This window comes from Aquabacter sp. (genome assembly GCF_965279295.1).
GTDB lineage: Bacteria > Pseudomonadota > Alphaproteobacteria > Rhizobiales > Xanthobacteraceae > Aquabacter.
In genome coordinates, this window is sequence record NZ_CBDIHQ010000016.1 from 132501 (window position 1) to 187736 (window position 55236).

A 55236-nucleotide genomic window follows, 5' to 3' on the forward strand; every position below is an offset into this window, starting at 1 on the left:
CAAAACGAGTTTTCCCTTGAGAGCCGTGGAAGACCACCACGTTGATAGGCCGGGTGTGTAAGCGTGGCGACACGTTCAGCTTACCGGTACTAATAGCTCGATTGGCTTGATCGTTCTCATCCTCGATGTCCATGCAAGGCATGCGACAAAAAACGGATCCGGAGCAAAACGCTCCAAAGACCAGCTTCATTCCTCATGTCCTTCGCCGGCCTGGTGGCTATTGCGTGAAGCCTGAACCCGATCCCATCCCGAACTCGGCCGTTAAACTTCACTGCGCCAATGGTACTTCGTCTCAAGACGCGGGAGAGTAGGTCGCTGCCAGGCCTGCAAAGGACATGACGAAATAAGCTAACCAGCTTCAATGCCCATATAGACGACCAAAAACAACAAAACCCCGCCTGAGAAATCAGACGGGGTCTTTTCGTTTAGAATAATGAATCTGGCGTAGCCGGAACATGCCCGCTCTATTACCTAAGATCTTCCGGGAATTGAAAATACGGCCTTGCGCAGAATTTCGCAAAACACCGCGTCTGTTGCTTCATAAAGCCGCAACATGTCCGCGCCAGCCGCTCTGCTGGTCCGCCGGCACTGGGGCCGCGAAAATCTCAAAGCCTCAGCCGTGCGAGCTGAAGAACGCAATCACGGGTCGACCTTGCTGCGCGATTGCCAGATCCCAAATCCTTGGGCTTGCAAGCGCGAGCGAAAAGGCGAGGGAATCGGGCGCATGGCAGAGACTGTCGATGTCGCTCGTCTCAAGCTCGAGGCCAATGGCGGCGTATCGGCTACATGCGGATCGAAGCCTGACGAATCCAGCACCCTGGTATGGCACAGCGCCTCGATATAACTGCCGCGCCCCATTCATTACCCTCTTGGTGCACCGAGAGGCTTGTGGGCGGTTGAACACGCCGCGCGAATTGATATGAGTCCGGCCATGATTTTTTGTCGCTCCACCGCAATGCGGTCGCCACGATGACGGCGCCCGCCAAGGTGTCCATCGATCTCGGGACCCGCGCAGGCGGGGGAACGGCTGTGCTGGATCTGGAGGAGCTTCTGGCCACGCGCCTTCTCGTGCAGGGAAATTCCGGCTCGGGAAAGTCGCACCTGCTGCGTCGGCTTCTTGAACAGAGCGCCCCCTGGGTGCAGCAGGCGATCATCGATCCGGAGGGGGATTTCGTCACGCTGGCGGATCGCTTCGGCCATGTGGTGGTGGATGCCCAGCGCGGCGAGGCAGACCTTCAGAGAATAGCCGCACGGGTGCGCCAGCATCGGGTTTCCGTCGTGCTCAACCTCGAAGGTCTCGACGCCGACCAGCAGATGCGCGCCGCCGCAGCCTTTCTCGGCGGCCTGTTCGATGCGGACCGGGAGGTCTGGTATCCGGTCCTAGTGGTGGTGGACGAGGCGCAATTGTTCGCCCCCGCAGCGGCTGGCGAGGTCTCGGACGAAGCCCGCAAAGTGTCGCTTGGCGCCATGACCAATCTCATGTCCCGAGGCCGCAAGCGCGGCCTTGCCGGGGTAATCGCCACCCAGCGTCTCGCGAAGCTTGCGAAGAACGTGGCGGCAGAAGCTTCCAACTTCCTCATGGGCCGCACCTTCCTAGATATTGATATGGCGCGTGCCGCCGATCTGCTGGGGATGGAGCGGAGGCAGGCAGAGATGTTCCGCGATCTGGAGAGTGGCAATTTCGTTGCGCTCGGCCCGGCCCTGGCGCGTCGGCCGCTTCCGGTGCGCATCGGCCCGGTGGAGACCTCGGCCCGCTCCACCAGTCCCAAGCTGATGCCGATGCCGGAGCCTGCTGCGGCCGAGGACGCCCACGATCTGATTTTCACCGCCGGTGCCCATGAAACACGGCCCCTGGTGCCACGCCGTCCGCCGGCGGTCGCGCCCACGGCGGATGTGCTGGCGCAACTTGCCCGCAGCGTGCAGCCCACACCTCCGCCTGCCGCTGCGGCCGCGCCGCCTCCCGGTTTGTCCCCGGAGCAGCGTCAGGCGGCGATCGACGGTGTCATGCGGGAGATTCTCGCAGAGAGCGTCGCCGGCTTCCGCACCATCGCGGTGCTCTACCAGGACTTTTTGGTGCGTTGCCGGATCCGCCGGGTTGGAAACGATCCCCTCAGCCTCTCGGCGTTTCGCCGCCGGCTGGCTGTGGCCCATGCCGGTATCGACATGGCGGAAGCCGAGGCGGAGGATTCGCCCTGGGCCGAAGTTCTGACCATGGCCGGCACGCTGCCGGAGGAAATGCAGGGCGTGTTCCTGTCGATCGCCCGTGCCGCGTTCGACCACCGCCCCTGTCCGTCCGACGCCGATGTCGCACGCGCCTATGGCAGCCGCTCGCCCGGTCGTGCGCGCCGCCTCCTGGCCTATATGGAGGAGCAGCAGGTGATCGTGTGCCGCCTGGATGGCCGGGGCAGGCGCATCGTCGCCATTCCCGGCCTTGCCTGGGAAACCGAGCCCGGCGATCCAAACGCCCCCGCCAGTGCGCCTCTGGCTGAAAGCAGCCCTGCCGACTGAAGCTTCCAGGCTCCGAAACATCCGCCATGTCGCCGCGTTTTAAAGCCCGCGCACGCGAGGGTCGGCCAGTTCCGCTTCAAAGGCTTTGCGCGGGTAAATTCGGGCCGGCGCAGCGCCATGCCGTGAGAGGATGGTGAGATGAGCCCAGTTGCAGAGCGCCCGCTGGCCTCGCGTCTCCTTCTACATATCTGGGATTATATTTCCCTTGGCATCGATATCATTGGTCGCTCCCGCGTTGCGGTGAACGAAAATTCGATGCACATCCATAAATGCTGCGTCTGCGAATTATTGTATCCAGTATTTATACTTAAACTTGGCTATTTTTATAAAGTATTATTAAGATAAATTTGCGTTGCAGCACGAAGGGCTATTTACGATTTTACTTAAATCATTCTCGAATCGGCGCCTTTGTTCTATAAATAGATTGTGTTCCGATGCTGCCTTCGTCGGAAACAGTGGGTTTTCCAGTCGCCGGCCTGGTTTTCCGGCGTGTCGCGGAGTGTGTCCGATGGCTGAAGTGCAGTCTGGGAAGCTTTCCCTCCCCATTCTGACCGCCATGGTGGTCGGTTCCATGGTCGGCGCGGGCATCTTCTCGCTGCCGCGAACCTTCGGAACCGCGACCGGGCCGTTCGGCGCCATCATCGCCTGGTGCATCGCCGCCGGGGGCATGTACATGCTGGCCCGCGTGTTCCAGTCGCTCGCCGAGCGAAAGCCCGATCTCGATGCCGGTGTCTATGCCTACGCGAAGGCAGGCTTCGGGGACTATCCCGGCTTCCTCTCAGCCTTCGGCTATTGGATCGGCACCTGCATCGGCAATGTCTCCTATTGGGTGCTCATCAAGTCCACGCTGGGCGCCTTCTTTCCGATGTTCGGAGACGGCAACACCGTCATCGCCATTGTCCTAGCCTCGGTGGGTATCTGGCTGTTCCATTTCATGATTCTGCGCGGCGTACAGCAGGCAGCCGTCATCAACACGGTGGTGACGGTCGCCAAGGTCGTGCCGATCCTGGTCTTCATCATCATCCTGATCGGTGCCTTCAGGCTGGATCTGTTCCGGGCCAATTTCTGGGGCGGCGTCGGCATGCCCGAGACCAGCCTGTTCGATCAGGTGCGCGCCACCATGCTGGTGACTGTGTTCGTGTTCCTCGGCATCGAAGGCGCCAGCGTCTATTCGCGGTTCGCGAAGAAGCGTTCGGACGTGGGCAGCGCCACCATTCTCGGCTTTATCGGCGTCACCAGCCTGATGGTGCTTGTGACCATGCTGCCCTATGCCGTGCTGGATCGCGCCGCCATCGCCGGCATGCGGCAACCGTCCATGGCCACTGTGCTGGAAGCGGTGGTGGGGCATTGGGGGGCAATCTTCGTCAGTGTCGGGCTCATCGTCTCGGTGCTTGGCGCCTATCTCGCCTGGTCGCTGATCTGCGCGGAGGTCCTGTTCACTGCCGCCAAGACGCGCGACATGCCCAAGGTCTTCGCCACGGAGAACGCGGCCAAGGTGCCGGCTGCCGCGCTGTGGATGTCAAACATCGTTGTTCAGCTCATCGTCATCTCGACCTATTGGTCGAGCGATGCCTTCTCGCTGATGCTGAACCTCACCAGCGCCATGTCGCTCATCCCATATCTTCTGGTTGCGGGCTTCGCCGTGCTGATCGCCAAGCGCGGCGAAACCTATGAGGTCCGCCCGCAGGATCGCACCCGCGACCTCACCATTGCGGGCATCGCCACGGCCTACACCATCTTCATGATCCTGGCCGGCGGCAGCAAGTTCGTGCTGCTGTCCTGCGTGCTCTATGGGCCCGGCAGCTTCCTCTACATTTGGGCGCGGCGTGAGCAGGGCAGGGTGCTGTTCACCCCCATCGAATGGGCGATCTTCCTGGCGACGCTCGCCGGCTGCGCCGTCGGCATCCACGGCCTCGCCACCGGCTACATCACCCTTTGATACAACCAGCAAAAGAACAGGGAGCATCAACATGAGCGATGCCGCAGCCATTCCTTTCGGTGTCCATTCAGAAGTCGGCCAACTCCGAAAGGTCATGGTCTGCGCTCCGGGGCGCGCCCACCAGCGGCTGACTCCGAGCAATTGTGATGCGCTGCTGTTCGACGACGTGCTGTGGGTGGAAAACGCCAAGCGTGATCATTTCGACTTCATCACCAAGATGCGGGATCGCGGCATCGATGTGGTGGAGATGCATAACCTGTTGGCCGAGACGGTCGCGGTGCCGGAAGCCAAGGCATGGATTCTTGACCACCAGGTGGTGCCGAACCAGATCGGTCTCGGCCTGATCAATGAAGTGCGCTCGTATCTCGAGGGGTTGTCGAACCGCGAGTTGGCGGAAACCCTGATCGGCGGCCTTTCCACCTATGAATTCCCTGAAGGCATTGGCGGCGAGCAGCTTGACCTGATCCGCGACGCGGCAGGCACCAACGAATATCTGCTGCCGCCGCTTCCCAACACGCTCTACACCCGCGACACCACCTGCTGGATCTATGGCGGCGTCACACAGAACCCGCTTTATTGGCCGGCACGGCACGAGGAAACCATCCTCACCACGGCGATCTACAAATTCCATCCCGACTTTGCCGGCAAGGTCAACGTGTGGTGGGGCGACCCCACCAAGGACTGGGGCATGGCCACGCTGGAAGGCGGCGATGTTATGCCGATCGGCAAGGGCAATGTGCTGATCGGCATGAGCGAACGCACCTCGCGCCAGGCCATCAGCCAGCTTGCCGCTACGCTGTTTGAGAAAGGCGGCGCTGAGCGGGTCATCGTCGCCGCCATGCCGAAGCTGCGGGCGGCGATGCATCTCGACACGGTCTTCACCTTCGCCGACCGCGACTGCGTGCTGCTCTATCCTGACATCGTCAACAGCATAGAGGCGTTCTCCTATCGCCCGGACGGCAAGGGCGGCGTCGAACTGCACAAGGACAAGGGCAGCTTCGTGGAGACCGTGCGGGATGCGCTGGGCCTCAAGAAAATGCGCGTGGTGGAAACCGGGGGCAACGCCTACATGCGCGAGCGGACCCAATGGGACAGCGGCGCTAATCTGGTGTGCGCCTCGCCGGGCGTGGTCTATGCCTATGATCGCAACACCTACACCAACACGCTGCTACGCAAGGAAGGCATCGAGGTCATCACCATCTCCGGTGCCGAGCTTGGGCGCGGGCGCGGCGGCGGGCATTGCATGACCTGCCCGATCATCCGCGACGCCGTCGACTACTGACGCACGGCGGGCGGCTGGGTCGCCGCCTTTAACCTGACCTCGTTATGCACGCCCGAGACTCCAGGACGGATTCTCGGGCGTGTTTTTTATGGCGGGGGTGCGGGCGGTGCATTTTGAACGGCTCAATTTGTCGCCGCCATTGACCCGGCGGTGACAAGCGGACATGCCTTGCGCCGACACTCAGGAAGATGAGACATGCAAGACTACGTCCGGCGCATCCTCGATACGGCAGTCTACGAGGCGGCGATCGAAACCCCGCTTGATCGGATGAGGACGCTCTCCGAGAAGCTGGGCCGGGAGGTGCTGCTGAAGCGGGAAGACCTTCAGCCGGTGTTCTCGTTCAAGCTGCGTGGCGCCTACAACAAGGTCGCCCGGCTGACCGAGGATGAGAAGCGGCGCGGCGTCATCTGCGCGTCCGCCGGAAACCACGCGCAGGGCGTCGCCTATGCCGCGGGGCGTATCGGTGTGAAGTCCACCATCGTCATGCCAACCACCACCCCATCCATCAAGGTCGAGGCCGTGCGCCGCCTGGGTGGTGAGGTCGTCATTTACGGCGATGCCTTCGACGATGCGCGCCTGCACGCGCTCGCGCTCTGCAAGGAGCAGGACCTTGTGTTCGTCCACCCCTATGACGATCCCGACGTGATCGCGGGGCAGGGCACCATCGGTGTCGAACTGCTGCGCCAACATCCCGGTCCGCTCGCCGCCATCTACGTGCCCATTGGCGGGGGCGGGCTTGCGGCCGGGATTGCGGCTTATGTGAAATTCCTGCGTCCCGACGTCCTCGTGATCGGCGTCGAGCCGGAGGATGCTGCGTCCATGAAGGCGGCGATCGCGGCGGGCCGTCCGGTTCCGCTGAACGAGGTCGGCATCTTCGCCGATGGCGTCGCCGTGCGGCAGGCCGGCGACGAGACCTTCCGGCTGTGCAACGAACTGCTCGACGACGTGGTGACCGTCACCACCGACGAGATCTGCGCGGCCATCAAGGACATATTCGACCACACCCGCGCGATCGCGGAGCCGGCCGGCGCGGTCTCGCTTGCCGGCCTGCGGCGCCATGCGGAAATCCTGACGTTGCCGGGGGCGGTGATCGCCATCGCGTCAGGTGCAAACATGAATTTCGACCGTCTTCGGCACGTCGCTGAGCGTGCGGAGATCGGCGAGCGGTCCGAGGCTCTGCTCGGCGTCACCATACCGGAGCAGCCAGGCGCCTATCGCGCGTTCATTCGGCTGCTGGGCGGACGCTCTATCACGGAGTTCAACTATCGCATCTCGCGTGGCACGAGCGCGCAGATATTCGTCGGCGTGGCTCTCAAGGGGGGAGAGGCGGAGAAGCGGGAGGTCATCGCCCTGCTGCGGGATAACGGCCTGACCGTCGTGGATATGACCGACAATGAACTGGCCAAGCTGCACGTCCGCTACATGGTCGGCGGGCGCGTAGAGGGGCTGGAGAACGAGATACTCTGCCGCTTTGAATTCCCCGAGCGCCCTGGCGCGCTGCTGAAATTCCTGGAGGGCCTACGCTCGGATTGGAACATCTCCCTGTTCCACTATCGAAACCACGGTTCCGACTTTGGCCGCGTGCTTGCGGGCATCCAGGTTCCCCCCTCGGAGCGCCTCGCTTTCGAGGGTTTCCTCGCAGAACTTGGATATGCGCATTGGGACGAGACTGAAAATCCGGCCTACGCCATGTTCCTGGGAAATTGACGGAGCCATTCCGCCCCGAGGGGGGCTACACGACGGTAGGCTTTGGCACCGGCCCGCTCGCGGTCGGCTGGCAAAAGGAAAAGAGCGCGCGGCGCAAGTCGTCGCGCGCTCCCTCAACCTAGTCCTGCAGTCCGTGAACGAACTTCGCCCGCTCGGTTGCGGCGGAGAGCAGAAATGAGAGTTCAGTACCGGCGGAGATGAAGCGCACTCCGTCCTTCACCAGAGCCCGCAGCAACTCCGGCATGTTGGTAAGGCCGCCCACGCCGACGTGGCGTCCGTGCCGTCGGGCAGCGGCGAGCACCTTACCGAAAATGTCCATCACCGTCGCCGGGTCGAGCGGCAGGGGCAGGCGGAGTGCGGTCGCGAGATCGTTCATGCCGACATGGAGGATGTCGATGCCCTCCACGGCGGCGATCTCGTCGATCCGCCCGAGGGCCTCCTCGGACTCGATCATCACATTGACCATGGTGCGCTGGTTGAGGATGGCATTGCCCTCGGCCGTCGGCACGCTGCGATAGTTGAAATGCGGCAGGCCGCTGGAGACCGAGCGAATACCGAGAGGCGGGTACTTCACGCCTTCCACCACCACCCGCGCGCCGGCCGCGTTCGAGACGCCCGGCACGATGATGCCCATGGCGCCGCTGTCCAGCACCCGGCAGATGGCTTCGGGCGAACTGTCCGCGACGCGCACCAGCGGTGTCACGCCGAGGTCCACCGCCGTCATGCAAATCTGGCCGGTGGTGTCCAGCGACGCCGAGGAATGCTCAAGGTCCACATAGAGCGCATCGAAACCTGCGGCCTTGGCGATGCGGGCGATCTCGGTGCCGCGCGAGATGCGCAGGATCATGCAGGCCACCACTTGGCCGGCATCGAGCTTTTCCTTGAGGTGGTTTCGCGCGGCAAACGAGGCGTAGTCGGTCATTGTTCATCCCTTCCTGGAAGGCTGCGGAAGGCTGCGATCAGTTGGCCGTGGCGCCTGAGATTTTCACGATCTCGGCGGAGGCGGCGACGTCTTTGTCGAAGAATGTGCGAAACGCCTTCGGCCCCTGAAAGAACGGCACGGCGCCGAGGTCGGTCAGGTGCTTCTGCACATTGGGATCGTCGACCGCCACCTTCACTGCCGCCGCGATGCGTTCCAGCCGGTCCTCGGGGGTTCCGCCGGGGGCGATGAGTCCGAACCAGGAGGCCGCCTCGAAGCCGGGGACACCCTGCTCCGAAATTGTGGGGACGTCAGGCTTCAGAGAGGAGCGTTCCAGGGTCGCCGCGCCGAGGATCTTCAACTTGCCCGCCTGCACGAACGGCATGGCTGCCGGCAGGCCGGTAAACATGATCTGGACCTGGCCCGTGGCAACGTCGATCAGCCCCTGGCCGGTGCCGTTATAGGGCACATGCAGCAGCTTGGTTCCGGTCTTGTAGGCGAACAGTTCGGCCGCCAGATGCGTGAAGGCGCCGGGGCCGGTGGAGGCATAGGCGATGGAGCCGGGCTTGGCCTTGGCGAGGGCGATCAGTTCCTGAATGTTGTTCGCAGGCAGGGACGTGCTGGCGAACAGGAAATACGGCGTCACCGCGATGGAGGCGATGGGCGCGAGATCCTTGATCGTGTCGTAGGTGAGGTTGTTGTAGAGCGAGGCGGCGCCCGACGTTGCCGAGGAAGCCACGAAGAAGGTGTAGCCATCAGGCGGCGATTTCGCCACCGCCGCCGTGCCGATGGTGCCGTTGGCGCCTGGCTTGTTGTTGGCGATTATCGTCTGCCCGAGATTCTGCTCCATCTTCTCGCGCACCAGCCGGCCGATGATGTCGCCGGTGCCGCCGGGGGCGGTGGGGATCACCATGTTGAGCGGCTTGGAGGGGAAGGTTTGGGCGATGGCCGCACCGGCAAATGCGAATGCCGCCGTTGTCACAAGGCCGAGTAGAGCTAGGCGTCGGTTCATCTTGTCCTCCCAAATTTCGTTTGGCCGGTGGTCGGCTCTTGTCAGTCTTGAAAGCGGTAGAGTTTGCGGGCCGTGGCGTGGATGGCGTCGCGCTGCGCCGCATCCGGCACCCACGCTTTGAAGCGGTTCTGCGTCGAGCCGTAGGTCACCTGGTCCTCGAACCGGGTGAAGGGCCAGTCGCTGCCCCAAAGCAGGCGTTCGGTGCCGGCCTCGGCCAGAAGACGCCGGGCGAGGGGGGCGACATCCACGTCCGGAAAGCGGTAGGCGGCGGAAAGCTTCACAAAGGTGCGGCCGTTGGCGAGCGCGCGCAGCGCCGCCTGATAGCCCACGCTGTCCTCTCCTTGCCCGGCATCGGGATGGCCGAAATGGTCCACCACGACCTTCAGCCCCGCCTTCGCGAAGATCGGCAGCGCGTAGGCGAATTTCTCGCCTTCCGCATACATGTGGACGTGCCAGTCCAACTCCACCAGCTTGCGGAACAGGCCCGCATATTCGGCGCTGGCAATGTCCGGCAGGGTGTAGCCGAGGGCCATAAAGCGGATGCCTGCCATGCCCGCCGCATCCATGGCGCGCAGCGTCGCCATGTCCACGGTCGGGTCGACGATGCAGGTGCCGCGCAGGCGCGGATGGGCGCGCAGCGCCTCCAGCGTGAAGTCGTTGTAGGTGCCGAACGCGCTGTGGGCGACGATCACGCCGTAATCCACGTCGTGCGCGTCCAGCTCCGCGAGATAGTCCGCTGCGGTGTGGTCGCTTTTGGGGACGTAGCGGGTACCGGGGATAAGGGGGAGGCCACGCACGAAGATGTGGGCGTGGGTATCGACCCGTTTGCCCGTCATTGGGCGCCCGCCGCACGCAGGGGTGTCGCGGGTCGGCCGGGCGGGACGATCACGTCCTCGCGCGGCAGCTCGGCGCCGCGCAGGCACAGTTCCATGTTGCGGAAGGCGTGGCGCGCGACGCTCTCCACATTGTCGAACACGCCGCCGCCGGTGTGCGGCGTGACGATCACGTTGTCGAGCGACATGAAGGGATGGTCCGGCGGCGGCGGCTCCACCTCGAACGCATCGACGCCGGCGCCCAGCAGCTTGCGGCTCACCAGCGCCTCGTAAAGCGCCTGCTCGTTGACGATGCCGCCGCGCGCCGTGTTGATGATGACGGCCCCGTCTTTCATCTTGGCGATGGCGCCGCCGTCGATGGCATTGCGCGTGCCGGCATTGAGCGGCGCGTGGACCGAGAGAATGTCGCTGGTGGCCAGAAGTTCGTCGAACTCGACCCGGCGGACGCCCAGTGCGCGTTCCGACACCTGGTCGGCGCCGCGCACGTCGTAATAGATAATATCTGCATCAAAGCCGCGCAGGCGGTGCGCCACCATGCGGGCGATGTTGCCGAAGCCATAGAGGCCCACGGTCTTGCCCCCCACCTGATAGGCTATAGAACGCATGCGCTGCTTGAGGGAGATGCCCTCGCGCAGTCGGCGGTCGCACAAGGCAATATGACGGTAGACGGCCAGCATGAGGCCAACCGCCAGTTCGGCAACCGGTCCGGCGTTGCATCCAAAGGCGATGGTGACGCCGACCCCGGCCGTGCGAGCGGCCTCAAGGTCGATTTTATCATAGCCGATGCCCCATTTCTGGATCAGCTTGAGCGAGGGCGCGGCCGCCATGAGATCAGCCCTGACCGGCGCATAGCCGGTGAGAATGAACTCGGCGTCCCTCACGCTTTTGATATGGGCGTCGATATCGTTGGTATTGACGAAGTCGATCTCGAAGCCGTCAGGGACGCACCCAGCAATCACCTCATAGACTTCGGGCGCCATGATATCGAGAAAGGCAACCTTGTGTGCCGGCACGCTCGGCCCTCCCACGTTTTTAAGTTGGCGCGACTATCGGGCCTTGCCGGACCCGCAGCCAATCGCAACTTGTAGGAAGGTCATAATCTCAGCTTATGCGGATAAGTCCGTACCCTTATCGCTTCCGGCCACTTCGTGCAGGGCGCGCAGGAAAGCCACGACGGCTGTCGAGCGCGGCTTGGCGGCAAGGTAGATGACGTTCGCCTTCGCCGTGATCGGCGGCGACATCGGGCGCACGGCAAGGCCGGGCAAGGCGAGGACGCTCACCATGCGCGCATCCACGATGGCAATGCCGAAGCCCTGCTGCACCAGGCGAAGGCCGGTCAGCGACAGGTCCACATGGGCGCGGAACACGGCCACACGGCCCGCCGCCAGAAAGGCACGGTCCACCGGCTCGCGCAGCAGGGATTGCGGCGTGTAGGTGATCAGCGGCAAGCCGTCGAGATCCTGGGGCGTTATCTCCGCCCGCGCGGCGAGCGGATGATCGGCGGGCAGGATGCAGGCAATTTCCGCTTCGGCCAGCGGGGCGGCGACGAGGCCGGTGGATGCGGGAGGGTCCGCGAAGCAAACGCCGAGGTCCACCTCGCCGGTCAGCAGCCGATCCAGCACGCTTTGCGTGGTCAAGGTCTGGAGGAAGAATGTCACCTCCGGCTGGGCGGCTTGAAAGGCCGCCATCGCCTGCGTGACCAGCCCATGGATCAAGGGGAAGGAGCCGGCGACGGAGACCGACCCCAACTTACCCCCCGCGAGATCGCGGCTCATCTCACCCACCTTATCGATCCGGCGGAAGATGCCGGCGATGTCGGGGTAAAGCGCGTGCGCCTCGGGGGTGGGCTGAAGCCGCCCGCCGATCCTGTCGAACAGGCGCATGCCCAGGCCGGCCTCGCAATGGCGAAGCACGGCGCTGACGGCGGGCTGCGATATATTGAGGAGCTTCGCCGCGCCCGTCACGGAGCCCGCGCGCATGATGGCGTTGAACACTTCCATCTGGCGCACGCTCATGGGCATTGGGGAATCCTCAAACCTTCCGCCCTAGACCCGCGTCTAGCCGACACCGCCACTGAGCAGACCGGTGGCGTCGGATGCCCCGCCATTCAGCGCCTTGAGCGGCAGAACGCGCGGCTGCTTCAGATCTTTGAGCGCGGCCACGTCAAACCGCGTGTAGTTCAGGCTCTTGTAGTCGCGGATGAAAAACAGCGTGCGCTCGAGATCCGCGAGACTGGTCCAAGATGTGAACTCGGTCGCATAGTCCGCGCCCGATTTTTCCTCCAGGCCGGCAACTTCGAGATGGCCGCCGTCCTGCTGCGGATAGTCGATGGTGACGCCGCGCGCGCGGTCGAAATTATTCAAGATGTGCGCCAGCGTCAGCACGGCGTCGTCCGGCGTTTTGGCGGTCTCGGTGTACTGGGAATAGAACGCGGCCCGAACGAACCTGCCAACCGAAGTATTCGACGCCGGTAGGCCGGCGGTGGCGATGCCCGAATCCGGCTGAAGCGCCTTGTAGCTGCCGAAACGCGCGGTCGGCGCGTCCACATTCGTGAGGAAGGTGTAATTGTTGAGATTGGTGAGATGCCACGGAAAGGCAGGGCCGTTGGTCATAACGCCCACCGGGTTGTCGTAAACCGACATCTCGCCCTTATCGAACTCGATCACCAGCGCGGCGCCGCTCGCATCGTGAACCACATAGTGGAACGGCGATTCCACGCCGCCGAGGATCGCCAGCGGCTGCACCATCACGGGCTGCGCGGCGAGCGCGGCCTTGACCTCGGCGACATTCCCGAACTGCCCGAGAACCCAGGCACCTAGGTCGGAGGCGCCCAGCACCGCCTGCGTCACCTGCGCGGCGCGGTGGCCATCGCCGGCGGCAGGGTAGGACAGCAGGCTGAACGTCACGCCGCTGTCGTTGAGACCTTCAAGGATTTTGAGGTCCGCGATGCCGATCGGCTTGTCAGCGGTGGGCACGCGGCAGGGCATGGTTACGGCGAGCACGCCGTGGTGCGCCGCGAACGAAAGCGGCGCCTGCCCCTCAACCTGCGAGGTGGTGGCGAAGCCGGCCGGGAAATAGGCAATCTGATAGGGAAGGTCCATCGTCAGCTCGAGCGTGCGCCCGAAGTAGACTTTTCCTGTGGCGTCCCGATAGCTCAGAGATGTGCACATTTCCGCGTTGTTCCTCGTTCGCATCGAAGGCCGTGAAAGTCTGACCGCAGCATTTATCCCGCCAAGCCGCTCCATGGAAACCTGTTTGAATCCATCGCCATGACGCAGTCGGTGTCCACGGCCAGCCCATCGCCGGTCGGGCTAGCCTCCCCACGGCGAAGTCCTTAAAGCAGGGGGATGCAGCCCACGGTTTATTTCATCGGTCGCACGGCCTCCTTTCCCAGCGAGGAACATCTGGAGGCATTGTGTGCGGCCTGTGATCTGCGCGGCCTCTTCCCGCCCGACGAGAGCGGGGCGGACACGCCTCCTGAACCGCTTGCTTTCCGCGCGCGCAGCATTCTACGCATCGAGGCGGCGGACGCCGTGGTCGCGCACATATCCCTCTTTCCTCAGATCCCGATGGCTCCCGTCCTGGCATGGGAGATCGGCTATGCGCAGGCGCGCGAAAAACCCATCTTCCTTTGGTGTTCAGACACGGTTGAGGATCGAACCGCCTTCGCCCCTGAAAGCCTGATGGTCATCACGGGGCATGCCGCAATCTATCCAGAGCTTGCGAACGCTATCGAGGCGGCTGCGGACGGCCTGATCCACTGGCGCGCACGGCGGGTTGGGCTGGGCCTGGGACGCAAGATACTCGTCGCGGCCGCAATTGCCTTAGCGGCAGGGTTTCTGGCGAACAATTTCATCTGGAAATAGTCCGCAATGATGATCCCATGGCCAATAGCGGCGTTGGTTCATGGGTGCGGGCTAATCAAATGCCTATGGGACCACCGCAAAAAACAAGAAGGCCGCGAAAATAACCAGATGGACAATTCCCTGAAGAACGGTGGTCCGTCCGGTGCCAAGGGTTATCACGCCAAGGAACAGAGTGAGGGCCAAGAGCACCGTATCCTTGGCGTTGAGGCCGAGTTCTAGCGGTTGCCCAATGACCAGCGAAACGGCGGCCACCGCCGGGATGGTTAGGCCGATGGTGGCCAGGGCTGATCCGAGAGACAGGTTCAGGCTGGTCTGTAACCGGTTGCTTCGCGCAGCTTTGAGCGCCGCCACGCTCTCGGGCAGCAGAACCAGCGCGGCGATGACGATGCCCACCACCGCTTTCGGCACTCCGGCATAGGCTATTCCGAATTCCACGGCAGGGGTGAGAACCTTGGCTAGCCCGACGACTGCGACCAGCGCGACAACAAGAAGTCCGGCGCTCAACGCCGTCGCTTTGCCCGAGGGAGGCGGCAGGTGCGCGTCGGCCCCTTCATCCTTAACTGGAAGGAAATAATCGCGGTGCCGTACCGTCTGGACGAACACGAACGAGCAATAGAGCACCAGCGACACCAGGGCGGCAAAGATCAACTGCGGTGCACTATATTGGGCGTCAAGGTGGCTGGCTGTGTAGTTTGGAATGATCATCGTCAGGCAGGTGAGCGCGGCAAGTACGGCAAGGGCGGCGCTAGCGCCCTGGAGCTGAAATCCTTGCTCGCGGTGACGCGCGGCGCCCCACAGCAGGCACGCTCCGACGATCCCGTTGCAAACAATCATGACTGCGGCGAACACCGTGTCACGGGCAAGTCCGGCTTTTTCGGCGGGAGCCGCAACCATGACCGAGACGATCAGTGCTGTTTCAATCACGGTGACAGCAAGCGCCAACACCAATGTGCCGAACGGCTCGCCCACGCGATGGGCGACAACCTCCGCGTGATAGACGGCCGCGAATACGGTTCCAAACAGTGCGATGGTTGCCACCGCCGCGATGGGGCCGCTACCACCAAGCAGGATCGACGCCAGCAAAATCAGCCAAGCGAGCAGGGGCCAAGCCCACGTCCACCGAGGCGCCAACGTTGCGAGCATATTGTTCCCCTTAAATCAATTTCCAGACGTCGGCAGCGCCGGGGCTAGGTATGTCGCTTTCCACCCATATCGACAAACTTTAACTGCGCGGGCAGCCGGGCGGGCGTCTGAAGACGGCGCGTGACGCAGGCACACCGCCCGAGAAATTAAACGCGTCAAATGACGATTGAGTACCCCCGCAGCCCAACACTCGGTGCGCCCAGGCGCAGAAGCCGACTCATGTGTTCGCGACGCTCTGTCCTCTGCCACCTGCCGCGTGTATCAACGGCTCGCGCTATAAGCGCCAACCCAAAGCAGCACGAGGAAACTGCCATGCCGTCTAGCTCACCCTTGAGAGTCGCATCCGTTGGCCTTGGATGGTGGTCGGACGAGTTGGCGAAATCCGTTGAGGGCTCGGAGAAGATCAAGATTGTGGCTTGCTGCTCCCGCTCCAAGGACAAGCGCGAGACGTTCGCGTCACGGTTCAATGCGAAGCCGATAGAGACCTATGAAGCTGTTCTCGCCGACCCGGAGATTGACGGGGTCCTTCTGACGACACCTCATTCCATGCACGGCGATCATGTGCGGTTGGCTGCGGCCGCCGGCAAACACGTATTCGTGGAGAAGCCTTACACCCTATGGCCGGCCGATGGCGTCAACGCGACGGAGGCCTGCCGCGCGGCGGGTATCGTCCTCGCCATCGGTCACAACAGGCGCTTCTCGTCCGGCGGAGCCTGGCTGAAGCAGCAGGTCGACAGTGGCGCTCTCGGCACGATCCTGCATGCGGAGGCAAATATCTCCGCGCCTGGCGCCATCACCTATACCGAAGACCGTTGGCGTGCGAGCCGGACCGAGAGCCCTGGCGGGGCAATTGCCGGGCTCGGCATACACATGGTCGACCTCATGACCTGGCTATTGGGCCGGGTGACGCGGATCAATGCTCAGGCGATCCGCCGCGCGGTTTCAGTGGACATGGACGACACAACCTCTGCGCTATTTCAGTTCGAGAGCGGTCCGACAGGCTATCTCGGCACAATCTTCGTTTCGCCCTTCCAATCGTTTCTCACGGTCTATGGCACCAAGGGCATTGCCCAGATTGCGCCGGAGGCAAACATCGGGTGGCTTCGACCATCCAATGCGCCTGGGGGCTGGACCAAGGCGCCGGGTGGCCCGGAGGAAGCTCTCGCCTTTGACCCAATCAACACGTTGCGCGCGGAGCTTGAGGAGTTTGCGGACACCTGCGCAGGTGAAGCCACGTACCGGGTGCTGCCGGAGGAGGCGATCCACAACGTCGCCATCATGCAGGGAATCGTGGAATCTGCGGCTCATGAAGGTCGGGCGGTCGATCCCAGGTAGGATGAGCATGCAGGCAAGCGGCAGCGCTATGATAAGTCAAAGCGCTGCCAGTTTCTCAACGATGTGATCGACGCGTGACGTGCCCTCAGGGCTGGCAATAAAATACGCAGGGAGCGAACCCATGAAACTCGTTATGGCCATCATCAAGCCGTTCAAGCTGGAAGAGGTCCGGGACGCCCTGACTGGCATGGGTGTCCATGGAATGACGGTCACAGAGGCCAAGGGTTATGGCCGTCAGAAGGGGCACACCGAGATATATCGCGGCGCGGAATATGCCGTGAACTTCCTGCCGAAGCTGAAAATTGAACTGGCTGTTCCCACAGACCGGGTCACGAGCGTGGTGGAAGCCATCACCCGCGCCGCCCGTACCGGCCAAATAGGGGATGGGAAGATTCTGATCTTCTCCATTGACCACGCCTTACGGATCCGCACCGGGGAAACCGACGCGGACGCGTTGTAGGATTTTTAAACCCGACTTCCGTTCGTGAGAGGATGATTGCGTTGGCGCCGCGATAGCGGGTGTCTCTCTTAAGAGACGCTCGCCGATCTGCGCTTCTTCTCCGCACCGGTCTTGCCACGCTGGCCGGCGTCCAGGTGGCGCTCATACTGTTCGTCCAGGACCGAGAGCGACCCCTCGAAGTGAGCGGCCAGGAGTTGGGCGGCCCGCTCCTCGTCCCGCGCCACCGCCGCCTCGGCGATATTGCGATGTTCCTCATCGACGCGCCGCGCGGTCGGCTCAGAGGTTGCCATGCGCAGCAGGATGACGCGGCGGTAGCGTTCGAACTGATCCGACATGAGCCCGCAGAAATGCGTCCGCCACGGCGACCCGCATGCGCTGATCAGGCTCATGTGAAACGCGGCGTGAAGATATTCCCACCGCTCGATGGCCTCGTAATCGTCCGGCGACGCCGGCAAGGGCGTGCGGCTGAGGCGGTGGACGCTGGCCAGGATGTCGGCCTCCCAGTCCGCGTCTCCCTTCCTGATGGCGATGCGCATGGCCGCGACCGAAAGCTCGGTCCAGAGCGTGCACACATCATGCAATTCCTCGCGCGAGACCGGCGCGACCGCGAACCCGCGCTGCCCTTCGAACGAGACCAGACGCACCGAGGCAAGCTTTGACAACGCCTCGCGCAGCGGCGCGATGCCGACGCCGTAATGATGGGCGAGGGAGCGAAACTGGAGCTTGGTGCCCGGCGCCAGCCGACCTGAGAGAATATCCCGGCGCAGCAGCCAATAGGCTTCCTCCCCGAGGGTGTTCGGCACCGCGCGAACAGGCTCCAGGGCGCGCTCCGCGAGGGGCGGCGGCTCGTCCGCGGGCTTGGTTGCTCGTTTCGTCATCAAGATCCGGCTGTTCCAGCGCGCAGGTGATCCCGCAGCACGCTCATTACAGGCATTCACTACCGTAGGTCTCCCGCCGGCTCATAGAGGCCCGCCGGAGCTCACGGGAATTTTCTCGTTGCTTAAAATTCAAATTTGCCCATTAATTTCGAACATAAATGAAAATTCGGACGCGATCCAATTAGCAAAAAGGATGGCAAGTCCGAAGCGCAGGGAGACGACCATGTCGGCAGACACGGTGTGGATGCTCAGAATTTCTGAGCGTCCAAGCGGCAATTTGTGCCGCCATTCAACCTATCCTCGCCGTGTCCTTGCTCGCCCTGTCTGCGCGCCGCGCCGGCGGCTGAGAGGATAGGCGGCTGGAGCACCAGGCCCGCCGAATGCACCTTCGCGGTCTCACGGCGCGCGCGTTTCCCCAACTCCCTTTCCTCCCGCCCAACGCAGGGCCCTCGACAGGCGCGGCCGGCTGCGCCCCCGTCTGCATCATCACCAAGAGGAACACCGATGAGCTATCGTGAAGTGAGCGAAATCCGGGACGGCATGCGGATCGATTGGGATATGCCGATCGAGCTGGACGATGGCCTCGTGGTCCGTGCCGACATCTTCCGCCCGATCGAGGACGGCCAATACCCGGTCCTGCTCAGCTATGGCCCCTATGCGAAATGGCTGCACTTCATCGATGGCTATGAGACGGCCTGGAAGCGGATGGAGGAGAAGCATCCGGATGTCATGGCCGGCACCAGCAACCGCTATGCCAGCTGGGAGGTCTGCGACCCCGAGAAGTGGGTGCCCCATGGCTATGTGTGCGTGCGGGTGGATTCGCGCGGCGCGGGCCGCTCGCCTGGTTTCGTGGAGCACTGGTCGCCGCGTGAGACCCAGGATTTCGCCAATTGCGTGGAATGGTCCGGCCAGCAGCGATGGTCGAACGGCAAGGTCGGCCTCAGCGGTATCTCCTATTACGCAGTCAACCAATGGCAGGTGGCGGCGCTCCAGCCCAAGCATCTGGCCGCGATCTGCGTGTGGGAAGGGTTCGCCGACTTCTATCGCGAGCTGAGCCACAACGGCGGCATCTACTCCACCTTCGCGCAGAACTGGTACGACATGCAGATCAGGACCGTTCAGAACGGCCTGGGCGTGAACGGCCATCGCAGCCGCATGAATGGCGAGTGGGTTTCAGGCCCGGATACCCTAAGTTCAGAAGAGATGGGCGCCAACCGCTTCGATCTCGGCGGCACCTACATCGCCCATCCCATGGATGATGAATATTGGAAGTCGCTGTCGCCGGACCTCTCCAAGATCAATGTACCCCTGCTGTCGGCCGCCAATTGGGGCGGGCAACCGCTGCATCCGCGCGGCAATTTCGAGGGCTTCGTGCGTTCGGGATCAAAGGACAAGTGGCTGGAGGTCCATGGCATCGAGCACTGGACCCACTACTACACGGACTATGGTATCGACCTGCAACGGCGGTTCTTCGACTATTTCCTCAAGGGCGAACAGAACGGCTGGGACAAGCAGCCGAAGGTGCAGCTCAACATCCGCCATCCTGGTGAGAAGTTCGTGCTACGCAATGAGGACGCCTGGCCGCTGCCCAGCACCCAATGGACCAAGTTTCACCTCACGCCGGCGAGCAAGCTGGAGCCGGAAGCAGGCGACGAGGGCACCGCTGCCTTTGCTGCCCTCGGCGAGGGCCTGACTTTCGTCACCGATCCTCTCGATCAGGCAACCGAGATCACCGGGCCGGTGGCGGCGAAGCTGAACGTCTCATCTTCGACTGAAGATGCCGACCTGTTCCTGGTGCTGCGGGTGTTCGCGCCGGACTTCAAGGAAATCGTGTTCCAGGGTGCGCTCGACCCGCACACCCCGGTCGGCCAGGGCTGGCTACGGGCTTCGCATCGCAAGCTCGATCCCGAACTGACGCTGCCTTACCGGCCGTACCATTCCCATGATGAGAAGCAGCCGCTCACGCCGGGCGAGGTCTATGCGCTCGACGTGGAAATCGTCCCCACCTGCATTGTCGTGCCGAAGGGCTATCGCATCGGCCTCAGCGTGCGGGGCAAGGACTATGTCTACCCCGGCGGCTCCGGCGGGAAGCTCTCGAACATGAAGAACGTGTTCACCGGCTGCGGCCCGTTCCTGCACGATGACCCGCGCGACCGCCCGGTGTCGATCTACGGCGGCACGACGACGCTTCATTTCGGCGGGGACCGGGAAAACTATCTGCTGCTTCCGATCATCCCGTCCACCTGATCGACCATACAAACACGACACGCGCCGTGTCCGCGCCGCGCGTGATGACCAGAGACGGACCGTCGGTTTCCCCGCACACACGGGGCAGCCGGCGCCACCGCCTCGGCCAAGAGCGGCGACCCCGCCGAGCGAAACGCTTGCAAAGGGGGCGCATGGGGAAACAACCAAGGAGACATCACAATGAACCTTGATCGCAGAAGCGTATTGAAGGGGCTCGGTGCTGGCGTCGGCCTCGCCGCAGTCGGTGCGCCGGCCGTGGTTCGCGCACAGGCCAAGCCGTTCCGAGTCGGCTTCATGACGGTGAAGACCGGCCCAACGGCGTCCGGCGGCATCCAGATGGAGCAGGCGCTCACGCTCTACATGAAGGAGCGCAACAACATCCTTGCCGGCGTGCCGGTGGAGATCATCACGGTGGACACGGGCGGCGCCCCCGCCGTGGCACGCACCAAGATGCAGGAGCTTGTGGAACGCTTCGGCATCTCGGCCATCATCGGCCCGCTCTCCACCCAGGAGGCGCTGGCACTCGACGACTATATCCGCGAGACCAAGACCCCCACCATCTCGGTGGCCGCCGCCGACGATATCACCCAGCGTCGCGCCAACCCGTGGTTCGTGCGCTGCACCTCCACCTCCTCGCAGTGCAGCCACGTCATGGGCGACTACGCGGCAAAGGATCTCAAGTACAAGACCGCCGGCACCATCGCCGATGATCTTGCCTACGGCCATGAGCTGATCGCCGGCTTTCAGCAGGTGTTCGAAGGCGAGGGCGGCAAGGTGGTGCAGAAGTTGTGGCCGCCGCTCGCCGTGCCCGACTACGGCACCTACATCGCGCAGCTCAACGACAAGGCGGATACGCTCTACTGCGGCTTCGCGGGCTCCAACGGCTTCCGGTTCTTCCGCCAGTTCAACGAGTACGGGCTGAAGGGCAAGATCCCGCTGCTCGGCGGCATGACCGCGTTCGACGAAAGCCTGCTCCAGCAGATGGGCGAGGATGCCATCGGCCTGCTGTCGGTGAACTATTATTCCTCGACCCTCGACAACCCGTCCAACAAGCGGTTCGTCGAAGGCATGCGCCGCGATTACAAGGTCGACCCCGGCTATTACGGCGCGGCCACCTATACCGCCGCCGCAATCCTGGAAGCCGCGCTCAAGACCGTGGGCGGCAAGACGGATGACAAGCAGGCGCTCATGGATGCCCTGCGCACCAACAAGGTTGAAGATACCTGCCGTGGGCCGGTGGCGTTCGACAAATACGGCAACGTCGTCGGCAACATCTATATCCGTAAGGTGGCGAAGCAGGAGGGCCGGCTCGTCAATGCCGTCATCAAGACCTACGAGAATGTCGGCCAATTCTGGACCTACAAGCCTGAGGACTTCCTCAAGAACCCAGTCTATTCCCGCGACTATCCCCCGTCGAAGAATCTGCAAAAATAGCGCCTGAATTCGGCTTTTACCAATTAAGTGAAGGTCCGTAGGGGGAAGGTCGATCTAATCTGGCGCGGTCCGTTCCGCGCTGGACGCAGTGCGATGGATCGAAAGTCGCTTGTGGAGATGCGAGAGGTTTCGGCGCACACTGCGCCGGAGGACGATGAGAAGGTGAGGGGGCTGCCAGCGCCCGGCCGCAACGGGCCAAAACCGCGTTCGCTCAGCGGAACCCAGGATGCCAAATTCAAAGCGGGTGCTTCGGTCCATCAACAATGAGGGTGCCTCCCTTTGCGTGGACATCTTCCTTCGCCCCGACGGCACGGTTGGCTTTGAAGAGTTCAGGCGCGATGCGGAGGACAACCGGGGCTGGTTTCCAATCGGCGGGTATTCCGCGCTTTCATTCGATGATGAAACGCGTGCGTTGGAAGTGGCGACGGCCAAAATCAGCTGGTTGCGAGGCGTGTTGGCGCTCTGACGGATCCAAGACGCTGCTGGATCATCCTCAATATTTGGTGCGGACGGCGGGACTCGAACCCGCACGCCTTGCGGCGCAAGATTTTAAGTCTCGTGCGTCTACCGGTTTCGCCACGTCCGCACTGTCGCCACCAGCATCGGTATTCCCCGATCCGTCCGGCGACCGTCCCTCCTTCAAGCACCTAGGGCCTATCGTCAAGGTGGAGTAGGGACGCGTATGGGAGGGGAGACCGCTTCCTTCATCTCCACGCGGGCGCGCCGACCTGCTACAGGGGCGGAGGGCGACGCCGGGTCGCCATCACGCTCGGATCGATCGATGCTTCAGTTTGTGCCGCTGGTGGTGATTTTCCTGATGATGTTCTACGCCTACATCCACGGAAAGCTGCGGCATGACCAGCGTGCGAGGATCATCTTTGCCCTTGGCGGCGGGGCGATCGGCGGGCTGCTGGTGGTGGTCATGGTGGACCGGGAATGGTCGGGCCTCGCCCTGATCGGGCCGTTCCTGACCGCATCCCTGGGCATCTGGATTGCCGGCGGCATGGGCATGAGGAGCTACCGGCGGAACCTCTAGCCGGCCCGGCAGACCAAACTTGCACCCTGCCAGAAGCGTCAGGCGCGCTGGCGATGGCACAGGATAGCGCCGACCATCAGGCCGCCGATCAGGCTCACATGCTCCACCGCCGTGCGGAAATGGTGCAGTCCCTCCTCGCCGGGCACCGCCCAGAAGGGGTGAGCGATGGGGATGGTCAGCACCAGGAAAATCCCAAGCGCACCGAAGCCGAGCCAAGCGAATTTGTTGAAGATGATCAGCAGCGATGAGACCAGCAGCGTAACTACTGCCGCCACGGCGAACACTTCCGGCGGATGCAGGCCGAAATGCGTCATCTCCGCTACCGTCGCGCGGAAGTTGATCAGCTTGTCGAGCCCTGCGCCCCAAAACACGAAGGTGAGAACAATACGGGCTAAAACCGCAAATGCGCGGGATTCAAGAATGCTGGCAATAATGCGCGGTGTCATGTGGTGCCCCTCAATCGGGACAGGATGTGCCGCGCAAACCCACCTGCGTCAACAATCCTTTAGCCGTTAGCGGCCTGGTCCGCGTCCGGAGAGGCGGGCGTTATAGCGACCGATTCACCGCAGCCGCAGGCCGAGGTCTGGTTGGGATTGTTGAACACGAACTGGGCCGAGAGTTTCTCGGTCTTGAAGTCCATCTCCGTGCCGAGCAGGAAAAGCACCGCTTTAGGGTCGATGATGACCCGCACGCCCTTGTCTTCCACCACATCGTCGCGTGGGCCGATCTCGGCGGCATAGTCCATGGTGTAGGACATGCCGGCGCATCCGCCGTTCTTGACGCCAACGCGCACAGCGGCAGACGGAGGCGTGGTTCGGGACATGATCTGGTGCAGGCGCGCGGCGGCTGCATCGGTGATGCGCATAACCGGCGGGCGGGCGCGGGGCGCGGTCTTGGTAACGGCGTTCATGGGTCAAAACTCCTGACCACGCCGGTTCAAGGCCGGCGGATCGATCTCCCTAAAGATGGGGGATGATGCGCCTGCGGGCAAGAGGTTCGCCCGCACCGCAGACCGAGCCGTAGAATGCAACCCATTCGCGGGCTTTGGCGTTCAGCTTGGCAATGGAGGAGGCGGCCATGGCCAAGATGCAAAAGGCAAAGCTCGAAGACGTAGGAGAGGAGGGAAAAGACCTCACCGCGCGAGAAGATGAGGCCGTGGAGGAGCGCATCAGCCTGCGCCCGCTGGCGGTCTATGAGGTGATCCGACGCGAAGGGGTTGAGGAGCTCAAGCGGCCCCTGGCGAGCCTCTGGTGGTCTGGCCTCGCGGCAGGGCTCTCCATCGGCTTCTCGGTGGTGGCGGAGGGCGCCTTGCATGCCCACCTGCCAGACGTCGCGTGGCGCGGCCTCGTGGAGAGCCTGGGCTATTCCGTGGGCTTCCTCATCGTCATCCTGGGGCGTTACCAGCTTTTCACCGAAATCACGCTGACGGCGGTCCTGCCGGTGTTGGCCGAGCCCTCTCGTGCCAGCCTGTTTTCGCTTCTGCGCATCTGGGGCGTGGTGCTGGCCGCCAATCTCGTGGGAACGGCGCTGTTCGGCGCCATGCTCGCCTCCGGCCTATTCCTGCCGAACGATCACCAGGAGGGAATTCTCGCCATCGCCCGCGACCTCGGCCACCTCTCACCCTCCGATGCGCTCTGGCGCGGCGTGCTGGGCGGCTGGCTGGTGGCGACGGTGGTGTGGCTGATGCCGAGTGCGGAAAGCTCCCGCTTCGCGGTGATCCTCATTCTCACCTCATTGATCTCGGCGCTCGAACTCTCCCACGTCATCTCCGGCTCGGTGGAGATTTTCCTGCTGCTGATGATCGGGGAGATCGGCTTTGGTGCCGCGTTGGGTGGGCTGCTGCTGCCGCTGTTGGTGGGCAACGTCATCGGTGGCTCGGCGCTGTTCGCGCTGCTCGCGTACGGCCAAGTGAAGGAGGAACTGAAGGCGCCGGAGGATCCCGAGCGGAAAGCGGCGCAATCCAAGCCCCGCCCGAAGGGCGAGGAACAAGCGGCGCGTGCCTAAGTGGGGTTAGGTCCGTCGCTGAATGAACACCGCGCTTTCAAAGTCGATGACGAGATCGCCGTGCTGATTGGTGCCGCTGTTGTAGGCGAGGATCACGCCCCAGCCCGGCTTGGTCTTCGAGACCACCTTCTCGCGGACCTCGGTGGCATAGGTGATGGTGTCGCCGGGATAGACCGGCTTCAGCCAGCGCAGATCGTCGAACCCGGGGGAGGGGCCCATCTGCGCCACGCGTTCCCCGCGCGCGGCCCGCTCCTGGGCGTCCCGCTGGCGGTCGGCGACGAAATATTTCATCCACATGGAGGCGGTATGCCAGCCGGAGGCGACCAGCCCGCCGAAATGGGTCCGCTTGGCGGCCTCTTCGTCCAGATGGAACGGCTGGGGATCGAATTTCGCGGCAAACGCGAGAATCTCCTCGCGCAGGAAGCGATGGCTGCCCAGCGTGTGGCGTTCGCCCAGTTCGATGTCTTCGAAGAAGCTCATGCGAGGCGCGCCCCCGGATTGCGGCGGGCGAACAGGATCACGCAGACCTGCTCGGCGGCGACCTCGTTCTTCGCCTTCAGCAGTTCCAGCTTCAGGGTGACGAGCCCCATGTCGGGCTTGCTCTTGGAGGTCCGGCTTTCAAGCACTGTCCGGCGCAGCGAGAGCACGTCGCCGGGATGGATCGGCTGGCGCCACTTCACCTCCCGCACGCCCGGCGAGCCGAGCCCGGCGGCGCGCAGCAGGAAGCCGTCGCACATCAGGCGCATCATGATCGAACAGGCATGCCAGCCGGAGGCCGCAAGCCCGCCCAGCATGGAAGCCTTGCCGGCCTCGGCATCGAGATGCATGGGCTGCGGGTCGAACTCACGGGCGAAGGCGAGGATTTCCTCCTCGCTCACCGTGTAGGAGCCGTAGGTCTTCACCTCGCGTTCGATGAAATCCTCGAAGAAGATATCCGGCACGCCCGCCTCCTGCTCGCCTCTCCCCTTATACCCTGCTGTTCTGTCCAGGGTCGAACGCCGTTTTTGCGCTGCACTCAGTTGGCGAAGCGGAAGTGCAGCACATCCCCGTCCTGCACCACATATTCCTTGCCTTCCAGCCGCAGCCGGCCCGCGTCGCGCGCGCCCGCCTCGCCCTTGTGCTTGACGTAATCGTCATAGGCGATGGTTTCCGAGCGAATGAAGCCCTTCTCGAAGTCAGAATGGATCACCCCCGCAGCTGCCGGGGCCTTGGTGCCGCGCGTGATGGTCCAGGCACGGGCTTCCTTCGGGCCGACTGTGAAATAGGTCACAAGGTGCAGGAGGTCGTAGCCGGCGCGAATCACGCGGTTGAGGCCGGGTTCGTCGAGGTCGATGGCTTCCAGATAGTCCTTCTGCTCGTCGGCCGGCAGAACCGCGATCTCGCTCTCGATCTTGGCTGAGACCACCACCGCCTTCGCACCCTCCAGCGCCGCGCGCGCGAACACCGCTGCGGAGAGGGAATTGCCGTCCTTGGCGGAGGCTTCCTCGACGTTGCAGACATAGAGCACCGGCTTGGCGGTCATCAGGCCGAGCATACCGAACGCCTGCTCCTCGTCGCTCTTGCGCTCCACCAGCCGGGCGGGCTGGCCCTCGCGCAGCAGCACCAGGGCGCGCTGCATCAGGTCTAGGATTTCCTTGGCTTCCTTGTCGGTGCTGTTCTTGGTCTTCTTCTCCAGAGCCGCGGCGCGCTTCTCGAGGCTTTCGAGATCGGCGAGCATCAGCTCGGTCTCGATGGTCTCGATGTCGTCCACGGGCGAAATCTTGCCTTCCACATGGGTCACGTCGCCATCCTCGAAGCAGCGCACCACATGTGCGATGGCATCGCACTCGCGGATGTTGGCGAGGAACTGGTTGCCCAGGCCCTCGCCCTTGGAGGCGCCGCGCACCAGCCCGGCAATATCCACGAAGGTGAGGCGGGTGGGGATGATCTGCGCCGAGCCGGCGATCCCTGAGAGCGCGTCAAGGCGCGGATCGGGCACCGCCACTTCGCCGACATTGGGCTCGATGGTGCAGAACGGGTAGTTCGCCGCCTGCGCGGCGGCGGTCTGCGTGAGCGCGTTGAAGAGGGTCGACTTGCCTACGTTCGGCAGGCCGACGATGCCGCATTTGAAGCCCATGTCAGCGATCTTTCAGCGATGAGAAGACGGTTTCGATGTCCGTCACAAAGGGGTTGATGACCGTGGTGCGCTCGATCGCGAGGCCATCCTCGAAATCCTCGCTCACCAGGAAGCGGCAGTCTGCGGCGGTGGCCGCAGCGAACGTCAGGCAGCAGCCCCAAGACAGGGCAAGCCGGTCCTCAATGCGAAAGGCCCGGTCCAGCAAGTCTCCCGCGCCGGCGGACCGGCAAGCGGGCATGAGATCGCCCATGAAGGCGCGGACGGTGTCGCCGGGCACCTGCGGAAAACGGCGCCGCGCCAGGCCGTAGACGTCGGCGATAACAGCCGGGCTCACCACCAGTTCGCCGTTGCGACGGATGGAGCGCAGGCTATGCCGGGCCATCGCCCGCTTGCGGGCCTCCGCGCGATCCTGGAGATAGATCAGGATCGGCGCGTCCACGAAGCATCGCAGGCTCATGGGTCTCCTCACGCTTCGGCGGCACGGCGGGGGCGGGCGCGACGCCCCAGCCCGGGCCGGCGAGCCAGCGGTCAAACGGTTCGAGCGGGTCAGCCTGACCGCCCAGTGCGCGCGACAATTGCTCGGCGACGAATTTCGACAGGCTCACGCCCTCGCGCGCCGCCGCCATTCGCGCCCGCGCCAGGAGATCCTCCGTCACGGTGATGGTCACGTTCTTCATGGCCGCCCCCTTTCCGTCAAGCCCGGTTCAGCCGGCCGCCTGCGCACCGAAGCCCTGGGCCTCCAGGAACAGGTGCGCGCGGTTCTGAAACTCCTCGGGCTTTCCCTCGGCAAACAGGCCCGCAAAGTCGGCGCACGCGGTGCACACCGCTTCCACCCAGGGCTTTTCGCTCTTGGCGAAATCGTTCAGCACGTAAGCGTGGACGAGGCTCTTGTCGCCGGGATGACCAATGCCGAGCCGCACCCGCCCATACTCATTGCCGCAATGCGCGGTAATGGAGCGCAGGCCATTGTGGCCGGCGTTGCCGCCGCCCGTCTTCACGCGGATTTTTGCGGGTGGCAGGTCAAGCTCATCGTGAAAGACGAAAACCTTCTCCAGCGGGATCTTGTAGAAGCGCATGGCTTCCGCTACGGCGCGCCCGCTTTCGTTCATGAAGGTTTCGGGGCAGAGAACCAGCACTTTTTCGCCGGCGATCTCGCCTTCGCTCACCGCACCCTGGAAGCGTCGGCGCCAGGGGGTAAGGCGATGGCGGCGGACGAGAGCATCCACCGCCATGAAGCCGATATTGTGCCGGTTGCCGGCATATTTCGCGCCGGGATTGCCCAGGCCTGCGAACAGGAGCACGGGTCCCTCCGGCGCGAAATCAGCTTCAGGACTTGGCGGGAGCAGCCGAAGCCGCAGCCGCAGCGGCAGCGGCCGCTTCGTCATCCTCGGCTTCCTTCAGGCCCGACGGCGCGACCACGGTCGCGAGTGTGGCGTCACCGGCAAGCTCGGACACCACGCCTTCCGGCAGTTGGACCGCAGAAAGATGAACGCTGTCGCCGATCTCAAGGCCGGTCAAGTCGACGCTAATATATTCCGGGATCGATTCCGCAGGGGCGTCCAGGGTGATGGCGTGCTGCACGATGTTCAGCGTGCCGCCGCTCTTCAGGCCCGGGGACTTGTCCTGGTTCACGAAATGCACCGGCACGTCGACCGTGACGTGGGCGCCGGCGGACACCCGCAGGAAGTCCACGTGCAGCGGCAGATCCTTCACCGGATCAAGCTGGTAGTCGCGGGGGATCACGCGGTGGCGCTTGCCGTCGACTTCGATGTTGAACAGGGTGGTCAGGAAGTGGCCGGCATAGATCGTCCGGGTGATTTCCTTGTGCTCAAGCGAGATCGTGATGGGATCCTGCTTTTCACCGTAGATTACGGCGGGCACGCGTCCGGCGCGGCGCTCTTCACGGGCGGCCCCCTTGCCGGCCCGCGGGCGCGCCACAGCCTTCAATTCTTTGATGGCGGTCATGGCACTGGTCCTAATTCTAAAGGGTTCTAGAATGGCCAACGGCCGCAATTGCGGCCGTGTGGCTTTCGCACGGCACGCCTCCAGGGGGGCGCATGCCAAGCGAAGGCGGGCTTATAACCGCCAAGGCCCGCAAATGCAATAATGGCGCGGCTGGGCGCCGGGGGAGAGCGTGATGATGCGGGCGTGGCGGGTGCTGGCGCTGCTGGGCGGGCTGGTGGCGGGTTTCCCGGTTTCCGCACCGGCACAGCCCCAGGGCGAGCGTATAGCGGTGTGGGACGTGCCCCAGGTGGACATGCTGCCGGACGATGAGGTCGGTCGCCTCGCACGCTTCGGCCGCTCGATCATCGCCGCGACCTCCGCCCATATCGGGCCGGATGCGCCCGATCCGGCGCTGCGCTTCGCCGGCAACAATCTGGCCTGCGCCGACTGCCATCTCAGCGCCGGCCTCAAGAAATTCGGTCTGCCTCTGGTGGCGGCATCGGCCGATTATCCCGCCTACAGCAATCGACGCGGCGGGCAGGCAACGCTGGAGGACCGCCTGAATGCCTGCATGACGCGCTCCATGAATGGGCGGCCTATGCCGCCGGACGCAAAACCCATGCAGGCGCTCGTTGCCTATCTGAAGCTGCTCTCCACCCATGTTCCCGATGACGCGCGGATCGCCGGTGGTGGCGCGGGCGCGATGCCGGAACTCGACCGTCCGGCGGACCCCGCGAAGGGCGCGGCGCTGTACGGCGCCAAATGCGCGGACTGCCACGGCCGGATGGGGGAGGGGGTGCGGCGCAATTCCGCCGACGCATCGTTCGGCTACAGCGCGCCGCCCCTGTGGGGCTCAGACAGTTTCAATGATGGGGCTGGCATGAACCGGCTCATCACCGCCGCCAATTTCATCCACAATAACATGCCGGCCGGCACCGACTGGCTGATGCCGAGCCTATCGCCGGAAGAGGCGTGGGACGTGGCGGCCTATGTCCTCTCCCAGTCGCGCCCGGTGCGGGCGGGCCTGGACCGCGATTTCCCTGATTTGCTGCTGAAGCCGGTCGACACGCCCTATGGACCCTATGCCGACGGCTTCTCGCCCGCGCAGCAGAAATATGGTCCGTTCGGGCCGATCCGCGCGGCGATCGAGGCGCTCACCGCCACGCGCAAGACGGTCCCCAACCCCAACTGAGGCATAAAGACGAGCATCATGGCTGGCACGATCACCATCTATGGCATCAAGACCTGCGACACGATGAAGAAGGCGCGCGCCTGGCTCGACGCGCACTCTGTCGCCTATGCCTTCCACGACTACAAGACGCAGGGCATCGACCGGGCGCACCTTGCAGCCTGGGCGAAGGCGGTGGGGTGGGAAACCCTGCTCAACCGCGCGGGAACCACCTTCCGCAAGCTGCCGGACGCGGAGCGGGCGGATATCAACGAGGCAAAGGCGCTGGCGCTGATGCAGGCACAGCCCTCAATGATCAAGCGCCCTGTGCTCGACCTGGGCGGCCGGCTCCTCGTGGGCTTCAAGCCGGAGGTCTATGAGGCTGCGCTGGGTTGAGCCGCCTCCTCCGCATCTAGCGCCTTGCCCCCTCAACACGCACCCTGCACTCCCTCTCCCGCTTGCGGGGGAGGGCTGGGGAGGGGGCCGGGAGCCTCGGAAGAAGCTCAGCGCCCGGCCATCTCTCAGCAATTCCCCCTCCCTGACCCTCCCCCGCAAGCGGGAGAGGGAATCAAACGGAGCGGGAGGCTCCTACGTCACACGTCCGCGCGCGTGTCCGTGCGGGCGAGGCGCTTGAGGAGGTAGTCGACTTCGGCGCGGGCGGCGGCGTTGAGGGCGCCGCCGGGCTTGCGCTGGGCGTCGGAGGCGATGAAGCCGCGCTTCATCAGCACGTATTTGCGCACCGACAGGCCGACGCCCTGCTGCTGCTCATAGCGCAGCAGCGGTAGGTGGGCGTCGAACAGGTCGTGCGCGGCATCGCGGTTCCCGGCCTTCTGCAATCTCACGACGTCCGCCAGCAGTTCGGGGAAGGCGTAGCCGGTCATGGCGCCGTCCGCCCCGCGCTCCATCTCGAAGTCGAGGAACAGCCCGCCATTGCCGGTGAGGATCGAGATCGGCCGCATCGACCCGTCCCCCTGGAAGCCGCGCAGCGCCGAGATCTTGTCCAGGCCCGGCCAGTCCTCGTGCTTCAGCATCACGCAGGACGGGTGATCCTGGACGATCTGCCGGATCACCTTCGGCGTCATCTGCACCGAGAGGGTGAGCGGATAATCCTGGATCACGAACGGAATATCCGTGCCGATCGCCTCGATCGCCTGACGGTAATAGGTCAGGATCTGGTCGTCGGTGCGCAGGCTCGGGACCGGGGCGATCATCACCCCCGCCGCGCCCTTGTCCATCACCTGATGGGCGAGCGAGCGCATGGCGGCAAAGCCCGGCGCCGAGACGCCGACGATCACCGGCAGCCCCGCCATGCCGGTGACGAAGCGCGCGGCGATGTCGAGGGATTCCTCCGGCTCGAGCTTGGGCGCCTCGCCCATGATGCCGAGCACCGTGACGCCGGTGGCCCCCGCTGCGATGTAGCGCTCCATGAGCGTGTCGATGGAAGCCTGGTCGATCCGCCCGTCCGCCAGGAACGGCGTCGGGGCGATCGGGAACAGGCCGCTGGCGGTGATGTCGAGACGAGCCATGCCGGCCTCCGTCAGATGCTGGCGATCAGCCCGCCATCCACGCGGATGACGGAGCCGGTGAGATAGGAGGCGCGGGCGCTGGCGAGGAAAGCGACCACGTCGGCATATTCGCTCGGGTCGCCATAGCGGCCGACGGGGATCGAGCCGGTGCTCTCGGTGGAGACCGCTTCCACCGTGCGGTTTTCCCGCTTGGCCTTCTGCTCGTCGAGGAACTTGATACGGTCGGTTGCGATGCGGCCGGGCAGGACGATGTTGGCGGTGATGCCGTCGCGCGCCACTTCGCGCGCCAGGGTCTTGGACCAGCCCACCAGCGACAGGCGCAGCGCGTTGGAGACGCCGAGATTGGGGATCGGCGCCACCACGCCCGAGGAGGTCGAGGTGACGATCCGGCCCCACTTCTTCGCCCGCATGCCGGGGAGCGCCCGGTCGGTGACGGAGATCACCGACAGCACCATCTGCTGGAAGCTCTTGGTCCAGAGTTCCGGCGACTGGCCGCTCGCGGGGGTGGGGGGCGGACCGCCGGTGTTGTTCACCAGCACATCGACGCCGCCGAGCGTGTCCTCGATCAGGGCGAAATTGGTCTCGATGGCCGCGAGATCGGAGAGGTCCCAGGGCAGCACGAGGGCGGTGCCGCCGGCCTTGGTGATGGTGTCCGCGGTGCGCGCGAGCGCCGCCGCGTCGATGTCGCCGAGCGCGACCTTCGCCCCCTCGCGCGCAAGACCCGCCGCGATGGCGCTCCCAAGCCCACCGCCCGCGCCAAGCACAAGCGCGACCTTGCCGTTCAATCCGAGATCCATGGGATGTCCTCGTCTGGCCCGCTTCGCGGGTTCTATGGGTGATGATCGACGCGTGATGGCAGGAAAGGCGCCGGATTATGGCGCGCGAAACTCAAGTCCGCGACGGCGCAAGGTGTAAGCCGGACGCGGAAGGACGTCAACGGCCGATATCAAGAATAAATCCGGTGTGACGAAGTGTTCAGGCCGTGGTCTGGAACATGCGTGAGAAATTGCAGTGCTCCTTCGCGAGCGCGATAAGCGCGTCCACGAGGGCGCTTTCCGAGCCGGCACGGCGCAGCGCGATGTAATTCACGTCCGGCGGCGGGCGGCGCGTGTTAACCACCTCCAGCATGCCTGTGTCGATCAGCCAGCTCACGCAAGTGCGGGGGAGATAGCTCACCCCAAGGCCCGAAACCGTCATGCCGATCAGCGCCACGAGGCTGTTGGTGCGGATGGTGTGGGCCGGGTTGACCCCCTGGTCGCGCAGCCAGCGGTCATAGAGCAGCCCGGTGCCGGATTTTTCCGCGTGGGTCAGCAATGTATAACGCTCAAGCTCTTGAAGCCGCATCGGTTTTTCGGACTGGATCAGACCCGGCTTGCACATCCATACGTTCTCGACGCCGCCCAGCTTGGTCCAGGTGACGCGCGGATCCTTGAGCGTTTCCGGCACGATTGCGAGGTCGAGTTCCCCCGCCAGCAGTTTGTCCCGCAGGTTGGTGCTGAGGTCCACATCGGGCTCGATGGACAGGCCGGAATAGCGTTCGCGGATCGCCGCGATTAGGCGTGGCAGCCAGGTGAGGGCGGTCAATTCGGTGACGCCGATGCGCACCTGGCGGCGGATCATTTCCAATCGTGAGAACCGCTCCATGGCGGCATCACGTTGTTCCAAAAGGTCTTTTGCCAATTCCAGCATCTGTTCGCCGGATTCGGTCAGCCACGCCCCGCGCTTGCTGCGGTCGAACAATTGCGTGGCGAACGTCGCTTCAAGCTCCTGGATGCGCTTGGAAATCGCCGACTGCGTGGTGTGGAGGTGTCGGGCTGCCGCGGCGAAGCCACCGAGATGGTCGATCCAATACAGCGCCTCCAATTGTTTGAACGTCATCATGATCGATTTTCCGCGCTCTGGATTGATCGAATTTAGAGATCATAAGGAATAACAAAAAATCGCTTTTTTTTTCCAATCCAAAATTCAACACTGGCGTGAACGAAAAACTGAAAAATAGATCGGCTAGGGGATGCCGCCAGCCTTCACGATCAATCCGATGCCGCCGCCCGCCTCGCAGGCGGTGCTGGATGCGTTGCGCGATATCCCGACCTCGCAGCTTTCCGACAACCTCATGCGCTTTTCCGGCGTTTGCGGCCTGACGCGGATCAATCGCGCGGCAAAACTCGTTGGAACGGCGGTGACAGTGCGTACCTCCCCCGGCGATAATCTGTTGCTTTACAAGGCCTTGACCTTGATGGTTCCGGGCTGTGTGCTGGTGGTCGATGGGGCATCCTCGGCCACCAATGCGCTGGTCGGCGAACTGATGATGCTGTACGCGCAACAGCGCGGCTGCACCGGTTTCGTGATCGACGCGGCGATCCGAGACCGCGCGGTTTTCTATGAGATCGATTTTCCCTGCTATGCTCGCGCCGTGTCCCATCGCGGCCCCTACAAGCATGGGCCCGGCGAGATCAACGTGCCGGTCACGGTCGGTGGGCAGGTCGTTATGCCAGGTGACGTGGTGGTGGGCGATGCAGACGGCGTCGTCACCTTCCCCCAGGCGCAGGCGGATGGCTTGATCGCCGCCGCCCGCAAGACCGCAGAGATGGAAAACGCCATCAAGGCGGAGATCGCTACCGGCCGGATCGATCAGGCTTGGCTGGAGCGCGTGCTCAGCCCGCACGGACTATAGGATTTTGTAAAATAAGGACTTTCTAGAAAGAAAGTCGCGGAACGCCCTCAGGACGCCCAAGGAATACCAATGTCGGATCGCAGCCGAAAAAGCCAGAAGTGGGTCAACGAGGAATTCTATAAGGTCCTCGACGTGTTCGGCTTCCGGGCGGTTATGTTCGTGGAATGGGGCTTCCGCCCCGCTGATGTCAAACGCACCACCGAGCGCATCAAGCTTCCCGGCATGGTGGTCAAGGAATGGGTGCGCACCGCCCGCCAGGAGGAAGATCTGGCGCGCGAGGCCGAGGCGAAGGGTCACCTCCAGAGCGCCGCCGAGTTTTATTATCGCGCCGCGCTTTATTACGGACCGGCCTGCGGCGTGATACATGCCAACACCCCGCGAAAGCTGGCGCTCTACGAGCGTATGATCCACTGCTATACCAAGTTCACGGAGTATTTCGACGAGGCCCCGGTCAAGCGTGTCGAAATTCCGTTCGAGAACGGTAAGACCATTCCCGCCATTCTCCAGACCGTGCCCGGCGTGGAGAACGCGCCCTGCGTGATCGTGGTGCCCGGCATGGACACCATCAAGGAATACATGCCGAGCCCGTACCACAATCATTTCCGGCGCCGCGGCATTGCCACCCTGACCATCGACGGACCGGGGCAGGGCGAGAGCAACACCCGCGAGACCTGGGTGACGCTGGACAATTTCGAGCGCGCCGGCTCTGCCGCCATCGACTTCCTGGAGAAGACCCCGGGCATCGATGCGACCCGCATCGGCACCTACGGCTGGAGCATGGGCAGCTATTGGGCGCCGCGCATGGCTGCCCACGACAAGCGCATCAAGGCACTGGTGGGCGCCATGGGCGTGTACGGCCAGAAGGACACCATCTTCAAGCACTCCAAGCCGGCTTACCGCGCGAACTACATGTACATGTCGAACATCCACGACGAGGATGAGTTCGACGCCATGACCGACCAGATGCTGCTCAGCCCGGTCGCCGCCGACATCAAGTGCCCGACGCTGCTGGTGATGGGCGAGTTCGACGAACTCTGCCCGCTGGAGGATGGCGAGGACCTGTTCGAGGAACTGTCCTGCCCGAAGGAATTGTGGGTCTACGAGAACGAGACCCACACGTTCGGCGGGCGCCTGCCGGACTTCTACCTGCACGTCGCCGACTGGATGCGCGATGCCCTCGACGGAAAGTTGTCGGAAGGCCATTCCAAGCGTATCGATTTCGCCGCCCGTTGACGCCAACGGCCGCACGGCAGAGCCGCCGGCCGACAACGACACACCGGCAAAAATGCCGGTTCGAACAACACTTGGGGAAACGAACATGATCAGCCGCACCGTGCACACCCGCGCCCCGTTCCTGTCGCGTATTTTGGCATCCGCAACGCTTATCGCCGCCGCCCTCTGCGGCGTTTCCGGCGAGGCTGCGGCACAGGCCGATTATCCCAACAAGCCGATCCGGCTGGTGGTGCCGTTTCCTCCCGGCGAGTCGCTGGACGCCGTGGCGCGCACTGTCTCGGAGCCTTGGGGCCGGCTGCTTGGCCAGAACATCATTGTCGACAACCGGCCCGGTGCCGGCGGCATGATCGGTACGGAGAACGTCGCCAAGGCGGCACCGGATGGCTACACCATCCTGATGGGCAATGTTGGCGGCCTTGCCATCATCCCCGCCATCAATCCGCGTGTCTCCTACGACATGAGCAAGGATCTCACGCCGATTTCGCAAGTCGCGAACGTTCCCTTCTTCCTGTATGTCGGCGCCACGCAGCCGTTCCAGTCGCTCCAGGACGTCATCGACTACGCCAAGAAGAATCCCGGCAAGCTCAATTATGCCTCCACGGGCATCGGCTCCGGCGTTCATCTCGCCGGCGAATTGTTCAAGTCGCAGGCCAACATCGATATCGTTCACGTCCCTTACAAGGGCGTCGCCCAGGCGCTGCCGGATATCATCTCCGGCGGCATCCAGATGGTGTTCTATCCCATCACCTTCCTGCCCCAGGTGAAGGCCGGCTCTCTGCGAGTGCTGGTGGTGACGGCGCCCAAGCGTTCCGCGTCCCTGCCCGACGTGCCGACTTCGGCCGAAGCTGGCATGCCGGACCTCATCGCCTCGTCCTGGCACATGGTGCTGGCGCCCTCCGGTACGCCCAAGCCGATCATCGACAAGCTTGCCAAGACGCTGATCCAGGTGCTGGCCGATCCGGCAGTCCAGGAAAAGCTGAACAACCTCGGCGCCGAGACCGTTGCGAGCACCCCGGCTGAAGCCAAGGTGTTCCTTGATGCGGAATTGGCGAAGTGGAAGGCCGTCGCGAAGACCTCGAACATCACCCTCAATTGAGCGAGTGAGCCATATGACGACGACACCTGTTGGAGACGCGGCCCCGTTCGCCGCGCCTCCTGATCTGGCCACCCGCAAGCCCGGTTTCGTGCTGCCGCCGCTGTCCTGCGACAGCCACGCCCATGTGTGCGGCACGCTTGAACAATATCCCTGCTTTGCCGATCGCATCTATTCGCCCCCGCCGGAGGCGAATATCGCGAATTACCGGGCGATGCTGGCCGCGCTGGGCGTGGAACGCGCCGTGGTGGTGCAGCCGAGCTTCTATGGCGAGGACAACACCGCGCTGGTGGACGCGCTCACCGCCGCCGGCCCCAGCTTCCGGGGCGTTGCGGTGGTCGGTGACGATGTTCCGCACGCGGAAATCGACATGCTGCATGCCGCTGGCGTGCGTGGCGTGCGGTTCAACATCGTCGATGTGAAGGACGGCAAGGGTGTGCTGCCCATGGACCGTCTGCGCCACATGGCACGCCGTGTCGCGCCGCTCGGCTGGCATGTCGAACTGCTCATGCACGTCAACGAATTCCCGGACATGGACCAGGCCTTCGCGGACTTCCCGACCGACATCGTGGTCGGCCATCTCGGCTATGTCCCGACCAAGCTCGGCACCCGTGATCCCGGCTTCCAGGGACTCATGCGGCTGATGCGCGATGGCAAGGCGTGGGCGAAGCTCACCGGCGGCTATCGCATCTCCGCGCAGGACATGCCGCATTCGGACGTGGATGTTTTCGCCCATGCGCTGGTCGATGCGGCGCCGGACCAGCTTGTCTGGGGCACGGACTGGCCGCATGTGAAGGTGTCCTGGTCCATCCCAATGCCCAATGACGGGGCGATCACGGACCTGTTGAGCACTTGGGTGCCGAACGAGAGCGTCCGCGAGAAGGTGCTCGTCCACAATCCCGCACGCCTCTACGGCTTCTGACCCTTATCTGACCTGGAGACACTCAATGGCCACGCTGATGGATCGCTCCTCCATGATCACGCGCATGCGTGACGCGCTGAAGCTCGACCGTGAGCGGACCGTGGTGCTCACCATCGATTGCCAGCGCGGCAATCTTGAACCGGCGCTGGCATCGCTGCCGGTGCCGGAGCCGGAATGCTCCCGCGTCATCGCCGGCACCAACAAGCTGATCGGGCTCGGCCGCGAGTATGGGTTGGACATCATCCACCTGACGACCGTGTTCGAGAAAAGCCTGCTCGGCACCCATCCGTTCGAGAAGGCGATGATCGAGCTGAAGGAATCCTTCTCTCCCGGCCAGAAAAGCGACTTCAAGCGCCACAAGAGCCCGGGATCGAAAGAGGCCGAGTTCATCGACGGCTTCAATCTGGAGCCCACCGATCTCATCATCGACGGCAAGCGCACGTTCGACGGGTTCGAGGGCACGCCGCTGGACCGCCTGCTGCGCTCCATGGGCAAGGACACGCTGCTGATCGCCGGCTGCAACACCAACACCTGCGTGCTCTCCACCACCTTCGGCGCCTACAATCGCGGCTATCGCGCCGTGGTGATTTCCGATTGCGTTGCCTCCGCCTATGGCAATGACCTTCACAGCTTCGCCCTTTCCAACATCCAGCGCCGTCTTGGCTGGGTGCTCGATCTCGGCGAACTGGAAGCCAAGCTGGCAGCGGCCTGATTTTTTTAAGGAGTAATTGATGTCGACGCTTGGCCCCTGGACCCAGACTTTCCCCGGCAACATGGTGTGGTCGAACGCCACCCTGATCACCAAGGGCATGGCGCAGTATAATGCCGTCTCCATGTCGGAGATCGACGAGGTGTGCGAGAAGCTGCGCGTGCGCCAGGCCGAGCCCGACGCGTGGCGCCAGGAATGGAGCGCCATGGGCGCGAAGATCGAAGCCTATGGCGATGAAGCCGAGGCCGCCGGTCACACCCTCACCGCCGGCAATTATTACCTGCGCGCCGGCATGTATTGGTTCACGGCAGAGCGGTTCGTCGAGCCGGGCGAGCAGAAGCGGTCGATCGGCCAGAAGGCGCTGGATCTTCAGCAGAAGGGCCTGCTGATCCGCTATCCCAACATCGAGCGCGTCGAGGTGCCCTTCGAGGGCGGCTCGCTGCCGGGCCTGTTCATGAAGGCGCCCGGCGCCACCGGGCCGCGCCCGACCGTCGTGGTGTTCGACGGCATGGACAATTGCAAGGAGATGAGCGTGCTGTTCGCCGGGCTCGAGTTCGCCCGGCGCGGCTGGAACACGCTCTCCATCGATGGTCCGGGGCAAGGCGAATCGCTGCGCCTGCGCGAGCTTTCGGCACGCTATGATTACGAAGTCGCGGGCAGCGCGGCCTATGATTGGGTCGCCGCGCGGGACGATGTGGACGCCGAGCGCGTGGTCGTCATGGGCTACAGCTTCGGCGGCTATTATGCCGGCCGCGTCGCTGCCATGGAAAAGCGTTATGCGCTGGGCGTCGCCTTCGCGGCGCTGCATTGGGATCTCGCGGGATGGCAGGCCGAGATCAAGCGCAAGCAGGAGGCGGACCCCAAGTCCACCGCCCAGTCCACCTTCCATTTCCGCTGGGTGATGGGCAAGGATACGGCGGACGAGGCGATCGAGAAGGCGAAGGCATTCTCGCTGGTCGACGTGGCCGCCAAGATCGACAAGCCGTTCCTGATCGTCCACGCGGAAGAGGACAAGGTCGTGCCCTCGCCCTCCGCCCGCAAGCTCTATGAGGCCATCGCCTCGCCGCGCAAGCATCTGAAGATGTTTAACGCCGAGACCGGCAGCGCCTATCATTGCCAGATGGACAACCGGCAGGTCGGCGTCGACTATATCAGCGACTGGATCTCCGACAATTTGCCGAAGTGAGTGGGGCGTAGCCGCCTCCTAGACCGCGATCTGAAGACGCCCGGAGCCCGCTGCTCCGGGCGTTTTTGTTTGCGCATGGCTCACCACTCTTTTTGCCCCGGACAAACGAGCGCGCAGCGCGAGTGCCGATCCGGGGTCCAGCGCACGAATCCGGCGAAGCCGACACTCCGCGACGAGCGCATAGAACATCCGTGCCGCGTGGCGGCTGAGATGAATTGAAGCGCCGTCGGCGGTCCTTTGCGCTGGACCCCGGATCGGCGCTCCGGCTTCGCCGTCACTGGTCCGGGGAAAGTAAAGCGACCCAAGAATTAGTCCTTGCCACGCGCACGATAGCGTATACGTTATCGCATCATGAGCCTTGTTTCCAACCAGACGCGCCCGATTCCCGCCCCGCCCAAGGCTGGGGAGACGTCTGCGCAGGTCGCTTACGGGAAGATCAAGCAGCGCATCCTGGACAATGACTACGCCCCCGGCATCGCCGTCCTCGAGCAGGTGCTGGCGGATGATCTGGGCCTGTCCCGCACGCCGATCCGCGAGGCGCTGGTGCGCCTCGAGCAGGAGGGGTTGGTCCGCGTGGTGCCCCGCCATGGCATGACCGTGCTGCCTCTGTCGCCGCGCGACATGATCGAGATTTACCAGATCATGGTCGGCCTCGAACTCATGGCGACCGAGACCTTGGCCCAGCGCAAGCCCTCGCCGGACGAGATCGCGCCCCTGGTGGCGGCGTGCAACGAGATGGCGGAGGCGCTCGCGCGCGACGACCTTGACGCATGGGCGAAGGCGGATGAACGCTTCCATCGTTCGCTGGTGGAATTGTGCGGCAACCGCCGGCTCGCCGCCATGGTGATGGGTGTGTGGGAGCAGTCCCACCGCGCCCGCATGTTCACCCTGCGCCTGCGTCCCAAGCCGCTGGATTCCACCCGCGAGCACCGCGAGGTGGTGGATGCCATCCTCGCCGGCGATGCCGTGCGGGCCAATCAGCTTTACCGGGCGCACCGCGAAAAGGCGGCGTCCCAGATGGTCGCCATCATCGCGCAATTCGGCCTGACCCGCCTCTAGAGCGGGCAGGCTTTGAGGACCGTCGCGGCGGCAAACGCAGCGACGCAAAAAAAGAACAACCGGCCATGGAGACGCCAATCTCCGCCGGAACAGGGAGGTCGCCACATGAGGCTGCTTGATTGCGGTCCGCGCGCCGCTGCGCGCCATCGCTCGGCGGGAGAGCGCCCATGACATTGCCGCTCGCGGGCATCCGCGTCCTTGATGTCAGCCAGGTCATGGCCGGCCCGTTCTGCTGCATGATGCTGGGCGACATGGGCGCCGACGTCATCAAGGTGGAGCCGCCGGGCGTCGGCGACCAGACCCGCAAGGCCATGGGCTTTCGCCTCAAGGGCGAGGACAGCCCCGGCTTCCTCGCGCTCAACCGCAACAAGCGCTCCATCGCCATCAATCTGAAGACCGATGCCGGCCGCAAGGTGTTCTACAAGCTGGTGGAGAGCGCCGACATCCTGGTGGAGAACAACCGCCCCGGCGTCACCCAGCGCCTCAAGATTGACTATCCCACCCTCAACAAGATCAATCCGCGCCTGATCTACGCCAGCATCTCCGGCTTCGGCCAGACCGGCCCGTGGTCGCAGCGGCCGGGCTTCGACCTGATCGCCCAGGCGATGTCCGGCGTGCTCAGCGCCACCGGCGAGCCGGATGGCGAACTGGTGAAATGCAGCGTGCCGGTGGCCGATCTCGGCTCGGGCCTGTTCGCGCTCTACGGCATCCTCAGCGCCTATATCGGCCGCGAGAAATCCGGTGTCGGCCAGCATATCGACGCCTCCTTGTTCGAGGCGGCGCTTGGCCTCTCCATCTGGGAGGTCACGGAATTCTGGGGCACCGGCCGCGTGCCCAAGCCCATCGGCACCGCCAATCGCATGAGCGCGCCCTATCAGGCGATCCACGCCTCCGACGGCATGTTCGTGGTGGGCGCGGCCAATCAGAAGCTCTGGTCGAGCCTGTGCGGCGTCATCGGCCGTCCCGAACTGGCGGATGATCCGCGCTTCGCCAACAATGTGATGCGCCTGAAGAACCGCCCGCTGCTGATCGAGGAAATCGAGCAGGTGTTCCGCACCCGCCCGGCCGAGGAATGGGTCGCAGAACTGCTGGACGCCGGCGTGCCCGCCGCCCCGGTCTATGATTATTCCCAGGCGCTGGCCGCCGACCACACCATCGCGCGCCAGATGGTGATGGAATTCGACCATCCCACCGAGGGCATGGTGAAGTCGCTCGGCTTCCCGGTGAAGCTCAGCGGCACGCCGCAGCAGGTGCGCCATCCGCCGCCGCTGCTCGGCGAGCACACCGAAGAATTGCTGCGGGAACTCGGCCTGTCCGACGAACTGGTCGCGCAGTCGAACCAGGATGGGGCATTCGCGGCATGAGCGCCGGGGCCGTCACATATCGCGTGGAGGGCGGCGTCGCCCACGTCACCTTCGATCGCCCGCAGGCGCGCAACGCCATGACCTGGGCGATGTACGAGGGGCTCAAGGACGCCTGCGCGGCCATCGCGGCGGCGCCGGACGTGCGCTGCGCCGTGTTGCGCGGCGCGGGGGGGCAGGCGTTCATCGCCGGCACCGACATCGCCCAGTTCGACGCCTTCAACTCCGCGCAGGACGGGATCGATTACGAGCGCCAGATGGAGGTCTATCTTTCCGCCCTGGAGGCGGTGCGGGTGCCGACCGTTGCGGTGGTGGAGGGATGGGCCATCGGCGGCGGGCTCGCCATCGTCTCGGCCTGCGACCTGCGCATCGCCACCCCCGGTTCGCGCTTCGGGGTGCCGATCGCCCGCACGCTGGGCAATTGCCTGTCGGTGCGCAACTACGCCCGCCTGGTCACCAATTTCGGCGTGCCGCGCGTGAAGCGCATGCTGCTGCTGGCCGAGACCATCGACGCGGACGAGGCAAGCGACTGCGGCTTCCTCACGGACATCGTGCCGCCCGACGAACTCGACGCGCGCGTTGCCGACATCTGCACCCGCCTGTCGCAGCACGCCCCCATCACCATGCGCACCGCCAAGGAGGCGCTGCGCCGCCTGCAGGACACGGACATACCGGACGGCGAGGACCTCATCGCCGAGACCTACGGCAGCCGCGATTTCCGCATCGGGCTGGAAGCCTTCATCGCCAAGACCAAGCCGCGATGGGAGGGACGCTGACCCCATGAACCGCGCCAAAGGCGCACCCGAAGCCGCGACAGAGCCGGAACGGCCACAAAGATCACGGATCGAACCCAACGGAGGAAACAACATGAAGCACGCCAAGAGGTGGGCCGGCGCCCTCGCGCTCGCGACCACGACATTTTTCTGCGGCCTCTCCGCGACCCATGCCCAAGCCCCACAGGCGAAGGCAAAGGAAGTGGTCTTCGTCCTGGGCAACAACCTGTTCAGCGCCCCCGCCTTTGTCGCGGTGGAGAACGGCTATTGGGCCAAGCGCGGGCTTAACGTGCGCCTGAAGCTGGTGGCGAGCGGGCGGGAAATCACCCAGGCGCTCAATGCCGGCGAAGCCCAGCTCGGCGGCGCCAACATGGGCACCACCACCGCCAGCGCGCGGGCCAGCGGCAACCTGATCAAGGGCGTCATCCCTTATTACAACGATGCCAATTACATCGCCATCGCCGGCGGCCGCGGCATCATCGGGCGCGCCGACCGGGGCATCACCACGGACCCGAAATCTTTCATTGGCAAGAAGGTCGGCAGCCTCGCCGGCAGCACGCAGGAGGTTTACCTGCGCGAGTTCCTGTCGTTGGGCGGGGTCGACATCAAGCAGGTGTCGGTGGTCAACGTGCCGGTGCCCGACATGCCCATTTCCCTGTCCCAGGGTGTGGTGGATGCGACGGTGCCGTGGGAGCCATACCTCTCGCAGAGCGTCCGCGAACTCGGCTCCAACGCGGTGGTCGTCAGCCGCGGCGCCGCCGGGCTTGTGGCCGATGTGATCGGGGTTCTCGCCAACGAGAAATACATCACCGAGAACAAGGCGCTGCTGGAAACCTTCGCGCTCGGCCTCGCGGAAGCCACCCAGTTCGTGCGCAAGAACCCGGCCGAGACCGCGAAGATCGCCACCTACCAGCTCGACGGCCTGAACCTCGCCGATGCCGCCGAAGGCATCAAGCATATGGCCTGGGACCCGCGCATCTCGATCTGCACCGACGACGGGCTGCTGAAGACCGGCAACGACATGGTCAAGCAGGGCCTCATCAAGGGAGCCCCCTTCACCTCGGCCTCCGACTTCGTGGACACCACCATTCTGGCCAAGGTCCAGAAGGAAAACCCCCAGTATTTCGATGATCTGCCGCCGCTCCCGGCGACGCTGGCCGCCTGCAAGGGCGCGCTGAAATAGCACCTTTCCGTCCATCTCAAGCCATCAGGAGAATGAACATGGTTCCTTTCGACAAGCAGCAGGTCACGGTCATCCGCCAGAGCAAGATCGGCACCGACACCACCTATGAGCCGCCGCTGCGCATCGGCTTCGGCATTTCCGACAAGACGGTGGATTCGCCCAATGCCACCATGGGTCGCTCGATCCTGGTGCCGGGGGCAGGGCCGAACCCGACCCACTATCACGCCTCAAACGACGTGGTCTGGTACATCCTCTACGGCAAGATCAAGCTCTGGTACGCCCGCAGCGATGCCAGCGACCGCAAGGAAGTGATCCTGGAAGGCGGCGACTTCGCCTATGTGCCTGCCGGCGCCATCCATGTCATCGCCAATGCCTCGGAGACTGAGGAAGCATCGCTCATCTTCTGCTACATCGGCGTGCCCTCCACGGATGCCGCCGAGACCATCTGGCTGAGCGAAGACGGCACCCGCCGCCTCGACGCCAAGCACGTCGCGTGAGGCGCGCCATGGACGCGACCTCCACCGACAAGATCATCGTCGAAGGCTTTCAGCACTTCTTCGAGACGGCGGACGGTCCCGTCCAGGCGACGGGACTGATCGACCTGCGCATTCCAACCGCGCAGTTCGTGACGCTGGTGGGGCCGAGCGGCTGTGGGAAAACCACGCTGCTCAAGGCCATCGCCGGCTTCATCACGCCCTCGCGGGGCAAGATCACCTGTGACGGAAAGCTCGTCACCGGCCCGGGGCGTGAGCGCGGCGTGGTGTTCCAGGAACTCGCGATCCTGCCCTGGCGCACGGTGCGGCGGAACATCGGCCACGGCCTTGAGATCGCGGGGGTGCCCAAGGCCGAGCGGGAGAAGATCGTTGCCCGGCTGATCGCGCTCACCGGCCTTCGCGGGTTCGAGGATCGCTATCCCCACGAACTGTCCGGCGGCATGCGCCAGCGCGTCGCCGTCGCCCGCACCTGGGCGGCGGACCCGGACGTCATCCTCATGGACGAGCCGTTTGCGGCGGTGGACGCCATGACCCGCCTGACGCTTCAAGAGGAACTGGCGAGCCTCTCCTGCGCCACCCGCAAGACCGTGTTCTTCATCACCCATTCCGTCGATGAGGCGGTGTTCCTCGCCGACCGTGTGCTGGTCATGAGCCGCCGCCCCGGCCGCATCAAGGCCAGCATCGAGGTGCCGCGCCGCAAGGCGGGCGGTCGCGACTGGGAAAGCTTCACCACCGACCCGGAAATGCAGGCGATCTGCGAGCAGGTGCTGCGCCTGGTGCGCGACGAGCGCATCGACCCCGCCGCCCAGCCGGTCGTGGAGACCGACGCTGCCATCCCGCTGAAGGAGGCGTCATGACGATGACCGCCGTCTCGGTTCCAGCGGCCCCGGCCGCGCCACCGCGCCGCCCCAGTGCCCTGCTGTCCGGGCTGGTGGGCGCGGGAAAATTTATGCTGCCGTTCGCGCTGCTGGTGGCGGTCTGGTGGTTCGTGAAGGTCCATTTCGACCTCTCAGACCGGGTGCTGGCCTCGCCGCCGCAGGTGCTCGCCACCTTCTGGACCCTGGTGTCCCACGGTGTGCTGGCGGACTACGCCGCATCCAGCCTCTACATGATCGGCATCGCCGTCCTGGTCTCGGCGGTGGTCGGCATCCCGCTCGGCTTCGCCATCGGCGCGAACCGCTATGTGGCGCGCTCGCTCGGCCTGTTCCTGCGCTTCTTCCAGGGCGTGTCGGGCATTTCCTGGCTGCCGCTCGCGATCATCTGGTTCGGCTTCACCGATACCACGGTGCTGGTGATTGTGGTCTACACGCTGGTGGTCCCGGTCATCTTCAACACCATGCTGGGCGTGCGGGCGATCCCGGAGAATTACGCGCTGGCGCTGCGCTCTCTCGGGGCGAGCCGGCTGCGCATCGTCACTGATGTGTATCTGCCCGGCGCGCTGCCGAGCATCGTCGTCGGGCTGCGGCTCGGCATGGGCTACGGCTGGCGCGCGCTGATCGCCGCCGAGATGCTGATCCGCCAGGGCGGCCTCGGCGACCTCATTTTCGGCGCCCGCACCTTCGGTCAGATCGACCGCATCATCTGCGGGATGATCGCCATCGGCGTGCTCTACGTGGTGGTGGACCGCCTGATCATCCAGCCGATCGAGAACCTCACCGTCGCGCGTTGGGGAGTGCTCCGCAAATGAGCCAGCCTGTCCGCATCAAATCCGAAACCGACACCCTCCTGTGGAAGGTGCTCCCCGCCGCGCCGTTCGTGGCGCTGGCGCTGGCCTGGACCGCCTATTGGCTCTATGCCCGGCCCGCCAGCGGCACCCTGCCGCCGGTGTGGGCGGTGGCCGAGACGCTGTGGGCGCTCACGGTCAGCGGCGAACTGCTCAACAACGTGCTTGCCAGCCTGGGGCGGCTGATCTTCGGCACCACGGTGGGCGTCGTTACCGGCGTCGTCGCCGGCTTCCTGGTGGGGTTGAACCGGCAGGTGTCCGACTTCGTGAACCCGCTGGTGGTGTTCTTCAACGCCATCTCCGGCATCGTCTGGCTGCCGCTGGTCATCGGCTGGCTCGGCATCGGCACGGCGCTGGTGGTGTTCCTGATCTGGAACACGGTGTTCTTCCTGGTTTTCCAGAACACTGTGCTCGGCGTGAAGCTGGTGCCGACCGTGCTTGAGCAGGGCGTGCGCACGCTGGGCGCAAGCCGGCTGCACACCGTGCTCAACGTCACCCTGCCGGGGGCTTTGCCCTACATCCTCTCCGGCATCCGCTCCGGCCTCGGCTTCGGCTGGCGCGCGCTGATCGCTGCCGAACTGGTCGGGGCGACGGTGGGCCTGGGTCAGATGATCTTCCGGGCGGCGGAATTCCACCGCGTCGACGTCATCCTGGCCGGCTGCATCGTGATCGGCACCCTCGGGCTGCTGATGGACCGCTTCCTCGTGCTGCCGATCGAAAAGCGCACCATCGAGCGTTGGGGCCTCGTGACCCCGAGCAAGGGGGCTTGAGATGACCATGACCTCATCCACCGCCCGCCCCCGCGCCCGCCTGCGGCTCCCCAACCCCGACGTGATGAAGCTGGTGCTCGGCGTGCTGATCGTGCTGGCCGTGCTCTATGGCCAGCAGGTGGTGGGCATTCTCACCCGCACCACCCGCATCGACCCCGCCATTCCCCGCGACGGGCTGGTGAATGTCGTGGCGGTGGTGGGGTTCGAGCCGGAGCGGTTCCACAACGAGCGGCTTGCCACCTACGGCATGTTCAGCGGCCGCGACGGCTCGCTGCGCCGCATCCGCCTGCGGCAGGTCTCGCAGGATCAACTCCAAGGCCTCGCCAGCCTGCCGTGGATCGACCGCGTGGAACTGCTGAAATGAGCGGCCCAGGCGTCAGCATCGCCACGCTGGAAGCCCGGCCGATCCTTGCGCTGGCGCTGTCGGTGGCAGCGCAGACGCTCGGCTCGCTGCCGGTCTTCTTCCTGGGTTCGCTGGCGCCGTTCATCCTTTTGGACCTCAAGATGGATGCCCTCGGGCTCGGGATGGCGGTCGCGGTGTATTATGCGGCGTCCGCGGTGGGCTCCGGTTTTCTCGGGCGGCTCGCCGATACGCTCGGCTCCTGGCGGGCGACCCGCGCGGGAATGGCGGCGAGCGTGGTCGCGCTCGGCGGCATCGCGTTGCTTGCGGGGTCCCAGCCGGTGCTTCTCGGCTTCCTCGTCGTCGCCGGGCTTGCCAATGGCTGGATCCAGCCGTCCACGAACCTCGCGGTCTCGCAGTTCGCGGGGGCCGGGCAGGGGCTGGCCTTCGGCATTAAGCAATCGTCCATTCCGCTCGCGACACTGGTGGGCGGCTTCGCCGTGCCGCTCATCGCCTTGACCCTGGGCTGGCGCTGGGCCTTCGGCTTTGCCGGGATCGCAGCCCTGGCGCTTGTCCTTATCCTGCCGCGCGAGCCGGGTCGGCGCCGAACCCGACGCGAGGGCGGCGCCGGCGGCGCGCAGATCGCCACTCTTCTTGTTCTCTCGGTCATGTCAGGTCTCGGCTCCGGCAGCGCCAATGCCATGGCGGCGTTTCTCGTGCCCTCCATGACCGGCGCGGGTTACGACCCGGCGACGGCGGGGCTGATGATCGCGCTGGGCAGCCTGTTCTCGGTGGCAACGCGTATCACTCTTGGCCTCGCGGTGGACAAGCGCGCGTTCGCGCCTTTGCCGGTGGTGGCCCTGCTATTTGCCGGCGGCGCGCTGGGCTATGCCAGCCTCGCGCTCGGCGGCGGCATCGGCGTTATCGCCTTCGGCACGCTGCTTGGTTTCGGCATGGGCTGGGGCTGGTCCGGCCTGTCCATCCTCGCCGTCGTGAGGGCGAGCGCGGGCGCTGCGGGCGCCGCCACCGGCATCACCCAGGCCGGGGTTTTCGCCGGCTCCATCTTCGGCCCGCCCGCCTTCGGCTGGATCGCCCAGAACGTCTCGTTCTCGGCCGCCTGGTGGTTCATCTGCGCCATGGGCGTTCTGGCCTCCGCCTTCGCGTTGTGGGGCCACCGTCTTCTCACGCACCACGATGCAGAACTGGCGGAGGCCGCACGGCCATGATCGATGCGCATCAGCATTTCTGGTGGCTGGACCGGCGTCCCCACCGCTGGCCGGACGCGGTGGGCGACCGGCTGCACCGGGATTTCACGCCCGAGGATCTCGTCCCCGAAATGGCGGCGAGTGGGGTCACCGGCACCATCCTCATGCAGTCGCTCAACGACGCGCAGGAGACCATAGAATATCTCGAGCTTGCCGCGCGCACGCCCTGGATCCGCGGCGTCGTCGGCTGGGTGCCGCTCGATGATCCGGCGGCGACCGAGACCGCGCTGGCAAATCTGCGGGGCTTTTCCAAGCTGGTGGGCATCCGCCATCTGATCAATTTCGAGCCCGATCCCGCATGGCTGCTTGCGCCGCAGGTTCAGGCCGCAATCGACGTCGTGGCGGCGCGTGGCCTGGTGTTCGACGCCGTGCCCAACGATCCCGCCCGCTTCGCTGCCGTCATCGCCACCGCCGAGCGCCGGCCGGGAATGCAGGTGGTGCTGGACCATCTCTGCCGCCCGCCCATCGGCGGCGACACGCGCGAATGGGCGATGCTGATCGACCGCGCGGCGGCGCTGCCCAATGTCGCCATCAAGCTCTCCGTGGGCCTGGACGTGGTGATGAACTGGCGCTGGTCGCAGGACCAACTCCAGCCGTTCGCCGACCATGCGCTGGACCGCTTCGGCCCGCACCGCGTCATGGCGGCGAGCAACTGGCCGGTCGCCCGGCTCGCCGGCGCCTATTCGCAGATCTGGCGCGGCATCGAAAGCATCGTCGCGCGCCATGACCCGAGTTTCCTTCCGGCGGTGATGGGGGGCACGGCGTCGCGCCTGTTCGGCCTGCCGCCGTGCTCCGCCGCCGTGTCGCCAAGCCTCACTTTGCAAATCTGACCCAAGAGGAGACCCAAGCATGTTCCGTCACATGGCCATTCTGAAGTTCAAGCCCGATGCCGACCCGGTTGCGGTGGAACGCTATTTCGAGAACTTCCCCAAGCTCGCCACCAGCCTGCCGGTCATCAAGTCCTGGTACATCGGCGGCAACGAGGGCGCGGGCGGGGAGTCGCATGTGAAGCGGCACAATTTCCGGCCCAATTACGATGTTGGGCTGGTGCTGGAATTCGACGATGCGGCGGGCTACCTCGCCTATGCGGAATCCAAGGAGCATCAGGCGTTCTTCGAGGAATTCTGCACCCCCATCTTCGCCGAGCGCGTCGTGGTACAGTTCCACCCGAGCTGAGCCTCGGCCCCGCCCACATCTTTTGATCGCTGAAATGAGACCCCCGCGGCTCCCGCCGGGGGCCGAGGGGTTTTTTTGTCATGAAGGCACTCATCGCCGACATCGGCATTCGCACGCCGGATATCGAGATCGAGACCCTGGAGCGCGCCGGCTTCACGGTGAAGGTCGCGACCTGCCGCACCGAGCAGGACATCATCGATGCCGGCGCGGATGCCGACGCCATCCTGGTGCAATACACGCCAATGACGGTGCGGCTGTTCGAGGCCCTGCCGGCGCTGCGCATGGTCAGCCGCTGCGGCATCGGCGTCGACAACATCGACCTGAAGGCGGCCGAGCGGCACGGCGTCTGGGTCTCCAATGTGCCAGTCTATGGCCACGATGAGGTGCCGACCCACGCCATCGCTCTGCTGCTCTCGCTGCTCCGGCACGTCACCTTCCACGACCGCAACGTGCGCGCCGGCACCTGGGACGTGCAGGCGACGGGACCCATGGATAGCCTCAGCGAGATGACGCTGGGCATCGTCGGCATGGGCCGGCTCGGCCGCTTCGTGCTGAAGCTCGCCGGGCCGTTTTTTGCCCGTGTGGTGGCCTACGACCCATTCGTGGCACCGGAGTATTGGCCTGATGGCGTGGAGCGCCTGTCGCCGGAGGAGCTGTTCGCCCAAAGCCATGCGATCACCCTCCATCTGCCACTCACGTCAGATAACCAGAACATGGTGGGCGCCGATCTGCTGTCGCGGATTTCGGAACGCGGCGCCTATCTCGTCAACACCTCGCGTGGCGGCCTGATCGATCTCGACGCGGCACTGGCCGCTCTTGATAAGGGCGCCTTGCGCGGGCTCGGCCTCGATGTTCTCCCCGTAGAGCCGCCGCCCAAGGACCACCCCATCCTCCACCACCCCCGCACCATCGTGACCCCACACGCGGCCTGGTATTCCACCTCCTCCGTCCGCGACCTGCGGCGCCGCTATGCCGAGAATGTCGCGCAATGGGCGATGGAGGGTACGGCCCCGAACGTTGTCGTGCGCGGCCGGGCGTAAAGAGGCTGATTGGGAGCGTTGCGTGATACGCGCTCCCTCTCCCGCTTGCGGGGGGAGGGCTGGGGAGGGGGCCTGGAGCCTAGGAAAAAGCTTTGCGCCCCGCCATTTTTCAGCAATTTTCCCCTCCCTAACTCTCCCCCGCTTGCGACAGCTCTGCGTAATAGACCTCGCAAGCTATCGCGGGTCATCATGTGCAAAGGCCGGGCAGTTTCCACCTCTCCCCGAGGGGGAGAGGTCGGCTGCGAAGCTGCCGGGTGAGGGGGCTCCGACATTTCAGGACTGGAAAGGTTGTCACCCCCTCACCCCAGCCCTCTCCCCCTCGGGGAGAGGGGGCATGGCGCAGCCGCTCGACAAACACCACGAAACCCGCGCCTCCTCATTTCGCAGAACTCCCGCAAGCAGGAGAGGGGATGACGCGACGGTGCCCGCCGGCGCGGGGACATAACCCAACGCCCCATCCACGACGCGCCCATGGCTGCGCGGCCGCCCGAAGTCTATAAGCGAGCCGACGCTTGCAAAATGGACGCGACAAGGTCGCGCGTGTTCGGGAGGCCGGCATCATGAGCTTTCATGTGTCCCTTGAGGGGCGGATCGCGCTGGTCACGGGGGCCTCGAAGGGCCTGGGCGCCTCTTTCGCCGAGCGGCTGGCGGCGTCCGGGGCACGGGTGGCGGTGGCGGCGCGGCAGGTGGAGGAATGCGAGGCGGTCTGCGCGCGCATCCGCGCGGCCGGCGGCACCGCGCTGGCGATCCAGCTCGACGTCACGAGCGAGGCATCGGTGAAAGCTGCGGTAGCAGGCGTCGTGAGCGCCTGGGGGCGGCTCGACATCCTCGTCCACAATGCCGGCGTCACCACCACCACGCCGCTCATGGAGCAGGACGAGGCGGGCTGGGACCGCATCATGGATACCAATCTGAAGGGCGCGTTCCTGATGGGGCAGGCCGCCGCCCGCGCCATGGCGGCGGATGGCGGGGGCGGCACCATCGTCAATGTGGCCTCGATCCTCGGCCACCGAATTGCCGGGCACGTGGCCGCCTATTGCGCGTCCAAGGCCGCGCTGGTGCAACTCACAAGATCCATGGGGCTGGAATGGGCGCGCCATAAGATCCGCGCCAATGCGCTCTGCCCCGGCTATGTCGAGACCGAACTCAATCGCGATTTTTTCGAGAGCGATGCCGGCCAGGCGCTGGTGCGCCGCATCCCGTTCCGCCGGCTGGGCACCCTCGCGGACCTCGAAGGCCCGCTGCTGTTCCTGTGCTCCGATGCTTCCGCCTACATGACCGGCTCGACCATCGAAGTGGATGGCGGCCATCTCGTTTCCTCTCTCTGACGGCAGATCCATGGATTTCTCCATCTCCCCGGCCCTGGACGACCTGCGCAGGCGGGTCGCCGCCTTTGTGGAGCGCGAACTCATCCCGCTCGAAGCCGAGCCTGGTTCCTACGATGCCCATGAGAACATCCGCACCGACCTGCTCGCGCAGATGCGCGCCAAGGCGCGGGCGGAGGGTCTTTGGTGCCTTCAGCTTCGCCCGGAGACAGGTGGGCTCGGTGTCGGGCGTGTGGGCATGGCGGTGTGCTACGAGGAGATGAACCGCTCCATCTTCGGCCCCGTGGTGTTCAATTCCGCCGCCCCGGACGACGGCAACATGATGGTGCTGGAAAAGGTCGCGACACCAGACCAGCAGGCGCGCTGGCTGGCGCCGATCGTGCGCGGCGAGGTGCGCTCCGCCTTCGCCATGACCGAGCCGCACCCGGGCAGCGGCTCCGACCCCACCATGATGCTGACGCGCGCCGAGAAGCAGCCGGATGGGTCCTATCGCATCCACGGCCGCAAATGGTTCATCACCGGCGCCGAGGAGGCCGCCCATTTCATCCTGATGGCGCGCACCTCGGACGACCCGCGCAACGGCCTCACCGCATTCCTGTTCCACCGCGCCCAGCCGGGCTGGCGCATCGTCCGACGCATTCCCATCATGGGGCCGGAAGAACACGGCGGGCATTGCGAGATCGAATTTGACGGGCTCAATGTCGCGCCGCAGGACGTTCTGATGGGGGAGGGGGCCGGCCTCAAGGTCACGCAGATCCGCCTCGGCCCGGCGCGCCTCACCCATTGCATGCGCTGGCTCGGCCTTGCCAAGCGATGCGTCGAGATTGCCCGCGCCTATGCCGCCGAGCGCCACGGCTTCGGCGTCGCGCTGGCGGACCGGGAGAGCGTGCAGCTCAAGCTCGGCCAGACCGCCATGAACATCGAGATCGGCCGGCTCCTCGTGATGAAGGCGGCGTGGGCGCTCGACCAGGGCAGCCGCGCCCGCAAGGAGGTGTCCATGGCCAAGGTGCAGGCCGCCAACACCTTGCATGGCGCGGCCGACATGGCGATCCAGATCAACGGCGCGCGCGGCTATTCCAAGGACACGGTGCTGGAATGGATCTACCGCTACGCCAGGCAGGCGCGGTTGGTGGACGGGGCGGACGAGGTGCACGAAATGGTGCTCAACCGCTTCCTCTCGGAGGAGGGAACGGAGTTCTGGCACTGGCCGGTGGCGCCCTCATGAGCGGCGCGGACGATCGCTTCGGCTTCAGCATCAAGGTTCTGGACGCCTATCTGCGGGCGCAGGTGCCGGGCCTCGAAGGGCAGGCGAGGCTGGAGCCAATCGCGGGCGGCCAGTCCAACCCGACCTTCTTCGTCACCTATGACAACCGCCGCCTGGTGCTGCGCAAGCAGCCGGCGGGGGACCTGCTGCCGTCCGCCCATGCGGTGGACCGGGAATATCGCGTCATCAGCGCGCTCGCGGACCATGGGGTGCCGGTGGCGCCGGCGCTGCTGTATTGCGCCGACCGCGCCATCGTCGGTACGCCGTTCTATGTCATGGAGCGGGTGGACGGGCGCGTGTTCCACGACTGCACCCTTCCGGGGGTAAGCCCGCAGGATCGGGGCGCCATGTATGCCTCCATGGCCCGCACCCTGGCGGTGCTTCACAATGTGGACGCCGCTGCGGCCGGCCTCGGTGATTTCGGCCGGCCGGGAAATTATTTCGCCCGTCAGGTGAGCCGCTGGAGCCGGCAATGGGAGCAGTCCCGGACCCGCGAGGACGCCAATGTGGAGCGCCTGGTGGCCTGGCTCCCGGCGAACATCCCCGCCGATGACACCACCGGCGTGGTACACGGCGACTACCGCATCGGCAATCTCATGTTCCACCCCACCGAGCCGCGCGTCGTGGCCCTGCTCGACTGGGAACTCTCCACCCTGGGCCATCCCCTGGCGGATCTCGCCCATAGCGCCATGGCGTGGCTGTCGCAGCCGGACGAGTATGGTGGGATCGCGGGACTTGATCTCGACAGGCTGGGACTTCCCTCGTTAAAGTCCTATCTGGCGGTCTATGATGCCGACGCGTGCCATGGGGTGGGGATGACAAACTTCCACATGGCGTTCGCACTGTTCCGCTGGTCTATGATCTTTGAGGGTATCGCCGGGCGCGCCAAGGCCGGTACGGCGACATCTGAGAATGCGGAAGAGACAGGCCGGCTTGCGGCGGCATTTGCCCATAGGGCCGTGGACCTGATTTAACGCGATAGGGTTGGGAGGATTCTGACAGATGCGCAACAAGGTGTTTGCGGATGCACAAAGCGCGCTTGAAGGCACGCTCAAGGACGGAATGATGATTATGGCCGGCGGCTTCGGCCTGTGCGGCATCGCCGAGAACCTGATCGCCGCGATCCGGGATAACGGCGTCAAGAACCTGACCGTCGTGTCGAACAATTGCGGCGTGGACGATTTCGGCCTCGGCCTTCTGCTCGCCAACGGGCAGATCAAGAAGATGCTGTCGTCCTACGTGGGCGAGAACAAGCTGTTCGAGAAGCTGTATCTCTCCGGCGAACTGGAACTGGAATTCAACCCGCAGGGCACGCTGGCCGAGCGCATCCGCGCCGGCGGCGCGGGCATTGCCGGCTTCTACACCAAGACAGGCGTCGGCACGATCATCGCCGAGGGCAAGCCGACCCGCGATTTCAACGGCCAGACCTATGTGCTGGAGACCGGCCTCAAGGCTGATCTGTCCATCATCAAGGCCTGGAAGGCGGATAAGGAAGGCAACCTCGTCTATCGCAAGACGGCGCGCAACTTCAATCCGATGATGGCGACCGCCAGCAACATCACCATCGCCGAGGTCGAGGAGATCGTGGAAGTCGGCGAACTCGAGCACGACAACATCCACACGCCGAGCATCTATGTGGATCGCGTCGTTCTCAGCAAGAATGCCGAGAAGCGGATCGAAAAAGTGACCACCCGTCCCCGCGAGCACGAGGAGGCGAAGTAATGGCCTGGACCCGCGAACAGATGGCCGCGCGTGCGGCAAAGCAGATTGAAGACGGTTTCTACGTCAATCTCGGCATCGGGATTCCCACCCTGGTCGCGAACTTCCTGCCCCCCGGCATGGACGTGAGCTTCCAGAGCGAGAACGGCATGCTCGGCATCGGCCCCTTCCCCTATCCGGGCGAGGAGGATCCCGACCTCATCAACGCCGGCAAGCAGACCGTAACCGAGGTGCCAGACACCTCGTATTTCTCCAGCTCCGACAGCTTCGCCATGATCCGTGGCGGCCATATGGACCTGTCCATCCTCGGCTCCATGCAGGTGTCCGAGACCGGCGACATCGCCAACTGGATGGTGCCGGGCAAGATGGTGAAGGGCATGGGCGGGGCGATGGATCTCGTCGCCGGCGCCAAGTCGGTGATCGTGCTCATGGAGCATGTTGAGAAGTCCGGCGCGCCGAAGCTGGTGGAGAAGTGCACGCTTCCCCTCACCGGCACCAACGTGACCGACCTCGTCATCACCGATCTCGCGGTGTTCGAGTTCACCAAGCGCGGCGGCACCTTGATGCTCA

The 55236-nt window shown here is 64.6% G+C and carries 58 protein-coding genes, 1 tRNA gene and 2 rRNA genes (2 of these 61 running past the window's edge); 40 read left to right on the forward strand and 21 right to left on the reverse strand.

Annotation, left to right across the window (positions count from 1 at the left end):
* The 6 genes from ADADO0_RS13020 to ilvA all read left to right on the forward strand — a co-directional run.
* Positions 1-114 (forward strand): 23S ribosomal RNA (locus ADADO0_RS13020) (it extends 2708 nt beyond the left edge of the window).
* Between the two features lie 95 nt (positions 115-209).
* Positions 210-324 (forward strand): 5S ribosomal RNA (gene rrf, locus ADADO0_RS13025).
* 645 nt (positions 325-969) lie between these two features.
* The gene (locus tag ADADO0_RS13030; RefSeq protein ID WP_511305580.1) at positions 970-2508 is read left to right on the forward strand and encodes an ATP-binding protein; all 1539 of its coding nucleotides are present in this window, start codon (positions 970-972) and stop codon (positions 2506-2508) included.
* A 508-nt stretch (positions 2509-3016) separates the two neighbouring features.
* On the forward strand, positions 3017-4447 hold the full coding sequence (locus tag ADADO0_RS13035) for a basic amino acid/polyamine antiporter (protein ID WP_511305581.1): 1431 nt from the start codon (positions 3017-3019) through the stop codon (positions 4445-4447).
* 31 nt (positions 4448-4478) lie between these two features.
* Complete coding sequence (gene arcA, locus ADADO0_RS13040) at positions 4479-5729, forward strand: arginine deiminase (RefSeq protein WP_511305582.1); 1251 nt, start codon at positions 4479-4481, stop codon at positions 5727-5729.
* Positions 5730-5924: 195 nt separating this feature from the next.
* Positions 5925-7436, forward strand: coding sequence for a threonine ammonia-lyase, biosynthetic (gene ilvA, locus ADADO0_RS13045; protein WP_511305583.1), 1512 nt, complete (start codon positions 5925-5927; stop codon positions 7434-7436).
* Between the two features lie 118 nt (positions 7437-7554).
* Here the strand turns inward: ilvA and ADADO0_RS13050 are convergent, their stop codons facing one another.
* The 6 genes from ADADO0_RS13050 to ADADO0_RS13075 form a co-directional block, all read right to left on the reverse strand.
* Positions 7555-8358 carry an HpcH/HpaI aldolase family protein gene (locus tag ADADO0_RS13050; RefSeq protein ID WP_511305584.1) on the reverse strand — a complete coding sequence of 268 codons (804 nt, stop codon included), beginning with the start codon at positions 8356-8358 and terminating at the stop codon, positions 7555-7557.
* Between the two features lie 37 nt (positions 8359-8395).
* Positions 8396-9367 (reverse strand): Bug family tripartite tricarboxylate transporter substrate binding protein, encoded by a 972-nt coding sequence (locus tag ADADO0_RS13055; protein WP_511305585.1) that lies wholly within the window; start codon positions 9365-9367, stop codon positions 8396-8398.
* A 41-nt stretch (positions 9368-9408) separates the two neighbouring features.
* Positions 9409-10203, reverse strand: coding sequence for an amidohydrolase family protein (locus ADADO0_RS13060; protein WP_511305586.1), 795 nt, complete (start codon positions 10201-10203; stop codon positions 9409-9411).
* Entirely contained in the window at positions 10200-11213 is a 1014-nt protein-coding gene (locus tag ADADO0_RS13065; RefSeq protein WP_511305587.1) for a 2-hydroxyacid dehydrogenase, read from the reverse strand. The genes ADADO0_RS13060 and ADADO0_RS13065 overlap by 4 nt, the downstream gene beginning before the upstream one ends.
* Positions 11214-11306: 93 nt before the next feature.
* Positions 11307-12221 (reverse strand): LysR family transcriptional regulator, encoded by a 915-nt coding sequence (locus tag ADADO0_RS13070; protein WP_511305588.1) that lies wholly within the window; start codon positions 12219-12221, stop codon positions 11307-11309.
* Between the two features lie 36 nt (positions 12222-12257).
* Entirely contained in the window at positions 12258-13370 is a 1113-nt protein-coding gene (locus ADADO0_RS13075) for a linear amide C-N hydrolase (RefSeq protein ID WP_511305589.1), read from the reverse strand.
* A gap of 177 nt (positions 13371-13547) precedes the next feature.
* On the opposite strand from ADADO0_RS13075, the gene ADADO0_RS13080 reads away from it, so the two are divergent.
* Positions 13548-14066, forward strand: coding sequence for a nucleoside 2-deoxyribosyltransferase (locus ADADO0_RS13080; protein ID WP_511305590.1), 519 nt, complete (start codon positions 13548-13550; stop codon positions 14064-14066).
* A 63-nt stretch (positions 14067-14129) separates the two neighbouring features.
* Here the strand turns inward: ADADO0_RS13080 and ADADO0_RS13085 are convergent, their stop codons facing one another.
* Positions 14130-15209: a calcium:cation antiporter gene (locus ADADO0_RS13085; protein ID WP_511305591.1), complete on the reverse strand. Its 1080-nt coding sequence runs from the start codon at positions 15207-15209 to the stop codon at positions 14130-14132.
* A 312-nt stretch (positions 15210-15521) separates the two neighbouring features.
* Between ADADO0_RS13085 and ADADO0_RS13090 the strand changes: the two genes are divergently transcribed.
* On the forward strand, positions 15522-16544 hold the full coding sequence (locus ADADO0_RS13090) for a Gfo/Idh/MocA family protein (protein ID WP_511305592.1): 1023 nt from the start codon (positions 15522-15524) through the stop codon (positions 16542-16544).
* 121 nt (positions 16545-16665) lie between these two features.
* The gene (locus ADADO0_RS13095; RefSeq protein ID WP_511305593.1) at positions 16666-17004 is read left to right on the forward strand and encodes a P-II family nitrogen regulator; all 339 of its coding nucleotides are present in this window, start codon (positions 16666-16668) and stop codon (positions 17002-17004) included.
* Positions 17005-17072: 68 nt separating this feature from the next.
* Here ADADO0_RS13095 and ADADO0_RS13100 read toward each other — a convergent pair whose 3' ends face one another.
* On the reverse strand, positions 17073-17882 hold the full coding sequence (locus ADADO0_RS13100; RefSeq protein ID WP_511305594.1) for a GntR family transcriptional regulator: 810 nt from the start codon (positions 17880-17882) through the stop codon (positions 17073-17075).
* 504 nt (positions 17883-18386) lie between these two features.
* On the opposite strand from ADADO0_RS13100, the gene ADADO0_RS13105 reads away from it, so the two are divergent.
* The 3 genes from ADADO0_RS13105 (at position 18387) to ADADO0_RS13115 (ending at position 22029) form a co-directional block, all read left to right on the forward strand.
* Positions 18387-20129, forward strand: a complete 1743-nt coding sequence (locus ADADO0_RS13105) for a CocE/NonD family hydrolase (protein WP_511305595.1) — start codon at positions 18387-18389, stop codon at positions 20127-20129.
* 180 nt (positions 20130-20309) lie between these two features.
* Positions 20310-21563, forward strand: coding sequence for an ABC transporter substrate-binding protein (locus ADADO0_RS13110; protein WP_511305597.1), 1254 nt, complete (start codon positions 20310-20312; stop codon positions 21561-21563).
* Between the two features lie 283 nt (positions 21564-21846).
* Positions 21847-22029, forward strand: a complete 183-nt coding sequence (locus ADADO0_RS13115; protein WP_511305598.1) for a hypothetical protein — start codon at positions 21847-21849, stop codon at positions 22027-22029.
* 35 nt (positions 22030-22064) lie between these two features.
* Here ADADO0_RS13115 and ADADO0_RS13120 read toward each other — a convergent pair.
* Positions 22065-22149 (reverse strand) — tRNA-Leu (locus ADADO0_RS13120).
* Between the two features lie 195 nt (positions 22150-22344).
* Between ADADO0_RS13120 and ADADO0_RS13125 the strand changes: the two genes are divergently transcribed.
* Positions 22345-22599 carry a hypothetical protein gene (locus ADADO0_RS13125; protein ID WP_511305599.1) on the forward strand — a complete coding sequence of 85 codons (255 nt, stop codon included), beginning with the start codon at positions 22345-22347 and terminating at the stop codon, positions 22597-22599.
* A gap of 38 nt (positions 22600-22637) precedes the next feature.
* Here ADADO0_RS13125 and ADADO0_RS13130 read toward each other — a convergent pair whose 3' ends face one another.
* Together ADADO0_RS13130 and ADADO0_RS13135 are read right to left on the reverse strand one after the other, a co-directional pair.
* On the reverse strand, positions 22638-23045 hold the full coding sequence (locus ADADO0_RS13130) for a DoxX family protein (RefSeq protein WP_511305600.1): 408 nt from the start codon (positions 23043-23045) through the stop codon (positions 22638-22640).
* Positions 23046-23104: 59 nt separating this feature from the next.
* Positions 23105-23509, reverse strand: a complete 405-nt coding sequence (locus ADADO0_RS13135; RefSeq protein ID WP_511305601.1) for a HesB/IscA family protein — start codon at positions 23507-23509, stop codon at positions 23105-23107.
* Positions 23510-23676: 167 nt separating this feature from the next.
* On the opposite strand from ADADO0_RS13135, the gene ADADO0_RS13140 reads away from it, so the two are divergent.
* Positions 23677-24603 (forward strand): formate/nitrite transporter family protein, encoded by a 927-nt coding sequence (locus ADADO0_RS13140; protein WP_511305602.1) that lies wholly within the window; start codon positions 23677-23679, stop codon positions 24601-24603.
* 6 nt (positions 24604-24609) lie between these two features.
* Here the strand turns inward: ADADO0_RS13140 and ADADO0_RS13145 are convergent, their stop codons facing one another.
* From ADADO0_RS13145 to ADADO0_RS13175, 7 genes are all read right to left on the reverse strand, one after another.
* On the reverse strand, positions 24610-25083 hold the full coding sequence (locus tag ADADO0_RS13145) for a MaoC family dehydratase (protein ID WP_511305603.1): 474 nt from the start codon (positions 25081-25083) through the stop codon (positions 24610-24612).
* On the reverse strand, positions 25080-25544 hold the full coding sequence (locus ADADO0_RS13150; RefSeq protein WP_511305604.1) for a MaoC family dehydratase: 465 nt from the start codon (positions 25542-25544) through the stop codon (positions 25080-25082). The genes ADADO0_RS13145 and ADADO0_RS13150 overlap by 4 nt, the downstream gene beginning before the upstream one ends.
* 74 nt (positions 25545-25618) lie before the next feature.
* Positions 25619-26719: a redox-regulated ATPase YchF gene (gene ychF / locus ADADO0_RS13155; protein WP_511305605.1), complete on the reverse strand. Its 1101-nt coding sequence runs from the start codon at positions 26717-26719 to the stop codon at positions 25619-25621.
* Position 26720: 1 nt separating this feature from the next.
* Positions 26721-27176, reverse strand: a complete 456-nt coding sequence (locus ADADO0_RS13160) for a PIN domain-containing protein (protein WP_511305606.1) — start codon at positions 27174-27176, stop codon at positions 26721-26723.
* On the reverse strand, positions 27088-27396 hold the full coding sequence (locus tag ADADO0_RS13165; protein ID WP_511305607.1) for a hypothetical protein: 309 nt from the start codon (positions 27394-27396) through the stop codon (positions 27088-27090). Before ADADO0_RS13165 ends, ADADO0_RS13160 begins: the two co-directional genes overlap by 89 nt.
* A gap of 27 nt (positions 27397-27423) precedes the next feature.
* Positions 27424-28020: an aminoacyl-tRNA hydrolase gene (pth, locus tag ADADO0_RS13170; protein ID WP_511305906.1), complete on the reverse strand. Its 597-nt coding sequence runs from the start codon at positions 28018-28020 to the stop codon at positions 27424-27426.
* A 25-nt stretch (positions 28021-28045) separates the two neighbouring features.
* A complete protein-coding gene (locus tag ADADO0_RS13175) occupies positions 28046-28684 on the reverse strand; it encodes a 50S ribosomal protein L25/general stress protein Ctc (RefSeq protein ID WP_511305608.1) in 639 nt (212 codons plus the stop codon).
* A 172-nt stretch (positions 28685-28856) separates the two neighbouring features.
* Between ADADO0_RS13175 and ADADO0_RS13180 the strand changes: the two genes are divergently transcribed.
* Together ADADO0_RS13180 and ADADO0_RS13185 are read left to right on the forward strand one after the other, a co-directional pair.
* Positions 28857-29855 (forward strand): c-type cytochrome, encoded by a 999-nt coding sequence (locus tag ADADO0_RS13180; RefSeq protein WP_511305609.1) that lies wholly within the window; start codon positions 28857-28859, stop codon positions 29853-29855.
* An 18-nt stretch (positions 29856-29873) separates the two neighbouring features.
* Positions 29874-30227 carry an ArsC family reductase gene (locus ADADO0_RS13185; RefSeq protein WP_511305610.1) on the forward strand — a complete coding sequence of 118 codons (354 nt, stop codon included), beginning with the start codon at positions 29874-29876 and terminating at the stop codon, positions 30225-30227.
* 197 nt (positions 30228-30424) lie between these two features.
* Here ADADO0_RS13185 and ADADO0_RS13190 read toward each other — a convergent pair whose 3' ends face one another.
* The 3 genes from ADADO0_RS13190 to ADADO0_RS13200 all read right to left on the reverse strand — a co-directional run bounded on the left by ADADO0_RS13190 (position 30425) and on the right by ADADO0_RS13200 (position 33238).
* Positions 30425-31357, reverse strand: a complete 933-nt coding sequence (locus tag ADADO0_RS13190) for a dihydrodipicolinate synthase family protein (RefSeq protein WP_511304227.1) — start codon at positions 31355-31357, stop codon at positions 30425-30427.
* 11 nt (positions 31358-31368) lie between these two features.
* Positions 31369-32154 (reverse strand): SDR family oxidoreductase, encoded by a 786-nt coding sequence (locus tag ADADO0_RS13195; RefSeq protein ID WP_511304226.1) that lies wholly within the window; start codon positions 32152-32154, stop codon positions 31369-31371.
* Between the two features lie 178 nt (positions 32155-32332).
* A complete protein-coding gene (locus ADADO0_RS13200) occupies positions 32333-33238 on the reverse strand; it encodes a LysR family transcriptional regulator (RefSeq protein WP_511305611.1) in 906 nt (301 codons plus the stop codon).
* 130 nt (positions 33239-33368) lie between these two features.
* Between ADADO0_RS13200 and ADADO0_RS13205 the strand changes: the two genes are divergently transcribed.
* The 24 genes from ADADO0_RS13205 to ADADO0_RS13320 all read left to right on the forward strand — a co-directional run.
* The gene (locus ADADO0_RS13205; RefSeq protein WP_511305612.1) at positions 33369-34031 is read left to right on the forward strand and encodes an RraA family protein; all 663 of its coding nucleotides are present in this window, start codon (positions 33369-33371) and stop codon (positions 34029-34031) included.
* Positions 34032-34100: 69 nt separating this feature from the next.
* Complete coding sequence (locus ADADO0_RS13210) at positions 34101-35264, forward strand: alpha/beta hydrolase family protein (RefSeq protein WP_511305613.1); 1164 nt, start codon at positions 34101-34103, stop codon at positions 35262-35264.
* Positions 35265-35349: 85 nt separating this feature from the next.
* Positions 35350-36360, forward strand: a complete 1011-nt coding sequence (locus ADADO0_RS13215; protein ID WP_511305614.1) for a Bug family tripartite tricarboxylate transporter substrate binding protein — start codon at positions 35350-35352, stop codon at positions 36358-36360.
* Between the two features lie 13 nt (positions 36361-36373).
* Positions 36374-37279 carry an amidohydrolase family protein gene (locus ADADO0_RS13220; protein ID WP_511305615.1) on the forward strand — a complete coding sequence of 302 codons (906 nt, stop codon included), beginning with the start codon at positions 36374-36376 and terminating at the stop codon, positions 37277-37279.
* Between the two features lie 25 nt (positions 37280-37304).
* Positions 37305-37991 (forward strand): cysteine hydrolase family protein, encoded by a 687-nt coding sequence (locus tag ADADO0_RS13225; protein WP_511305616.1) that lies wholly within the window; start codon positions 37305-37307, stop codon positions 37989-37991.
* Positions 37992-38010: 19 nt separating this feature from the next.
* Positions 38011-39174: an alpha/beta hydrolase family protein gene (locus ADADO0_RS13230; RefSeq protein WP_511305617.1), complete on the forward strand. Its 1164-nt coding sequence runs from the start codon at positions 38011-38013 to the stop codon at positions 39172-39174.
* A gap of 351 nt (positions 39175-39525) precedes the next feature.
* Complete coding sequence (locus ADADO0_RS13235) at positions 39526-40233, forward strand: GntR family transcriptional regulator (RefSeq protein WP_511305618.1); 708 nt, start codon at positions 39526-39528, stop codon at positions 40231-40233.
* 167 nt (positions 40234-40400) lie between these two features.
* Positions 40401-41597 carry a CaiB/BaiF CoA transferase family protein gene (locus ADADO0_RS13240; RefSeq protein WP_511305619.1) on the forward strand — a complete coding sequence of 399 codons (1197 nt, stop codon included), beginning with the start codon at positions 40401-40403 and terminating at the stop codon, positions 41595-41597.
* On the forward strand, positions 41594-42370 hold the full coding sequence (locus ADADO0_RS13245) for an enoyl-CoA hydratase/isomerase family protein (protein ID WP_511305620.1): 777 nt from the start codon (positions 41594-41596) through the stop codon (positions 42368-42370). The genes ADADO0_RS13240 and ADADO0_RS13245 overlap by 4 nt, the downstream gene beginning before the upstream one ends.
* Positions 42371-42461: 91 nt before the next feature.
* The gene (locus tag ADADO0_RS13250; protein ID WP_511305621.1) at positions 42462-43550 is read left to right on the forward strand and encodes an ABC transporter substrate-binding protein; all 1089 of its coding nucleotides are present in this window, start codon (positions 42462-42464) and stop codon (positions 43548-43550) included.
* 38 nt (positions 43551-43588) lie between these two features.
* Complete coding sequence (locus tag ADADO0_RS13255) at positions 43589-44047, forward strand: cupin domain-containing protein (RefSeq protein WP_511305622.1); 459 nt, start codon at positions 43589-43591, stop codon at positions 44045-44047.
* An 8-nt stretch (positions 44048-44055) separates the two neighbouring features.
* The gene (locus ADADO0_RS13260) at positions 44056-44901 is read left to right on the forward strand and encodes an ABC transporter ATP-binding protein (RefSeq protein WP_511305623.1); all 846 of its coding nucleotides are present in this window, start codon (positions 44056-44058) and stop codon (positions 44899-44901) included.
* Positions 44898-45731, forward strand: a complete 834-nt coding sequence (locus tag ADADO0_RS13265) for an ABC transporter permease (protein ID WP_511305624.1) — start codon at positions 44898-44900, stop codon at positions 45729-45731. Before ADADO0_RS13260 ends, ADADO0_RS13265 begins: the two co-directional genes overlap by 4 nt.
* Entirely contained in the window at positions 45728-46537 is an 810-nt protein-coding gene (locus ADADO0_RS13270) for an ABC transporter permease (protein ID WP_511305625.1), read from the forward strand. Before ADADO0_RS13265 ends, ADADO0_RS13270 begins: the two co-directional genes overlap by 4 nt.
* Before the next feature lies 1 nt (position 46538).
* Positions 46539-46901 carry a hypothetical protein gene (locus tag ADADO0_RS13275; protein WP_511305626.1) on the forward strand — a complete coding sequence of 121 codons (363 nt, stop codon included), beginning with the start codon at positions 46539-46541 and terminating at the stop codon, positions 46899-46901.
* A complete protein-coding gene (locus ADADO0_RS13280) occupies positions 46898-48103 on the forward strand; it encodes an MFS transporter (RefSeq protein WP_511305627.1) in 1206 nt (401 codons plus the stop codon). Before ADADO0_RS13275 ends, ADADO0_RS13280 begins: the two co-directional genes overlap by 4 nt.
* On the forward strand, positions 48100-48972 hold the full coding sequence (locus tag ADADO0_RS13285; protein WP_511305628.1) for an amidohydrolase family protein: 873 nt from the start codon (positions 48100-48102) through the stop codon (positions 48970-48972). Before ADADO0_RS13280 ends, ADADO0_RS13285 begins: the two co-directional genes overlap by 4 nt.
* A 19-nt stretch (positions 48973-48991) precedes the next feature.
* Positions 48992-49318, forward strand: coding sequence for a Dabb family protein (locus ADADO0_RS13290; RefSeq protein WP_511305629.1), 327 nt, complete (start codon positions 48992-48994; stop codon positions 49316-49318).
* A gap of 80 nt (positions 49319-49398) precedes the next feature.
* Complete coding sequence (locus ADADO0_RS13295; RefSeq protein ID WP_511305630.1) at positions 49399-50358, forward strand: C-terminal binding protein; 960 nt, start codon at positions 49399-49401, stop codon at positions 50356-50358.
* Positions 50359-50918: 560 nt separating this feature from the next.
* On the forward strand, positions 50919-51686 hold the full coding sequence (locus ADADO0_RS13300) for an SDR family NAD(P)-dependent oxidoreductase (protein ID WP_511305631.1): 768 nt from the start codon (positions 50919-50921) through the stop codon (positions 51684-51686).
* Positions 51687-51696: 10 nt separating this feature from the next.
* A complete protein-coding gene (locus ADADO0_RS13305) occupies positions 51697-52908 on the forward strand; it encodes an acyl-CoA dehydrogenase family protein (protein WP_511305632.1) in 1212 nt (403 codons plus the stop codon).
* The gene (locus ADADO0_RS13310; protein WP_511305633.1) at positions 52905-53921 is read left to right on the forward strand and encodes a phosphotransferase family protein; all 1017 of its coding nucleotides are present in this window, start codon (positions 52905-52907) and stop codon (positions 53919-53921) included. The genes ADADO0_RS13305 and ADADO0_RS13310 overlap by 4 nt, the downstream gene beginning before the upstream one ends.
* Positions 53922-53949: 28 nt before the next feature.
* Positions 53950-54669 carry a CoA transferase subunit A gene (locus ADADO0_RS13315; protein ID WP_511305634.1) on the forward strand — a complete coding sequence of 240 codons (720 nt, stop codon included), beginning with the start codon at positions 53950-53952 and terminating at the stop codon, positions 54667-54669.
* Positions 54669-55236, forward strand: partial view of a CoA transferase subunit B gene (locus tag ADADO0_RS13320; RefSeq protein WP_511305635.1) — the 5' portion only. Its footprint extends 77 nt past the window's final position; only the first 568 of its 645 coding nucleotides appear in the window; it begins with the start codon at positions 54669-54671; its stop codon lies off the right edge, out of view. Before ADADO0_RS13315 ends, ADADO0_RS13320 begins: the two co-directional genes overlap by 1 nt.

Coding starts and splice junctions, on each gene's coding strand:
- ADADO0_RS13315 (WP_511305634.1), top strand. CDS start 53,950: ATGCGCAACAAGGTGTTTGCGGATGCACAAAGCGCGCTTGAAGGCACG.
- ADADO0_RS13075 (WP_511305589.1), bottom strand. CDS start 13,370: ATGTGCACATCTCTGAGCTATCGGGACGCCACAGGAAAAGTCTACTTC.
- ADADO0_RS13230 (WP_511305617.1), top strand. CDS start 38,011: ATGTCGACGCTTGGCCCCTGGACCCAGACTTTCCCCGGCAACATGGTG.
- ADADO0_RS13145 (WP_511305603.1), bottom strand. CDS start 25,083: ATGAGCTTCTTCGAAGACATCGAACTGGGCGAACGCCACACGCTGGGC.
- ADADO0_RS13055 (WP_511305585.1), bottom strand. CDS start 9,367: ATGAACCGACGCCTAGCTCTACTCGGCCTTGTGACAACGGCGGCATTC.
- ADADO0_RS13260 (WP_511305623.1), top strand. CDS start 44,056: ATGGACGCGACCTCCACCGACAAGATCATCGTCGAAGGCTTTCAGCAC.
- ADADO0_RS13285 (WP_511305628.1), top strand. CDS start 48,100: ATGATCGATGCGCATCAGCATTTCTGGTGGCTGGACCGGCGTCCCCAC.
- ADADO0_RS13070 (WP_511305588.1), bottom strand. CDS start 12,221: ATGCCCATGAGCGTGCGCCAGATGGAAGTGTTCAACGCCATCATGCGC.
- ADADO0_RS13245 (WP_511305620.1), top strand. CDS start 41,594: ATGAGCGCCGGGGCCGTCACATATCGCGTGGAGGGCGGCGTCGCCCAC.
- ychF (WP_511305605.1), bottom strand. CDS start 26,719: ATGGGCTTCAAATGCGGCATCGTCGGCCTGCCGAACGTAGGCAAGTCG.
- ADADO0_RS13295 (WP_511305630.1), top strand. CDS start 49,399: ATGAAGGCACTCATCGCCGACATCGGCATTCGCACGCCGGATATCGAG.
- ADADO0_RS13255 (WP_511305622.1), top strand. CDS start 43,589: ATGGTTCCTTTCGACAAGCAGCAGGTCACGGTCATCCGCCAGAGCAAG.
- ADADO0_RS13225 (WP_511305616.1), top strand. CDS start 37,305: ATGGCCACGCTGATGGATCGCTCCTCCATGATCACGCGCATGCGTGAC.
- ADADO0_RS13165 (WP_511305607.1), bottom strand. CDS start 27,396: ATGAAGAACGTGACCATCACCGTGACGGAGGATCTCCTGGCGCGGGCG.
- ADADO0_RS13210 (WP_511305613.1), top strand. CDS start 34,101: ATGTCGGATCGCAGCCGAAAAAGCCAGAAGTGGGTCAACGAGGAATTC.
- ADADO0_RS13030 (WP_511305580.1), top strand. CDS start 970: ATGACGGCGCCCGCCAAGGTGTCCATCGATCTCGGGACCCGCGCAGGC.
- ADADO0_RS13250 (WP_511305621.1), top strand. CDS start 42,462: ATGAAGCACGCCAAGAGGTGGGCCGGCGCCCTCGCGCTCGCGACCACG.
- ADADO0_RS13105 (WP_511305595.1), top strand. CDS start 18,387: ATGAGCTATCGTGAAGTGAGCGAAATCCGGGACGGCATGCGGATCGAT.
- ADADO0_RS13050 (WP_511305584.1), bottom strand. CDS start 8,358: ATGACCGACTACGCCTCGTTTGCCGCGCGAAACCACCTCAAGGAAAAG.
- ADADO0_RS13195 (WP_511304226.1), bottom strand. CDS start 32,154: ATGGATCTCGGATTGAACGGCAAGGTCGCGCTTGTGCTTGGCGCGGGC.
- ADADO0_RS13110 (WP_511305597.1), top strand. CDS start 20,310: ATGAACCTTGATCGCAGAAGCGTATTGAAGGGGCTCGGTGCTGGCGTC.
- ADADO0_RS13220 (WP_511305615.1), top strand. CDS start 36,374: ATGACGACGACACCTGTTGGAGACGCGGCCCCGTTCGCCGCGCCTCCT.
- ADADO0_RS13200 (WP_511305611.1), bottom strand. CDS start 33,238: ATGATGACGTTCAAACAATTGGAGGCGCTGTATTGGATCGACCATCTC.
- ADADO0_RS13205 (WP_511305612.1), top strand. CDS start 33,369: ATGCCGCCAGCCTTCACGATCAATCCGATGCCGCCGCCCGCCTCGCAG.
- ADADO0_RS13095 (WP_511305593.1), top strand. CDS start 16,666: ATGAAACTCGTTATGGCCATCATCAAGCCGTTCAAGCTGGAAGAGGTC.
- ADADO0_RS13215 (WP_511305614.1), top strand. CDS start 35,350: ATGATCAGCCGCACCGTGCACACCCGCGCCCCGTTCCTGTCGCGTATT.
- ADADO0_RS13190 (WP_511304227.1), bottom strand. CDS start 31,357: ATGGCTCGTCTCGACATCACCGCCAGCGGCCTGTTCCCGATCGCCCCG.
- ADADO0_RS13085 (WP_511305591.1), bottom strand. CDS start 15,209: ATGCTCGCAACGTTGGCGCCTCGGTGGACGTGGGCTTGGCCCCTGCTC.
- ilvA (WP_511305583.1), top strand. CDS start 5,925: ATGCAAGACTACGTCCGGCGCATCCTCGATACGGCAGTCTACGAGGCG.
- ADADO0_RS13240 (WP_511305619.1), top strand. CDS start 40,401: ATGACATTGCCGCTCGCGGGCATCCGCGTCCTTGATGTCAGCCAGGTC.
- ADADO0_RS13175 (WP_511305608.1), bottom strand. CDS start 28,684: ATGACCGCCATCAAAGAATTGAAGGCTGTGGCGCGCCCGCGGGCCGGC.
- ADADO0_RS13185 (WP_511305610.1), top strand. CDS start 29,874: ATGGCTGGCACGATCACCATCTATGGCATCAAGACCTGCGACACGATG.
- ADADO0_RS13135 (WP_511305601.1), bottom strand. CDS start 23,509: ATGAACGCCGTTACCAAGACCGCGCCCCGCGCCCGCCCGCCGGTTATG.
- ADADO0_RS13270 (WP_511305625.1), top strand. CDS start 45,728: ATGAGCCAGCCTGTCCGCATCAAATCCGAAACCGACACCCTCCTGTGG.
- arcA (WP_511305582.1), top strand. CDS start 4,479: ATGAGCGATGCCGCAGCCATTCCTTTCGGTGTCCATTCAGAAGTCGGC.
- ADADO0_RS13090 (WP_511305592.1), top strand. CDS start 15,522: ATGCCGTCTAGCTCACCCTTGAGAGTCGCATCCGTTGGCCTTGGATGG.
- ADADO0_RS13125 (WP_511305599.1), top strand. CDS start 22,345: ATGCTTCAGTTTGTGCCGCTGGTGGTGATTTTCCTGATGATGTTCTAC.
- ADADO0_RS13140 (WP_511305602.1), top strand. CDS start 23,677: ATGGCCAAGATGCAAAAGGCAAAGCTCGAAGACGTAGGAGAGGAGGGA.
- ADADO0_RS13060 (WP_511305586.1), bottom strand. CDS start 10,203: ATGACGGGCAAACGGGTCGATACCCACGCCCACATCTTCGTGCGTGGC.
- ADADO0_RS13280 (WP_511305627.1), top strand. CDS start 46,898: ATGAGCGGCCCAGGCGTCAGCATCGCCACGCTGGAAGCCCGGCCGATC.
- ADADO0_RS13300 (WP_511305631.1), top strand. CDS start 50,919: ATGAGCTTTCATGTGTCCCTTGAGGGGCGGATCGCGCTGGTCACGGGG.
- ADADO0_RS13130 (WP_511305600.1), bottom strand. CDS start 23,045: ATGACACCGCGCATTATTGCCAGCATTCTTGAATCCCGCGCATTTGCG.
- ADADO0_RS13180 (WP_511305609.1), top strand. CDS start 28,857: ATGATGCGGGCGTGGCGGGTGCTGGCGCTGCTGGGCGGGCTGGTGGCG.
- ADADO0_RS13235 (WP_511305618.1), top strand. CDS start 39,526: ATGAGCCTTGTTTCCAACCAGACGCGCCCGATTCCCGCCCCGCCCAAG.
- ADADO0_RS13310 (WP_511305633.1), top strand. CDS start 52,905: ATGAGCGGCGCGGACGATCGCTTCGGCTTCAGCATCAAGGTTCTGGAC.
- ADADO0_RS13100 (WP_511305594.1), bottom strand. CDS start 17,882: ATGACGAAACGAGCAACCAAGCCCGCGGACGAGCCGCCGCCCCTCGCG.
- ADADO0_RS13080 (WP_511305590.1), top strand. CDS start 13,548: ATGCAGCCCACGGTTTATTTCATCGGTCGCACGGCCTCCTTTCCCAGC.
- ADADO0_RS13160 (WP_511305606.1), bottom strand. CDS start 27,176: ATGAGCCTGCGATGCTTCGTGGACGCGCCGATCCTGATCTATCTCCAG.
- ADADO0_RS13290 (WP_511305629.1), top strand. CDS start 48,992: ATGTTCCGTCACATGGCCATTCTGAAGTTCAAGCCCGATGCCGACCCG.
- ADADO0_RS13305 (WP_511305632.1), top strand. CDS start 51,697: ATGGATTTCTCCATCTCCCCGGCCCTGGACGACCTGCGCAGGCGGGTC.
- ADADO0_RS13265 (WP_511305624.1), top strand. CDS start 44,898: ATGACGATGACCGCCGTCTCGGTTCCAGCGGCCCCGGCCGCGCCACCG.
- ADADO0_RS13275 (WP_511305626.1), top strand. CDS start 46,539: ATGACCATGACCTCATCCACCGCCCGCCCCCGCGCCCGCCTGCGGCTC.
- ADADO0_RS13035 (WP_511305581.1), top strand. CDS start 3,017: ATGGCTGAAGTGCAGTCTGGGAAGCTTTCCCTCCCCATTCTGACCGCC.